Raw genomic sequence first — 57,671 nt, forward strand, 5'->3', positions numbered from 1 at the left:
GGATATACGCCTTAATCTGCTCCGCCTGTTGCAATTTGCCCTGCAGCGATTCAATATTACCCGTAACACCTGCCAGCTTTCCTTTGGATGCACCCAGCAGCTCACCTTTCCCTTCCAGGAACTTTAAGGAATTACCCAATGAATCCAGATAGCTGTTCCCTACAGGCAGCTTCCCCGTTACCTTATTTTTGAGCCCTGCCTTCAGGCTGCCCAAACTGTCTATTGATTTCGAGAAAATATTACCTGCAGCCACAGAATCGACCTTCCACAGGCGGGCCTTCATTTTCTTTTCCTGTTTAAGTAAACGGCTCAATGCCTTGTCAGCACGCTTATTTACCTGCTGTTCCACATGCATTGACTTCTGTTTTACCTGGGATAAATATTTTGCAGGTAATTCTGGTGCTTTCATAGAACTGCTATCCCGGGCTGTAACTGTCGTATCAGTACGATAGGTATCAACAGGGTTATGCAGGTTCATTATAAGAAGACTTATAACAATCCAACTATTCATATTATAGGCTAAGATCTAAATTGAGAATTGTGAATATGCTCGAACAAAGTATAGATTATGAAATAAATTTTGGGCAACATCAAATTTCAACTGCAGCAAAGGTCACAAAACGATCTGATAAAGCGTATAACACATTCGTTGTAAAAGAATTGCAACCCCTATTATCAGATATCCCATTACAAAGAAAAACAACGCCTGCGCATCGTATATGCGCAGGCGAGTTTATATTACTTCCGGCCGACTACCGGATGTTTATATTTACTTCAGATATCTCAATCGGCCCCCTACTCCGCTCCTAACAATCTATTTCGACTCTTCCGCTTCCATCTCCTTCGGATTCGGCGCTCCTTTTCCCGTAGCAATCAGGTTCTTTAAACTCTCCTGTATATACCCTGTCCATGCATCATGACAAATCTGATAACATTCATACGCAGGCACTAATCCCTGGTGCATGAAGTGCACCTCTGTCCTATCTCCCTTTTGCACAATCTCGAAGATGATCTTTGTGTCCTTCCATTCATTCTTATCTGCTGTAAAACTGAAATAATTATCCAGAACATGCCAAACCGCCTTCTGCGCAGGAATAAGCTCAATAATCTTGATACGGCAGCGATGGACATCCTTGTAACTATATGTAAATTCACTATTGAGTTCATCTGTGTTTCCTTTTATGTTCTCGGACCACCATCCGCGAACGTTATTAATAGCATTAAAAGCTTGCTGGGCTGTCTGATCCACCAGAATAGCAGTTGTGAAATCCGGATTTTTCATGCTTCCATTTTTTATGTTAAGCAAATTTACCCCTCATTTACACAACGCTGGCTGTACTAATTGGACATTCTGACAGGCGGATTTAGACAGCCCGGCTACCTTATTCTCTCACATGGAATACCTTATACGTAGTCACAACATCATTTGCTCTCAGCTGCAATACATATATACCTGCCGGCAGGTTTGGCGTCTGCCAGGTAACAGTCTGTACACCTGGTTGCATCACCTTATCTACCAGACGAGCAATCATTCTGCCATTCACATCGTAAACATTCAGCTGAACCCTGCTTTCATCTGCAACATCAAATGAAATAACGGTGTAACTATTGAACGGATTAGGATAAGTCCTGATGAATGCCTGTCCCATTAATTCCTTACGGGCGCGGTTTTCCAAATCCTTCCATTCTTCGTCATTGTCTCTCAACGCAGATGACTGACGGAGCGGCATTGCCCGCAGCTGATCAATGATCTTCTGTGCGGAAGTAATAAGTGCATTCCTGTCAATATCTGTCAGATGTGTTCTTTGTGTCGCATTCCTTACCAGCACAATGAATATCCTCAATACAACAATAGCTGGCCGGATCTGTCCCCTGTTTTCCAGTCTCAATGAAATTTCCACGATCCCGTTCAGTATTCTTCCTTCCCGCGGAGTAAGCCTGCCGGCGTTCACCAATGCTGTGATCTGCTGCATGAGCGCCTTATATTGCTGTGCTACATCCTGCTGCTGCTGGGTCGCCTGTATGGAAACACTGCTTTGATCATCTTCAGTACCGACATTATTACCAGGGGATGAATCCGGATCTGGCAGTTTACTGGCCGTCACTTCCGCAGTACTGATAATATTTCCGGAGGCATTAACAGTACCTGTGATGGTCAGCGTTGCCTGCTTACCATTAAGCAGCAGCGGCACCTGCCATTTTCCTGTCGTATTACTATAAGTACCAACAGTAACTACAGCCTGTTTAAAGGTAACACCAGCAGGCAATACATCTGTAACGACGATATCCGGCGCATCTGCTGTTCCTTTATTAGTTAACTGAATAGTGTATATCACCTGGTCTCCAACAGTATACTGCGTCTTATCAGCCTTTTTGATCAGCTCAAGATCAGCAGTCAGCTCTTGTATCTTTATGGAAACACTGCTTTGATCATCTTCTGTACTGACACCATTGCCAGGAGAGGAATCCGGATCAGGCAATTTACTTGCTGTAACTTCAGCAGTATTGGTAATAGTTCCCGCAGCATCAACAGTACCAGTGATAGTCAGCGTAGCCTGCTTACCATTAGACAGGAATGGCACCTGCCACTTACCTGTCGTATTATCATAAGTGCCTAAAGTAGCCGTAGCCTGTTTAAAGCTAACACCAGCCGGCAGTACATCTGTAACGACAATATCAGGTGCATCCGCCGTTCCTTTATTTGCTAACTGAATAGTATATGTCACCAGGTCGCCAACAACATACTGCGTCTTATCGGCCGTCTTAGTTAATTCAAGATCTGCGGTTTCAATAGTTCCCGTCCCCAGACAAGCGCTGAATTCACTGGTATTGTGATTAGGGTCAGTAGCGGTACTGGTAACAACAGCCCCCGCCGGTAGTGTTATACCAGTTAAGATCGCATTAAAAGCGGCATTACCGCCCGCGTCAGTAGTCACTTTAAAGGAATCCAGGAAAGCCTGCCCCTCTCCAAATCCTGACGGATTACAGGCATCATTGGAGTAGAAATCCAGTCTGAAAGTTGTATTAGGAGTACTATTCAACGTACCCAGTATATCGGTATTTCCACCTCCACTGTTTACAGCTGTCAGTACAGGAAAATTCTGTAGATTATTCGGTCCGGCATCTCCGTCACCAGGATCATTTGCAGTAGGACCATCATTGCCCAGGTCAAGGCCCAGACCATTATTTTTGAAAATAGCATTCGCTGTTAAAGCACTACCTGTACCCGTTCCTCCGAAAGCAATACCTTTTCCATTAGCGGTGACGGTATTATTATTAATACTGGCCGTTGCGGCATCATTCACCAATATGCCGATGCCATTACCGGAAATGGTGTTGCCTTCAAGGTGCGCAATCGTAGTACCGTTCAGCAGGATACCCGGTCCTCCGTTGCCGGTAACAGTATTATTGAGTATACTTTTCTCCGTTAGGAAACTGGTAATTTCCAAACCTCCCAGCACATTCTTATCAAAAAGATCTTCCTCTATGAAAGCCCGGACAGTAACAAGATTCTTCCCATCACTGATCCAGCGGAGACCAACGCCACCATTCAGGACAAATGTATTGTCCATTGCTGTGAGGGTCGCAATGGCATTCACATCGGCGAACACATCCAGTCTGTCTCCGTCCTTACCATTATTGACAGCCGACGAGCCCGACAAGACATAGCTGACTTCCGTTCCTGCCTTCAACACCATTCTTCCCGTCCTTGCTCCGCCCGCATTGCCCGTATATACATCTGCCTTTGCCCTCACCGCTATTTGCACACCGGATACAGGATCTACTACGTAGTTGAAGGCCACACCGGCATTACCGTCATATATCCCACTGTTGAAATCTTTGTTCCCTGCCGCATGAAATATAAAGTTAGCCCCCGCCTGACCAAGCTTCAATGTATCGCCGGCAAAAAGCCAGTCAATCTTTCCACTCAAAGACTCTACTACATCCAGCGCCATACCATTGCCACCATGAAAATTATTTTCATACTTCATCTGTACAGTCTTTCCATCCCCGAACCGCAGCTTGCTCCCAATCGTCATATTCCCCTGAAAAGTGTTTTTACGGATATTATAACTACCATCTCCGGTTACAAACAGATCAATACCTACTCCCACAATATCAGTGATATAATTCCCTTCGATGGTGATCGGTTTAGCACTGGCAGCGATGCCTATTTTGAACTTGGCGCCCGTTTTATTTTCCCCAATAAAATTTCCCAGTATCTTGATCCCTTCTGTCAGGCTACCCGTGACAGTAACACCGTTGCTGTTGGTATTACCCGCCATCTTGTTTCCCTGGTTGTCGGCCGCCCCGCCGATAGTATTGTTTGGTGCATTATTTAAAACAACAGCATCCCCCTTGTTTGGCAAGGCATTCTCACCCGATATATCCAGGCCGATGAGATTACCTACTGCAAAGTTATTCTGCGCTCCGTTGGTGCCAAACTGCGAGGGATCAAGTCCCTGGATATTAATACCATGGCCTTCATTCCCTGATATGATATTCCTTAAAATACCAGTACCTCCAATCATACAGCCAGGTGTATTGTCAATGAATATCCCGTCTCCGCCATTACCTTTGGCGGTAGCGCCGGTAAAGTCGGTGCCGATATAATTGTTCTGTATACGGTGCCCGCCTTCGCCCGGAGGTGGTGTACCGGAGATGAACATGCCGTGAGAAGAAAAACTGTTGATGACCAAAAAGGAAATGTCACAGCCGCCGCCAAGCAAACGTAGACCTATTGCACCTCCTCCTGCCCCGCTTCCGTCCAGTTCAATACGCCTGCCGTCGCTATTCACGCCGCTGATAGATACTGCTCCCAGAATAGGCGGCAATGCTCCCAGACCTGTGCTTCCTACTTTTATAACAATACTACCTCCACCCGGTGCATTGGTTATTGCAAAAGTGATCCGGTTTTGTCCCAGGTGGCGGTTACCATTCTGATTTTGTATGGCTGCACGAAAAGTGCATTGGTCGCCCATTGTAATGGGGTCGACGTCACATTTCCCGTCATCTCCAATATCATTTGCGTTAGGATCACTTTCGTCACTGGTCATATTCACTGTAAATGTCTTGGTACCCTGTGCCTGTATGCTGACTGGCATAAGTAATAGAAACAGTAAGGAGATAATCAAAAAACTTTGTACTAAAGAACCATAGCAATAATTTAGTTGTGTTTGGTAGACATAAACGGGGTTGGTAAGAGATGAATACCTCTCGTTTAGATTTTGTCTCATGGTGATATGCTTTTGGAGTAAGCAATACGATACAATCCAGATTATAGGAATCCCTCTATTCCCTGAAAGGGAACGATCATTCTACATGCCCGCGTAATGAGTTGCCAGAAAAAAGGCCCACTCAGGTTGTTGAGTAATACATTGGAGTATTTTTTTGGGAGAAAATAGTTGGTATAATGAGAAATACTGGACGTCTAAAATTGGCTGTAATTCTACGATAGATGTGATGGAATCGATTCCAAACCAGTTAGTTATTAATAGCAACAAAGTTCATAAAAACGAGAGAGATAAAAAATAATATATTGCTGCTCACAAAAATTCTTTCATCAGATAAGGGTATCTGTTCTCATCAAATATTTATTTAGTTTTACGCCTCTATGGCAATATTCCCTCCCGGAAGCATCCAACTTCTCGTCCTGCTGATACTGGGCTGTATTATGTTCATCTGTATCAGAACAAAAAAACTAACTATTCCGGCAGCCCTGCTGGCAGGTCTGATCGGCTTCATTGCCATCCTGGGTACAGGATGGACTGGCTTACTTTCACTTCTCCTGTTTTTTATACTTGGTGTTTGGGCCACTTCCCACCGGAAAGATCTGAAAGCTAAAATAACGTCTGAAGGCATACATCCCGAAAGCCGGAAAGCCAGCCAGGTTTTTGCCAATGGCGGTGTGGCAGGTATCGTATCGTTTGTCGCCTACCTGGATCCTTCACATCTAGCCCTTTACGAACTAATGGTAGCCGCCAGCCTGGCATCTGCGCTGGCAGATACGCTTTCTTCCGAACTGGGTATGGTATATGGCCGTAACTTCTACAACATCTGGAGTTTCAAGAGAGAAGCCAAAGGACTGGATGGCGTTGTCAGCCTGGAAGGAACACTGATCGGTACCGTAGGCGCCGCGCTGATTGCACTGCTATACGCCGGCTTTGATAAAATGGGCATTATCGTCTTGCTGGCGGGTGTACTGGGGAATCTCCTTGACTCAGTACTCGGTGCAACACTGGAACGCGACAAACATATCGGGAATGATGCGGTGAACTTCCTTAATACTTTGTTCGCCGCAATTTTTGGTGGAGCATGTTTCGCACTTGTACAGCACTGACATGTGGACTATTGAAACCATTCCTCTTTGAGCACTCTGCAGTCCTTTTTTGAAATCATAACTTTTTTAAAGAATCCAGCTGACAGCCCCGGGCTGTATAGGTTAAAGGCTCATACTTCTGTCTTTTGAAAACTGAACAGGATGCCAGGCATACCGCGCATACCAAAGGGGACAATAATGTTGCTTTCATAAGATGAGATTGCATTTGTTGAAATTATCCTTTTTTTTCGTTAAATTCATTATAAGCAAGCATCGTTACACCAAACAGCTTTATCATGTCCACGTTTACTGAACATAAAACTACGGTATTTGATAAGTTCCCCGCCATGCGCACCCCACACCTGGAACTGGTCCAGATTACCGAGAAACATGCCAATGACCTGTTTAAGATATTATGCGATAAGCAGGTGAGCCAATACTACAACCTGTTGCCTCCGGAAGATGAAAAAGATTGTCAACGTCTTATCGATTACTTCCGTGAACGCTTCAAATCAAAAGCCGCCATCAGATGGGGTATCCAGCTGAACGACAATAACGAGATCATTGGTACGGTAGGATTCAACCATTTCACGAAAAAACACCGGGCCAATTTAGGGTACGACCTGCAATATGACTATTGGAACAAGGACATTATTGCAGAAGCCCTGTATGCAGTTATCAGTTTCGGCTTTTTTGCGCTGGACATCAACCGTATAGAAGCAGAAGTGATGGAAGGAAATGATCCTACCATAGAAGTACTGCATAAGATTGGCTTCCACCAGGAAGGTATCCTCAGGCAGTGGCATTACTGGGATGACAAACACTATGACATGCTGATGTTCTCCCTGCTACGCTCAGATGGAGAGGCATAAGAACTGACTTCCCCGCTGATAGTCTTATTATCCCCTTGCAAGCCGGTTTGCGACCCAGGCCAGGACATTACTTTAATATGACCTCATCGACGAGTTCAGAGACCGTTGTATTGAGCTATCCGGAGGTATAATTACCAAAACTTTTTCTCAACATCCCGTAAACCAGGTTGACCGGTTACGGGATTTTTTTTGCCTTTCACCTTTCATATAATCTATTAATAATATACCTTACTAACATCTTAACATCTATTTACATAGACCTTATTTTATAAGCTCCTTGCAAAGCTTCTACTATAGTGCTTTCCCTGAGATAACCCATATATAACCCATATATAAGCCATATATGACCCATATATAACCCATATTTAAAAGATATGGATTATATATGGGTTATATATGGTTAGATAATAGTTTATAGATGATTTATAGAAGAGAATTACTTAAATTGGTATCCTGTTTCACGCCTGTTAACCTCAGAGTGAGCATACAATCCATACTTTTATTTGTAACCATTTAAAAACTGTTAATTCCCTTATTATGGCCATTGTTACTAACAAGCTGCTTGACATCAACGGAAGTTTAGGGATGTTCAGCTTCTACAAACGAAGAGATTCCGACAAGATCATTGCGCGCACCAAAGGTGGCGCTACCAGAAAGCAGATCCAGAAATCACCGAAATTTGCGCTAACACGCCTCAACAATGATGAATTTGGAGACGCAGCAAAGGGGGGCTGTGCCATCCGCCTGGCAATATTTCATATCCGGCACCTGGCAGACTATAACTTTACGCCTACAATGAATGCCTTATGCAGGTCTATTATGAAGATGGATATCCATAGACCACTTGGTATAAGAAAGACGGAATTTTCGGAATACCGCCACCTGCTGGATGGGTTTAATCTCAACAAACGGTATCCCTTCAACAATGTGGTAAAACCACCTGTCTACTGTACTATAGACCGAAACACGGCAAGTGCTACCGTTCAACTTCCCGAACTGACTCCGGGCATTAACCTGTCATTACCATGGCAATATCCCATGTACAGGATCGTGCTGTCCATTGGTATTCTCTGGGATGGAGGTGCTGACCGCCATTATGCAGCCAGCGCTCCCATGCTGATCAGTCAGCCTGTTACTACGGCCTGGCGATTGGCGGCACAGGCTTATAAAGGAGAAACAATCATACTGCAACCGGGTACTGCCCAAAAGTTGCGTGACGATGAAACACTGGTAGTATCCATAGGCATTGAAATGGGCACTCTGATCTCTGATGCAGTGATCGAGCGGGTAAAATATGCAGGTAGCGGAAAGATCCTGATAACAGGATAATAAAAGCGCTTGTATAGAGACACTATCATACTAGAACCTGAAACCGGCTGTAATATAAGGCAGCGCTCCTTCTTCTGAGATACCAACCGCTGCCTGTATCAGGAACAGTTCCACCGGTATGATATAGATACCGCCACCATAACCGTCGTGCCATCTGCTGGAAGATTCGTTGGGCATCCATACACGGCCCAGGTCATTAAATCCGACCAGGCCTACACTTCCCGGCAACAGGTAAGAGGTGAAGTCAAATAATTTCAGGCGTAGTTCAAAGTTGTGATACACGGCCGTCTTTCCGACGAAACGGTTGGTATGAAAACCGCGAAGGATCTGCGTACCGCCTATAGACATCATCTGGAAATAAGCAGGATCACCGAAAGTGGTGCCCGCGGCTATACGATTTGCCATCACCAGTGTGGAATCGCCGATCAAAGGAACATAAAAGCTAAAGTCAGACGTCAGTTTGCCATATCTTTTATGTTCCCTGTTCGTCTGTTGCATGCCGGTCAGCTCCGTATGCCAGTTGATGCCCTTACGCGGCATCATACCCGGATTACGGGTATCCGCCTCTATAGCTGTTACCAGCCCCGCATAAATGCGGTCGTCAAATACACTTTCTCCCGGGAAAGCAGCATTGTAAGCTCCCAGGAACTTGTGACTGTTGTTAGCTTCCCGGCTGGTATAAAACTGTCCCGCAATACCTCCGCTCACGGCGATGTGATTGGCAATGGAACGATACAACCTTACATCGCCATTCACCAGGTCATACCGGTTACGGTAATACGAGATCTGTTTTTCATTTTCATTCACAAAAACAGATTCATTACCCAAACCGAAGAAGTTACTCAGGTTATGCGGTCCGCGGGAAAGGATATTGATACGCAGGTCATTCTTTCCTACCAGCTGTTTAAAATCAGCCAGGTATTGCAACAGGAAGGCCTGCCTGCCGGTCACATAACTCACTATCAACTGATGTTGTTGTGCATAGGGCTTCTTACGGAATCCCTGCTTTTCATACATCATATTGGCGCGGAACATAAGGCCCTGATCAGGGTTGTACTGTACGGAGAATAACGGCCCGAACCTGTCAAACAGGAAACTGCGTTTATCATAGCTGTTCACGGATGTATCAGCAGCTGTTCTGATCTTCGCATCTCCTTTCGGCGGTATATGATTTTCTTCGTCAGAGCGGTCATATACATACAGCCTTCCTTTACGTGGCACATCATTCGCCACAATGAAGCTGTCTACACCGCTGCCACCTATCATACGGATACGAATAGGCGATCCCTCATTACCACTCACGCTGAATACGTCACGCCCGTCAAGACCATACAACCGGACTTCTTTCGTCACTGCCGGATCGAATACCCGTTTATACAGCAGATCATCCGTAGTACCGTCCTTTTTTATTTTGTAGATAGACACGTCCACCTTACCATGCGGTTGTCGCTGAATATCCAGCAACTCCTGTTTATCGGAAGCCGGAACATCCACATAGATGGACAGGAATTTATAATAGCTGATCGCTTCTTTTTCCACCTTGTCTCTGCGGGCAATAAAAGCACTGATGATCCGCTCTCCGGACAACCGGAAGATCGTGTCCGGCATGAGCATCACTGACTGACGAATAAGACTGTCTGTCAGTGTAGCCTGGATATAATGCACCTGCTCCCGCCAGTCTTCCTCACTCAGTCCATTCAGGAAATAACGGTCAAAATACCGGGCATTGAAGTTAAAGCCCTTGATATCCCGGATATGGTCATGATAACCCTGGAACTTGGATTTCAGCCATTGATGGGAGATGATCCAGGGAAACAAACCGGTGGTATTGTAATACACCTGGTCCCTGTCGCGGGGCACCGGTGTATAGGTTACTTTCTTCTTATTCTTTTCCCGCTCCCAGCGCCATTGATCTTCATGCCGGTCCCAGTCGCCCAGCAGCATATCCAGCAGTCTTGCCCTCAGCACAATCTGTTGATTGAGGCGCACATCGTTGTCGTCTTCCAGCTTGCGTTGTGTTTTTTCTGTATTGTCGGTACGGCTGGCGTCTTCGGGTTCTCTTTCTTCAAACAGGAACACGGCATTGGCAAAGTCTTTCCGGTATTCTCCCAACGCAGGATCATCGGGTATATATATGATCTGCGGATTGGCATGAGGTATCCCCAGGGCTTCCGCCAGCGGCGGAACAGTCAGCGAGGAATACGGATGTGCAGTAACCACCTGGTCCTGCAGAATATCTTTGGCAATGGTGGCCCTCAGATTTTTGGGTAGCCCCCTTTCAGGATATTTCTGGATGGTACGCAATACCCATTCCTGGCCGCTGGGGTCTTTCAACCGTAAGGACTTGGTTTGTAGTCCACCGCCCCTTTGTTCGATGGTCAGCCCTCCCTTTTCTTTTTCCAGGTAGAATACCTTCATCTTTACAGGAGCTGCCCATAGCTTGCGGTAACTATCGCCAAACAATATACGGTGTACACCGCTTACACTATCATAAGCGGGAGAAATAGCTACGGTAATACTATCGCCGGCAGGCGTTTGCGCCTGCGCCGTGGAAATTGCCAGGATAGCCAGGGTAGTAAAAAGTCTGTTCAGGCCCATGCAGTTGTTTTGTCGGATTGATTAGTTATCTGGATAACATGAGGCTCCAGCCAGACGCTCAATATCAATGTTTGTGCCCTGCCCCGGGATAACCTTCAGAAGAAACACGAAAAATACGAAAATGAAGATAACTCCACCAAAGAAGGCACAAAAATTTATATTTGAAAGAACAGGCAGTTAACCAGCATACGAGGCCGCCTTATGCAAAACATGTATAACATAGACATTGTTCTCTCCCCCCGGTGGTTCTTTTCCCGGGGTCGAACCCTCGGGATCCCGTGTTTATAACAAATGAGATGAGCAAAACAATATAGGATTCCTAACGGAGTCCCGTGGTTGTAGCCCGGGGTGCAACCCCGGGATCCGATGTTTACAACAAATGCCATTAACAAAACACAATAGGACGCCGTCAGGAGTCCCGTGTTTGTAGCCCGGGGTGCAACCTAAATAATTACTAATCCGGGACAGCGGCAGCCCTGACAGCACTATTCCGGATAAACATAACAGACATCAGTGCTCCGAGGAAACCCAGGAATCCTGATATCCGCATGATCTTCTGATATGCCGATATAAAGCTGCTATGATATAGCCGGGTTACTTTTTCTTTATCTGCTTCATTCAGTGATGAGGGTGCTTTTGCATTTCCCAGTTCCGTTGTCTGTTGCATAACCTCCTGTTTGCTGGCCTCATTCAAGGGCAATGCCGACAGTTCATGTTTCAGTGAACCGGAGAAAAACAGGACCGCTAATGCCCCAAGGATGGCATTGGCAAATACCACTGCAATACGAGATAAGGCATTATTAATACCGGAAGCTGTTCCGGAGAAGTGATCGCTGACAGCGCCCATCACGGCAGCAGTCAGAGGAGCTACGGTAAAAGACATCCCCAGCCCGAAAACAACAATACCGGGAAAGAAGGTACTGAAATAGGCAGATGGTCCGGCTGTTTGTCCGACAAAAGACAACATCAGCAGTCCAGTTCCGGCGGTGGCCGGACCGATGGTCAATAAGAGCTTGGGACCATATTTATCGGCCAGACTACCTGCAAAGCGGGCCACAAACACCATGAGGATCGTAAAGGGTAAGAAGGTAAGTCCTGACTGCAACTGATCATACCCCTGCGCCTGTACCAGATTAAGAGAAAGGAACAACATACCGGCTCCCAATCCGGCGTAGAGAAAGAGGGTCAGCAGGTTGGCCCCGGAGAATGTCATGTTCCTGAACAGCGACAAAGGCATCATCGGATGTCTGCTTTTCTGCTCTATGAAGATGAAAGCGGTCAGCAGCAACAGGCCAGCTCCTAATGAAACAAGTACCTGCCAGTTGTTAAATCCGACCTCGGGGATACGCAGGAAGCCAAAAGTAACAGCTGCCAGTCCGAGCGCAATGGCGCCAGCACCGGAGAAGTCCAGTGTTTTATCGTCATCATCTGCAATACTTTCCTTCACTTTCCGCCAGAGAATGAGCACTGCTACCACGCCAATGGGCACATTGATGAAAAAGATATACCGCCAGTAACCGGCGTCAGCCAAAGCGCCTCCCAGTACTGGTCCGCCGATGGTTACCATGGTAGTAAAAGCAGACCAGGTACCGATGGCTTTGCCTCTCTCGTTTTCATTTATGGAGGAAGAGATCAGCGAAAGACTGCCAGGTATCATCAATGCGCCACCAATGCCCTGTAAGACTCTGAAGAGAATTAGCAGTGTCACATCGCCCGCCATTCCACAGGCAGTGGAACCTATGATGAATATGACGATGCCGGTAATGAAGATTTTTTTTCGGCCTAACTTATCTCCCAGCGAACCACCGATCAGCATCAGCGACGCCAGCATTAAAAGATATGCGTTCAACATCCAGAACAGGTCTGTCCCGGAGGCGTGCATACTTTTCTGGATAGCGGGCAGAACCACGTTCAGGGCCGTGCCATCAATAAAGGCCATAGCCGAGGCCATGATCGCCGATACCATGATCCATTTACCGGATGCGCTGGAGAGAGAGACTGTTGCCATTCAGGAAAGTTAGGACAAAAAAGGACGCATAACTCACTCTGTTTTCATGCTATTAATGGGATATCTGCCGCCCCGCTATGATGTTTATCGTAGCTATACTGGTCAGATGTACATTACAATGTAAATGCAACAGCGCGTGCCTGTTGCCAGACCTGTAACGCTAATAACGCTGACTGTTTTATTTTTCGCCAAATTGCGGAATGCAATTTTGAGGAAGCTTTTAATCATAACGGCCATAGTTGAATCATTTATCAAAAAAAATGGAATGCCAGTTATTTATTAACTATAAATGAAACAGTTAATAAATACAGGGATATTCAAATCCGTTCGGTTTTGAGACTAAAGCATTCATTATTGGACATGGGGTATGTTAGGAGAGGAATTCAAAAGGGGTAAACAATTTTTTCTTCTAATTGACATTGGCGCCTGTCAACAGATCAGCATCTGTCAAAGTTCCTTTATCAACCAGCTTTTTTATATACCCCTCTTCTGATAAGGGGCAATTGGCCAAATCAAGGAAGTCATCTTTCCCAAGATGGCACTGTTTTCTCATTTTCGCTATTAAGTAGTCATTTATATCCTGATCATTATGACTACAAAAGGTTTGGAGGACATATTTACCATTATGCCAGAACTCCATATACTGGTGCCCACCATTTGCCTTTACAAACCCTTTACTTAAAAGGTTTCTTATTGTCTTCTGCGCCTGCAATGCTGCCATTATTTAAAATTTACTTCTTTAACAATAGTATTTAATAATACTTTGATCCGTTTAATTCTCTCAGACATCTCGGTGTCGGATAATTCATTATAGCGCTGGTAGATAAAATCAAACTCCTGCGCGAAATCCTGCGCGGCTTCTGCTTCAGTTCTACCTGTAGCGACTATCCCTAACATCTCGTTCTCTATCATAAAGTATTCATCTTCCTGGCTCAGCTTAGAAGACAAAGGAGAATAGAGCAAATAAGTTCTCTGCCCGGAAATAATCTTGTTGGGAGAATACGATGACATAATTGATTGGTTTTTGTTTAATTCAACAACTTTAGTTACTTCGTGCTTGCCCTTTTGAGGATTGGTGTTAACAGCACCTGTTTCACCATTTGCCTTGAAGGCCATTGGCTGTGCGATAGGCAGGGAGCGATCATTTGCAATGTTCAACATGATATATAGTTTTTACAGCAACAAATGTACTATTCACTTTCCGGGATATTTCAGTTCATTTTGTTCATTCTTTAATTCGGCGCTTCGCATTGTTCACTTCTTCATCAACGGAATTTTCAAAGAAAAAATCATCAGGGGGCAACCCGGCATATCCCCCGGCTATTCCGCCTGGCATCTTTACCATAGCCGCTTTACTGCGTATATATAGTCCCCTGTAAACATCGCTACATATCATCTTCTGCATGCGCATCTCAGTTAACTGGAAAGTTTACACGAAATGTTACATTGTTTTTCTGCCTGAAGATCTTCTCAATCGTCTTATATGCAAATTTGCAGGTCCATATTAGGGTAAAGGAACTGCTGGCTGTAAACGAAAATACGGTCAGCAATCTGATGCTGCCATCAGAATTAAGCACTGCCGTATATTATACAAACAGGTGATCATAATTGATGCCTTTATTGGATGTTGCAGGGAGGGCGCCCCTACATTAGTGTCAGGATTTAAAACAGGAATGGAAGAATATAGGATCAGGTTGAAAACTTGGGGGGAAGGTTAAAAACAGATCCCCACGCTCATCAGTAATTTCCACAGGATCTAAAACAAAAAAGGACTACATTTCTGTAGTCCTTTTCGAGGTTTCGAGCGGATTCGAACCGCTGTAGGAGCTTTTGCAGAGCTCAGCCTAGCCACTCGGCCACGAAACCTTATTTTTGTGCTCCCATCCGTTTGATGGGATTGCAAAAGTAGTAAATTTTAGATATTTGCCAAATCTATTTCACAATTTTATCAGATAACCATGAATAAACGTATTGCAGAATCTGAACTGATATTAAATAGCCGGGGGGCTGTATATCATCTGGATGTCAGGCCAGAAGAGCTTGCCACGACTATTATAACGGTTGGAGACCCTGATCGCGTACCCGAAGTTAGTAAACATTTCGATCGTACAGAGAGTACTCATCAGCACAGGGAATTTGTTACCCACACCGGATATATCGGACAAAAAAGGCTTACCGTCGTGTCTACCGGTATCGGAACAGACAATATCGACATCGTGCTCAATGAACTGGATGCCCTGGTGAATATTGACTTCAGTACCCGGACCATTAAACCGTCTCTTACCCGGCTGCAAATCATCCGCTTAGGCACTTCCGGCGCACTGCAGGAGAACGTGCCGGTGGACAGCTTCGTGGTTTCCTCCTATGGTGTAGGACTGGACAATCTACTGCCCTGGTATGAATTCGAGAATACAACACAGGAAAAAGGCCTCCTGGAAGCTTTCCGGCAGCAGGTACAACTGCGTCCCGGTAGTGCCAGCCCTTACCTGTTAAGCGCCGCCAATGACCTCGCAGGACGCTTTACTGAAGGATATATCAGCGGTATTACTATTACCTGTCCCGGGTTCTATGCTCCTCAGGGACGCGCCCTGAGAGGACCGCTCTCCCACCCTCAATTACTGGAACAGCTGACCGCTTTCCGCCATGAGAATCATTACATTTCTAACTTTGAGATGGAGACTGCCGGTATTTATGGTCTCGGTCGCGTACTGGGACATGATTGCCTGTCTATCAGCGCTATTGTAGCCAACCGTATCAGGCAGGAATTTACCAAAGATGGTGCACTGGTAGTAGAAAACCTCATTAAACAGTCCTTAGCCATTATAGAAAAGATCTGATAATCAATCCTCATTAAATTTGACTTTGTCAGCCATTGACAGTTGACCATGTCAAACAACGCAGGCCCTGGTACTAAAGACCCGGGCCTGTTGCGTATGGCTATTGACTGTCATTTAAAAGACTTACTTTTGCGCATTATGTCAGCAATTCATTTCTACAAATACCAGGGAACCGGCAATGACTTTGTGATCATGGACAACCGGAAAGGCGCGTATAATTTCCTGACAGAAGAGCAGGTACATTTTCTGTGTGACCGCCGTTTCGGTATCGGGGCGGATGGACTGATGCTCCTCAATACCCAGGAAGGTTATGATTTCGGAATGAAATATTACAATGCTGACGGCCGTGAAAGCAGTATGTGTGGTAATGGCGGTCGCTGCCTCGTGGCTTTCGCCCGTAAAATGGGTCTTAGCAGTGAACAACTCAGTTTCCTGGCTGTAGATGGCCCTCACGAAGCTACCCTCAAAGGAGACAGCTGGGTGAACCTGAAAATGCAGGATGTGAACGGCGTGGAATTAGGTTCTCTCTATTCCTATCTCAATACCGGTTCTCCTCACTTCGTTAAGTTTGTGGAAGATGTAAAGGCGGTAGATGTATTCTCCGAAGGAAGGCAGATCCGCTATAATGATCGCTTTGCCAAAGAAGGCACTAACGTCAATTTTGTTCAGCCCCTGGAACAGGGCATCTTCGTCCGCACTTATGAACGTGGTGTGGAAGATGAAACCTACTCCTGCGGTACCGGCGTTACTGCTGCAGCCCTGATGACAGCAGGCCCGGACGAGAAAGAATATGTTATACCCGTGCAGACATTGGGCGGAAACCTGGAAGTACGTTTTACTAAAACCGGTGAAAGGTCTTACAATAATATCTGGCTCTGCGGCCCTGCAACCCTTGTTTTTGAGGGAAATATCACACTACCGTAACTTTAATTAATCTACCTTTGCGGCCGGATGATCCAATATTTCAAAAATATAGACGCGCGTACGGTAGAAATATCAAGTCCTGAGAATGGGGCATGGGTGAATATTACCCCTCCCCTGAAACAGTCTGAATTTGAACAACTGTCAGAAGAACTGGATATTCCTCTGGACTTCCTCACCGACTCACTCGATATCGATGAGAAGTCCCGCTATGAACTGGAGGATAATGTAAAGCTGATCGTCATCAAAACGCCTACGGAGAATAATTCCATCAACGAAAGCGATGCCTATTACATTACCATTCCTATCGTTATCATCCTTACGCACAATCAGATCCTGACGGTCAACTCATTCGATAACGCGGCCATCAACCGTTTCCTGAATACTTTCCATAACCGTCATCCTGAAAAAAGGAATATGATGGTGCTGAAGATCTTCGAAAAGGTGACCATGAACTTCCTGGATTATCTGAAAGAAATTAATCAGCGCAGGAATATCCTGGAACAAAAACTGTATGACAGTAACCGTAACGAAGAGTTGCTCTACATCATGCGGATCCAGAAAAGCCTGGTATATTTTCTTACTGCCCTTCGTAGTAATGAATTACTGCTCATGAAGATTGAGCGTACCAATTTCCTGGGATTGAATGAAGATGAGAAGGAATTCCTGCATGACCTGATCGTAGATACTTCACAAGCGCTGGAAATGGCCAACGTCTATACCAACATCCTCAGCAGCTCAATGGATGCTTTTGCCAGCATCATCTCCAATAACCTGAACCTGGTCATGAAACGCCTGACGTCCATTACCATCGTTCTGACATTCCCCGTATTGGTAGCCAGCATATACGGTATGAACGTAGAGATCCCGTTTGCCCACTCGACACACGCGTTCTATATTCCGGTCATTCTATCGATCGTCATCTCCGTGATTATGAGCTGGTATTTCATGAAGAAGAAATGGTTCTAAACAATGTTTAATGTTCGCGTATACGGCATAATGATGAACGAGCAGAAACAGGTGCTCGTTACTGATGAATATATCCGTGGTGCATATTATACTAAATTCCCGGGAGGGGGACTTGAATTCGGAGAAGGTACCCTGCAATGTGTAGTGCGGGAGTTCCAGGAAGAACTGGGACTTGAGGTGGAAGTCATAGAACACATCTATACCACCGATTTCTTTCAACTCTCTGCTTTTGGTGATAATTCCCAGATCATTTCAATCTATTACCTCGTAAAAGCTTTATCAGCAATCACCTTTCCTGCGTTGGACAAACCTTTTGACTTTCCCATTCCGGAAGACAAAACCGATGTGGAAGGCGCCAGATGGATAAGCTGGGAAGAGTTTTCCGCCGAAACAGTCACCCTTCCCATTGATAAAGTAGTGGCAGATCTTTTGAAGTTGCGCTACTAGTAATGTTTTATTCCGCAGACTTGCCCATAGCGGCTTCTTTCATACGGGCCGCAGTGTCCTTGCCCAAATAACTTTCTATACGCCCTTCTATGAGATATATCACAGGAGTCAGTAATATGGCAACGGTGAATTTGTAAATGTAGTTCACCACACACACCGCCAATACCAGCTGCCAGCTCCAGTTATTCCCCAGTTTAAAAGCAATAAACAAAACGATAAAACTATCTATCAGCTGGGATATCACCGTCGATCCGGTTGCCCTTAGCCATACATGTTTTTCGCCTGTAGCACGTTTGATGCGATGGAACACCGCCACGTCTATTAACTGGCTTACCAGGAATGCCGTGATACTACCGATAATGATCCACATGCCCTGGCCAAAGATCCCTCCAAAAGCTACCTGCATATTGGGAATGCCTTTATCTGCATTGGAACCGATCCAGAAATCGGCCGGCGGTACGGAAAGGGATACGTAAAACATGATGAAGGCATAACTGATCAGCGCTACAGCAATGTAGGAGATCCGCTTCACTGCTTTAGGACCATAATACTCATTAACGATGTCTGTCATCACAAACTCAAGGGGCCATAATAATACCCCGCAGGTAAGGTTGAAGGATAGTCCGCTTTGACCAAACACCGTGAAGGTATGTACGGGTAACCCGAACAGTTTCTCCAGGGAAAAGATCTTCCCGCCGATACATTCTGCTATCAGCGCATTAGCTACGAAAAAGCTGCAAAAGAAGATGAAAAGTTTAGTTGGTCTGTCTTTTAGAATGTTGTGTACCATTTAGAAAAGGAAATAAAATTGCACGATTAAAATTATAGCATTAATAATAAATACATAAGGAGGAAGCGCTGCCCAGGCCATTTTGCGCCTGTACAACATAATGGCAGCCACGAGCAATACCAGCAGGTTCAGCGGAAAAGCAACCACAATACCCATCAGCAGTATATATTTCAGCATCTCTGAAAAATGACCCTTGTAGTCGATAAAATAAGATGCCTCCGCCAACAGAAAACAAATGTTGCAGATAAATGCCACCTTTAAAAAGAATCGTAGCCGCCCCATTATTGAAATTTCGGATAAATTACAGTTATTTTGCTTTCCCTGTGAGGAATTAAATAAAAAAGGAAACTAATTCATGCAAATAGCAATATCAATAGTCATATGTTCATATAACAGAGAAGCCTATATCATTGAGGCCATCGATAGTCTGTATAAACAGGATATTGATAAACAACGCTATGAGGTGATCGTGGTCGATAATAACAGTAAAGATAATACTGCTACCAAGGTAAAAGCATACATCGCTGAACACCCTGATATACAGCTGTATTATTACATGGAAACCCGCCAGGGCGCTTCCTATGCACGTAATACAGGTGCAGAGAAATCCCGGGGGGCACTGATCTGTTGTATGGACGATGATGCAGTAGCGATGCCAGGGTATCTGGAGAATATCATCACCTTCTTCGAACAACATCCGGATGCTACCGGCCTGGGAGGCCGTATCATTCCCCGCTATATACCGTCAGAACCGAAATGGATGTCCCATTATGTCTCTTCACTGGTAGGCAACTTCGACTACAGCCCTATCGCCAAACCTTTCGACAACGGTCGCTATCCATTGGAATCCAATATGATAGTGCGACGCGACGACTTCTTTGCCGTAGGTGGATTTAATACCAGCCTGCCAGGAGTGAAAGGCACATTGCGCGTAGGTGGTGAAGGCAAGGAATTTTTTTACAAGCTGATAGAAAGAGGTGGAATCATTTATTACGATCCCTCAGTGATCGTACATCACGTCGTAGAAGTGAAAAAGCTCACATCCGAATACATGTACCGTGTCGCGTCCGGTATTGGCCGTGGAGAGAAAGTACGGATGGTTGCTAAAGGCGGAATGGCGGTGCACAAGAAAAGCGTGGAATACCTGTTTAAACTGGGAGCTTCTGTTGTGATAGGCGGGTATTACTTATTACAGGGAAGACCAGCTAAATCATGGCCGGTAATACAGTTCAGGATCGATGTGCTGAAAGGATATTGGGAGCCGGTGCATAAGCAGGACGCGTAGGAACCAGGCATTGCAAATAATGCATTTACAAAACATAATCAGCTCCGTCTGGAGCCGCGTGTTTGTAGCGCGGGGTGCAACCCCGGGGCAACAATATCCGGTATAAACAACATATTTAACAAAACGTAATCGGCTCCGTCAGGAGCCGCGTGTTTGTAGCCCCGGGTGCAACCCGGGGTAAAATGCAACCCGGGGTAAAATACCACCCCTGGGTTAATCACAACACCTTATAGAAATGAGGTTTATTACGAACAATCGTTGGCGTCAGCGCCCACAATGAACCTACGTTTTTCGTCAGGCCCCATACCTGCGGCATATATCTGAAAGGATTACGTCCTTTGAACAGGTTCTCCAGTATACTGCCGATGAAAAATACCGGTACAGCAAATGTATAGTTGAGTAACAGGATGAAATACCACATCACACCAAACTGCTTACGAACCCTTACATGATTGGACAACATCAGCTGCAATCCTTTCCTGTCATACAATCCGTAATAACCTTTCTCATCAGAACCGAATGCATCACCGGTGGTTTCGCCTTGCAGATGTATGATATTGATATCTCCGAAAATAGCCAGGGGGCCTAGTCTACGCAGACGGCTGCACCACTCCACTTCTTCTGCATACAGGAAAAAATCTTCATCCATGTAACCTGCTTTTTCGAGAGAGCTGCGTTTCACCATCAGGAAAGCACCGCTGATCCAGTCCACATGATGTTCCGTACTAGCCTCCTGTACATTAGGCACTTTGGTTTTCAGCTGATAGCCCAGCCAGCGGATCACCTTTCCCCAGTAAGGCAAGGGCAGCAGGTGATTCAATCCTCCTTTCATGAAGTAATTGCCGGAGATCTGAAGACTACGGTCGGCATTCAGTTGTTGTACGCCACAGGCTATGAGGTCGCTCTTGGCGAACCGCTGTACACAACGGTCCAATGCATGATCGAGGATCAGCGTATCAGGATTCAGCAGTAACAGGTAATCGCCCTTTGCGGCGCGTAAACCCATATTGTTGGCCCGGGAGAATCCCGCATTGTAGCCCATCTGCAGGAACTGTACAAAAGGGAAGGCATATGTGATCAGTTGCTCACTGTTATCACCGGAAGCATTGTCCACTACAATCACCTCATAGCTGATAGCGGTTGTCTCTGCCACAATAGTGCTGATACAATCCAGTATGAGGCGGCTGCTCTTATAGTTCACGATGACGACAGACAAATCCATTTGCAGGGCGAAAATTAAGTAAGTCGCCAAAATAAGAAATATGCGGCAATATTATATGAAAGCTCTCCTTAATCTAAAAATATAAATATCTTAGCGGGTCAAACAGACTAGTGTTATATGGGCGTTGTAAGGACTAAGAGCCTCGTTTCTTCGATTTATACATATTTTGGATTCATTCTGGGTGCGATCAACATCTACCTGATGACAAAATACTTCGCGCCCGCAGAAAACGGCCTTACCCGTACCCTTTTCGAGATCTCTACCCTGATGACCAGTGTTGCCTGCCTGGGTATTCCGACCCTGGTGGCCCGCTACTATCCTTACTACAAGGGGCTTCCGCAAAAAAAAATGGACCTGCTCACCCTCGCATTTGCACTGGGTGGCATAGGATTAGCGGTCGTATTTGCAGGTTCGTATTTTCTGGAACCCTTGATTATCCGCAAGTTCTCCGGAAAATCGCCCTTACTGGTGGAGTATTTTTATATCAGTTATCCCCTTGTCTTTTTCTTCCTGGGCTTTCAGATCATGGAAGTATATGCATGGAATCAGCATAAGACCATTCTTTCAAACTTCATGAAAGAGGTCGTATTCCGCGTGTTTCACACTGTTATAGTGTTGGCCTTCATCTTTGGCCTGATACGCTTCCATACCTTCATGAATATCTTCGGATTTACTTATGCCGTAACGTTCTTCGGATTATTTTTTTACTTCTGGTATAAGAAACAATTACCGCTGGGCAAACTTCCCAGCCAGGTCACCAAAGACCTTGGCAAACAGATGTTACGTTTCACGGCATTCATCTTCGCCAGCAATGTGATCACTATCATCAGCCTGACCATTGACTCTATCCTGATCTCAAGTTTCAAAGGATTGGAATTCGCTGCCGTATTTACACTAGCTACTTATATCTGTACTGTAATAGATGTACCGCAAAGAAGTATGATCAGTATAGGAGTACCAATCATCGCACAATCCTGGAAGGACAATGATATGGCAAACATTGCCAACATCTACACCAAGTCGTCCATTAATCTGCTGATCTTTTCTTCCTTTATATTCTCTATTATCTGGCTGAACCTGGATGATGCCTTTGAGTTCTTGCAATTGCCGGCAATCTATCATGAGGGGAAACCACTTGTACTAATATTAGGTATTACAAAGATCATCGAATTGGGTACAGGGTTAAACTCACAAGTGATCTCTACTTCTCCACGCTGGCGCTTCGAATTACAGTCGCATCTCATCTTGCTGGCGTTAACACTGCCGCTGAACTATTATTTTGTAAAAACTTATGGTATTATGGGAGCCGGCGTAGCACAGCTGATATCCCTGACGATCTACAACGGGATCCGATACCTGTTCCTCCTGAAAAACTACCATATGCAGCCGTTTACGAGACAAACGCTGTATTCAGTTATACTGACGCTATCGCTGTATTTTATTGTAAGCCGGCTGATTAATATCTCCGTACCTCTCCTGAATATGATCGTTCGAACAATAGTGTTTGCGGTTATCTACGGGTTTGCGGTAATCAGGCTGAACCTCTCAGAAGATATCACCATACTGTATAAAAAGGGCATCTCCTTTATTGGCAACAGAATAGGAAGACCATAACTATTTATACTTCCCAAGCAGCCTGTTCTTCAACATTTTAAAAATGTTCTGATAGGATATCCTGCTTTCAGTATATATTATCTCCCGGCGTACGATCAGCTGTTTGATCATATCCAGGTACCAGTCCTGGTGTTTGTTGACAATGTAGTCAACCAGTTCCACAACATTCGGGCGGGTATCGTTACGGTAGGTCGATTTTTTTGTTTGCCTGTAGAACAGCAGTCTTTCCGGTATCACTTCTATCTTCCATCCATGACGGGTCACACGGATATAAAACTCCCAATCCTCATATCCCAGTTTCATGGCTTCATCAAAGCCACCGATATCTTCCCAGCATTCTCTTCTGTATATCGCACATGCAGGGCATTGATTGCCGAACAGGAAATTAACGTCGGTTCCACCCCTAGGTTTGGATACTAACCTTTCAGCGCCGAACAACTGGATATAAGAGGTCACGACCCCTATTTCTTTGCGAGCATCCAGTATGGCCATAGCCTTCTTAAAAAAGGTATCACCAAAATAGTCATCTGAATCAAGTGCAGCAATGATCCTGCCTTTTGCATGCCTGATGCCGTAGTTCCTTGCGGAGGCCATTCTGCCGTTCTCCTTGTGCAATACCTGTACATCCGGGGCTACAACTTCATCCAGCACTTTTAAAGTAGCGGCATCAGTGGAGCCATCATTTACAACAATGATCTCATAATTGGGATAATCCTGCCTGCGGATAGAAGCAATTGCTTCATGCAGATAGGCGCCATCATTATAACACGGAATTACGACAGAGATCAGCTCATTCAACATTATGGATCAGATTATTTTTTTAAAAGTGATGTTAGATAACAAAGAAACATGCCAGTTTTTGAAATAATGCCCTTTGTCCATAAAGAAGCCGGCAGTTTTGACTGGAAGGCAGCCATGCGGTAAAGCTCAGGATGCACCGGAAAACCCTTTGCCAGATCGGTCAACTCTGCGCTGCTGCGAATGTTATATCTGCGTAATAATCGCCAGAAGTAGTCATAATATAACCACTTTCTTAATATTCCGGGTCGCAGCTTATCGAGTAACTGTATGTGTTCCTTTACATCCACTTCCTTATTGTCTTCACATTCCTGCGTTACCTGATAAGCATGAATACCTACTTTCACAAGTGGTTCATTCACACATACGATGGCGGGATTACGGTAAAGTTCATGAATATAACCATCAATATCCACCATCCATTTCATCCGGTTATCGTACATGAATTTATTTCTGAACAGCGTGACACTGGGTGTGGAGATCGGTTTTACGACCATCACATATTCCGGCTCCCGGCGCACACGTTCCAGGTTTTCGATCTTCATAGGAAGCAGCCATTCTTTCCCGTCATCATACACCAGTAGCGCTCTTGCGTATGCAAAATCACTTCCGGGGGCAGCCTCCAGTGCATCGTGCAGCTTTTGCAATGCATCAGGTGTTGCCAGCCAGTCATCATGATGAATTAGTTTGATGTACTTTCCCTTTGCCTGGCGGATGGCTTCATTCCAGTTCTCCGGGGTTCCCAGAGAAGGGACGTTATGTTTATAACGGATGGGAAGAATATCCTTGTAACTGTCGATCAGCAATTCCACTTCATTGCCCGGACTATCATCTGTTACGATTACTTCTATATCGGTAAATGTCTGCTGCCGGATACTGTCAAGACAGCGTTTTAGCATGTCGGGTTGCCTGTATGCCGGTATACATATTGAAACTGCTGGACTACTCATGAATCTTTTCTCTTTTTCCGGTTTACTCTATTCTGCCACTCCCGGCATAATATCTTGCCCAATAAGTCTCGTTCAGATCACTGATTGTCACTCCGAGGCTCGTTGAAGCGTGCACAAATTTATTATTATTCAGGTATACACCCACATGAGAGATTGATTTTCCATCAGTTTTGAAAAAAACCAGGTCTCCTTCCCTCATATCTGATTTACTCAATTTTCGGGCCTTTTCATATAATTGTGCCGAGCTACCTGAGCTGTTCAGCCGGAATACCGCTACCAGCAGGTTATTTGTAAAGCCAGAACAATCCACTCCGTTCCTGTTCTTGCCACCGTATACATAAGGGGTGCCCCACCATTCTTCAATAAATGCAAACAGATTGGTATTCAGTACTGCTTCTACACGAACATCCAGCAATTGGGCATATTTGAACTGCCAGAGCGGGGCATTTTCTATCAGCGTACTTGAAGCAGTAAATTTCAGCGTGCTTTTGCTTTTGGCCGTATAATTATTTCCATTAATGGATAAACCATCCAGGAATTCCACATTGCCGCGACTACCACTGCCTGTTCTTTTCGTTGTTCCCTGTTTTGAGGAAGAGCAGGCAGCCAGTCCCAACACGCAAAACATAGCCATTATCCCTGAAATACTTTTTTTGCCGATCATAAGCGCCCGTTGGTTAAATCGGGGCTAATTTACTAATAATAATTATAATAAATGTTTTTAACATGTTCAGTAATATTGATTACTAATGAAATATCAATTTACCATGGGATAAACCAGCGTACCGAATGATATGAATGTATCAACGCCGGCATGGATGCCCACGTTTCTACACAATAAATGGAGCATGAAAAGGTCAACGACAACAGGTATACGAAAGTGCAATAATGACGATGGCCTGGCCGGAAGATAGAATATCTTTCAGCCAGGCCATTGTGTTTAAGCGTCTGCTTTATTGACGACGGGCAGAACTGCCACCAGTAGTGTCAGCTAAGATCTGCTCGCCATAATAGTAATAGTTCTGATCAACGCGGTTCCATTCAAAGCGTTTTCCGTTCAGTACTTTGATATCAGCTACGAAGCTCATACCACCGTTAGGCGTTACAGTAATACGCGTAGCGTCACTGTTCACAAACCATGTACCATATACAACAGAACCGTCTTTATAAGTCTCAACAGATGTTCCGTCGGCTTTGTATTCAACTGTCAGCTGGTCCACCGCAGTGAAGGTATTATTTGGTTTACCAATACGCCATACAAGGTCAGCTGATGCCTGTGGGAAGTTATAGAAATATGTTTCATACTTCCATTTCTTTCCGCTCAGCAACTGAGTGGCTGTTTTTGTTTTGTCTGACTCAGGGAAATGTTTCATCATTACACCATAAGTAGTACCGTTCACCACCTCCCACTCGAACTGGTTAGCTGTCAGTACACGAATGTCAGATGTAAAAGTGGAGGTACTGTTCACCACGATCTGCGTTTCATTGTTGGTGAAATGCCAGGTGCCTTTCAGTGAATCTCCTTTTTCGGTGATTTCCCAGTAAGAACCATCTTTATTGAACTTTACCTTGTTCAGATGAAGATCCAGTGTGTTTACTGAACGGTTGCTTTTCCAGATCAGTGTGGAACCGGAGGTCTGGAAATTATTGTAATACTCATAGTATCTCCAGATCGTGTCTGTCAGTATCTTTCCTTTTGCGCTTAATACAATGGTATCAACAGGAATTACAACAGTATCTCCAGGATTAGGATTCTCGTCCTTTTCGCATGATGAGGATGTGAGGGCCAAAAGGGCAACAACACATAGGGATAGAAGGGAAAATAGTTTATTCATATAGCAAATATATGGTATGTACTCAATATTAAAATGAGTAGTGTGCATAAATTTTCATAACCTTTTATTCATATTCTGACAGAAGAGTCGGAATTTTGCCAAATGATCTTTTCCCACTTACACGTTCATACACAATATTCCCTGCTGGATGGTGCAGCAGACATCAAATCATTGTACAAGAAAGCTATGGCCAGCAATCAGCCGGCCCTGGCCATCACGGACCATGGTAACATGTTCGGCGTGTTCCAGTTTGTGGCGGAAGCTTACAACAACAAGCTGAATCCGGAAGATCCGAAGGATAAAAGACTCAAGGTAAAACCCATTGTTGGCTGCGAGTTCTACGTAGTGGAAAATCGCTTTAAACGTGCCTTTACCCGTGAGGAAAAAGATATCCGTAATCACCAGGTACTGCTGGCTAAAAACGATGAAGGCTATCGCAACCTTATCAAATTGTGCTCACTGGGGTACATGGAAGGCCTGTACGGTAAATATCCCCGTATCGATAAAGAACTGATCCTCCAGTATCATAAAGGTCTTATTGCCACCACCTGCTGTCTGGGTGCTTCTGTACCCAGGGCTATCCTGAAAAAAGGAGAAGAGGCGGGTGAAGATGAATTCAAATGGTGGCTGGACATTTTCGGTGAGGATTACTATGTTGAATTACAACGGCATGGCATTCCCGAACAGGAGAAAGTGAATGAATCCCTGCTCAAGTTTGCCGCCAAGCATAATGTAAAGATCATTGCGTCCAACGACTCCCACTATGTGGACCAGGCAGACGCCAACGCACACGACATCCTGCTCTGTATCAACACGGGCGAGAAAAAGAGCACGCCTACCATGAAGGATTTCTCTGATGATGACGTGTCCATGAAGAACAAACGTTTCGCTTTCTATAACGACCAGTTCTATTTCAAGACCACCGAAGAGATGAGCGCGCTCTTCCACGATCTGCCGCAGGCGATAGACAATACCAATGAGATCGTGGATAAGGTGGAACTGCTGGACCTGAAGCGGGACATCCTCCTGCCTAACTTCCCGATTCCGCCCCCTTTCCTGACACAGGACCAGTACCTGCGCCACCTGACCATGGAAGGCGCCCATAAGAAGTACGCGGAGGTAACAGCAGAGGTAGAAGAGCGTCTGAATTTCGAACTGCAGGTAATTGAGAACATGGGATTTGCGGGTTACTTCCTGATCGTATCCGACTTTATCAAGGCCGGACGTGACCTGGGGGTATTCATAGGTCCCGGCCGTGGATCTGCTGCCGGTTCTGCAGTGGCTTATTGTATAGGTATCACGAATATTGACCCGATCAAGTATAATCTCCTGTTTGAGCGTTTCCTGAACCCGGAACGTAAGAGCATGCCCGATATTGATACGGACTTCGATGATGAAGGCCGTCAGAAAGTAATTGACTATGTGGTGCAGAAATATGGCAAGAACCAGGTAGCACAGATCATTACCTATGGTACCATGGCTGCCAAGATGAGTATCAAGGACGTGGCCCGTGTAATGGACCTGCCACTGGTAGAATCTAACATGCTGGCCAAAATGGTACCTGATAAACCGGGTATCCAGCTGGACCGTATCTTCAACGCTCCTATTGATGAAGGGGAAAAGAGCCTGGCCGAAAAAGAAGGCCTGGGCCCTGAAGACCTGGAAAATGTGAAAAAACTGCGCGAACTGATCAAAGGACAGGACCTGCAGGGGGAAGTGCTGAGAGAGGCCTGCGTACTGGAAGGGTCCGTGCGTAACACCGGTATCCACGCGGCAGGTATCATCATTGCACCGAAAGACCTGTACGACCTGATCCCGGTATCTACCGCAAAAGACTCCGACCTGCTGGTGACCCAGTTTGAAGGTAGTATCATTGAAAGCGCCGGCGTAATCAAGATGGACTTCCTGGGTCTGAAGACCCTCACCATCATTAAGGGCGCCCTGGAGCTGATCAAAACCAACCACGGGATAGAGATCAGTATTGACGACATCCCGCTGGACGACGCCAAAACATATGAACTCTATCAGAAAGGGGAAACCAACGCCACGTTCCAGTTCGAGTCTGCCGGTATGCAGAAATACCTCCGCGAGCTGAAACCTGACCGTTTTGACGACCTCATTGCGATGAACGCCCTGTACCGTCCGGGACCACTGGAGTACATCCCGCTGTTCATCCGCCGTAAACACGGACTGGAAGAAACGGTATATGACCTGGCAGAAATGGAGGAATACCTGAATGATACCTATGGTATTACGGTATACCAGGAGCAGGTAATGCTACTGAGCCAGAAGCTGGCCAACTTCTCCAAAGGGGATGCGGACGTACTCCGTAAAGCCATGGGTAAGAAGCAGAAGGCTGTACTGGACAAAATGAAGAAACAATTCATGGAGGGTTGTGCCGCCAACGGACATGACCTGAAAGTCTGCGATAAAGTATGGACGGACTGGGAAGCATTTGCGTCCTATGCGTTCAACAAATCCCACTCCACCTGTTACGCCTTCGTGGCTTATCAGACCGCTTACCTGAAAGCACACTATCCTGCAGAATATATGGCGGCTGTACTGAACAACGCCAGCAACATTGAAAAGATCACCTTCTTCATGGAAGAGGCAAAACGTATGGGAATAGACGTATTGCCGCCGGATGTGAACGAGTCCTTCAAAGGTTTCGCGGTGAACAAACAGGGCCAGATCCGTTTCGGTCTGGCAGGTCTGAAAGGTGTGGGTGAAGCTGCGGTAGAGAACATCCTGGAAGAAAGACAAAAGGCGGGTGCATACAAGAACATCTTTGAGATGATCAAACGTGTGAACCAACGTGCCGTAAACAAGAAATCTCTTGAGGCCCTGGCCATGTCCGGCGCCTTCGACTGTTTCCCTGAACTGCATCGTGCCCAGTACTTCAATAAACCTGAAAATGATACCACTACCGGTCTGGACAAGATCGTGAAGTTCGGTCAGCAGGTATCTGCCGGAGCAGCCACTTCCATGAGCAGCCTCTTTGGTGCGGAAGACATGCCCGACATTGAACCGCCTAAGATCCCACCTTGTGATGCATGGCCGCTCATTCTCAAACTGAATAACGAACGTGAGGTGACGGGTATCTATATTTCCGGGCATCCGCTGGACGACTACCGCTTTGAAAGCCGGTACTATAATATGAACACGGTGCAGGAACTGGTTGAATATCAGGCAGATCTGACCACACCCGGCAATGCTCGTGCTGGCCGGGAACGTAACTTCAGGCTGGCTGTCTATGTGACGGGCGCACAGGAAAGAATATCGAGAAATAACCGTCAGTTTGGCATAATGACGATTGAGGATTATTCGGGTAAGTTCGAATTTGCCCTGTGGAGTGAGGACTTCATCCGTTTTGCGCCTTACCTCAAAACCGGGTTATGTCTCTTTATTAATGGTGGTTTTAAAGCCAAACGTTTCAACGATGCGGAATATGAGTTCAAGGTGAGCGGTATCCAGTTGTTACAGGAAGTGAAGAAAACACATACGAAGAAGGTTACGCTGGTCACCATGCCTAAATTCATTACACGTGAGCTGGTAGACTTCCTGGTAGATAATATTGCCAAATATCCGGGCGCCAGTGAGCTTTTCCTGCAACTCATTGATCGTGATGATCAAATGACTGTCAAGCTCCACACTTTCAACAAGCATATTGAGATGAATGATGAACTGGCGCATTTCTTGTCCAAACAACCTGATGTCGATGTGTATATAGATACAATCAATAAGTAAGGGTGCTAAAATGCGCTAATTTGCATGGTCAAATGGCGCCTTTTAACAAACAAATACCGGCTGTCAAAAAAGCAGTAATTTGCATCCGGTTTGAAAATTGAATGTATATATTTGCATTTATAAATTTATTCAGGAACTTTGATTACTATAATTTCATAAACTTTAAATATCATGGCATTAGAATTCACAGATTCGAACTTCCAGACGGAAGTATTGAGCTCCGATAAACTGAGTGTGATTGACTTCTGGGCAGAGTGGTGTGGTCCTTGTCGCGCTATCGGTCCGGTTATCGAAGAACTCTCTAAAGATTATGCGGGCAAGGTTAACGTGGGTAAAGTGAACGTAGATCAGAACCCTCAGTTGTCTATCAACTACGGTATCACCAGCATTCCTGCTATTCTGTTCATCAAAGATGGTCAGGTAGTTGACAAACAGGTAGGTGCTGCTCCAAGATCCGTTCTGGAAAAGAAGATTCAGTCCAACCTCTAATAGAGTAAAAGACATCATAAAAGAAGCCGGCTCGTCTTAGACGGGCCGGCTTTGTTATTGGGGAATGTGATCCAATGGTCCCGGGGTTACAAACACAGCGTTACAAACCGCGCGCGTTCACCCCGCGTTCCACCGTTTCCCCGGGTTATCCCACGTTACCCCCGGGTTTGCAACCCGGGGCTACAAACACCGGGACTCCTAAAGGAGTCCATTGGCGTTTTGTTTCCCGTTTCTTTGTCGCGGGGTTATTATAAACATGTAGTGTATCCAGGCTACAAACACTGGGACTCCTAAAGGTCCTAAAGGAGTCCATTGGCGTTTTTGTTCCCCGTTTTTTTGTTGCGGGGTTATTATAAACATGTAGTTTATCCGGAGTTGATATTATCTTATCAGCGTAACTGTACCCTTCTTACCGTATATCTTTCCTTCATTTCCATAGTAGGAATATTCTATCATGTATACGTAAGCGCCGTTGGGTTGCAATTCTTTTACATAAGTACCGTCCCAACCTTTATGAAGATCGCTTGAAGTAAAGACCAGCTCCCCCCAGCGATTATATACAGACATTCTGAAAACGGCCACACCACCCGCCTTTACCCGGAATACATCATTCACACCATCCTTATTGGGCGTAAAGGCGGTGGGAACAATCAGGAAGCGCCGGGTATCCACATAGATCGTTACCCTGTCTTCTTTTATACAGTTAAGGCCTGTAACAGTACTTACGATATATGTGGTCCGTTGCATGGGCTGGGCTATAGGGGATGCGCAATCCACACAGTTTAGCCCTTCCACAGGTGTCCAGCTATAATCCGGCGCATTAATGGCATGCAACTGCACCTGGTCGCCAAGACTGATAGTCGTATCATTATTTGTTATGGTGACTGCAGGTATATCAATATCATCTACTTCGGCATTGCTGCTGGCCCGACATCCTTTGGCATCGGTTACCACGACATTATAATTGCCTGCTGAAAGCTGTGTCAGATGCGTAGATGATGCCACTACACCATTGACCTCGTACTTGTATGGAGCTGCCCCCCCATTAACGCTTATCGTTAACTCTCCGTTTCCTCTGGCACAGTATTCATCGACTGGCGTAATGGCTAAATCAATGGCAGTAGGAGCTGTTAATGTCACTGTAGCGCTATCCAGACAATAGCTGTTACGGCCATAAACCTTATAAGTACCTGCCGCCAGATTATTAAAGGTGGTACCCGTCTGGTATGGCTGATTATCAATGGCAAATTCAAAAGGTGGCGGTCCTGATATCACGGTCGTAGTAATCGCTCCATCTGCAACACCCTCACAGCTAGGTGACTGTCCGGCGGCGGAAATGTCTATCGTGTTGGTCTGATCCAGGATGATGGTTGCCTGTCTCGTGATCGTACAACCCAGGTTATCTTTTATGCCGATAGTATATGTACCTGCGGTCAGTTGTGTAAAGCTGTTCTGTGAGCCTTTGTCTGTACCGTTCAGTGTATAGGTGAAAGGTGCGATACCACCACTGGGATTTACAACAATACTACCTGTTGGGTTCCGGCAATCGAGCATCGTTGTATTGAGTGTGGCATCTAAGGTAGGACTGATATTCACCACAACATCATCCGTAGCCGTACAACCGTTAGCGTCTGTTACTACCACACTGTAAGTACCACTGGTATTTACAGTAAGGGTGCTGCCAGTACTATTGTCAGACCACTGGTAAGAGCTAAACCCGTTGCCGGCATTCAGTAATACCGGTGTGCCGTTACAAGTGGTCACATCCGATCCCAGGTCCACCACAGGAGGAGGTACCGCTATGATCGTTGCCTGTCTGCTGATCGTACAACCCAGGTTATCTTTTATGTCGATGGTATATGTACCTGCTGCCAGTTGCGTAAAATTGTTCTGTGATCCTTTGTCTACACCATTCAGTGTATAGGTAAACGGTGCTGTACCGCCACTGGCATTCACGACAATGCTGCCTGTACTGTTCCGGCAATCGATCATTGTTGTATTGAGCGTGGCATCCAATGAGGGATCTATATTCACCACAACATCGTCCGTAGCCGTACAACTGCCACCGTTTGTTACTTCCACGCTATAGGTACCACTGGTATTTATACCAAGGGTAATGCCCGTGCTATTATCAGACCACTTATAGGAACTGAATCCGGTACCGGCATTCAGTAATACCGGTGTACCGTTACAGCTGGTTACATCCGATCCCAGGTCCACCACAGGAGGCGGCACCACGACAATGTTCCGGCAGGTGGTCTGCTGACTGGGAAGACCTTCGTCCATGATCATATTGACAGTGTAAGTACCTGGTTGATTATAAGTAAATGATGGCGGATTGACAAGTGTGGATGATGGTATACTACTGTTGGTACAGCTGCTGAATTTCAGCCTGGCAATCGTACTATTCCGGGCGCTGGCCACAAAAGTATACAGATCGTCCTTTACCCTGAAAACGGTAGACAATGAATGCGGATAATCCAGGCCTCCGATATTACCATAAGAGGTAGCCGTGATGTTGCCCGTGATACTACCACCTCCAAACTCCAGTTTCAGGATATCATCTCCTTCTCCATTGGCCACAAGCCCGAAAACACCACCGCAATCATTTACAATATAGATGTCACGGGGAGCATTCAGCAGGCCGTTGGGATTGCCCATATTCGTCGCCACGGGCGTATTCAGCAATGAATTACCGAAATCAAGGCGCGTAATAGTATTGTTGCCTCCGTTGGTAACAAACACATACCAGTTACCGTTATAATTCGCTGTGTAAATACCGGTCGGGAAATCCAGGTTCCCCAGGTTACCCAGGTTGGTACCTGTTGGCGGACTGTTAAAGGAAGTACCAAAGTCAAAACGTGTGATAGTGTTATTATCGGCATTGATGGTGAGGCCATGCCAGGAACCTGCATCCTGAAACATGTAAAGATCCACGGGATAAGCCAGGGTACCAATATTACCCCAGTTCGTAGAGGTAGGAGTATTATTCAGGCTGGAGCCGAAGTCCAGTTTTGCGATCTGCGGACTGGTAACCCCTCCTCCACCAACAATAATAATATGCCAGCCGTCTGCATCCTGTATAATCTGTAGGCCCTCTGTCTGTGGAGGGAGGTTTCCGCCGACGTTACCCAGGTTATTTACAACGGGCGTATTCAGGAGACTATTCCCGAAGAACATGCGTACAATAGACTGGGCGTTATTAGTAACGAAGACGTAATAGTCGTTCCCCTCTTTGACCATATCCACGAACGTCGGAATACTGAAAACATTACTCGGATTTCCCAGGTTAAGTCCCTCAGGGTCCTGAAACAGGTTGCCTGCACAAAAGCTCCAATAGTAGGAACTGCCGCCAGTGGAAGTATTCGCCAGGTTAACCGGTTCACTAACGCAAACAGTGTCCGGCGCTGTGAAACTGGCCTGCTGTGCCAATACTGGTATAGTTAGTAATGAAATAATTGAAATACAACATAACAGCCAGAACGCTCTCATAGATAAATTCGAATAAACAGGAATAAAGGGTAAGGGTTTCACTAAATTGATAAGAAATTTTCTCAAAATGCGTTTACTTATTGCATTGCCCCAAAAAACAGGCGGCAATTTACGAAATGGTTACAATATAAAATAATCATTATTTAACCAAACAATATCGCTTTTCGCAGATTCATCATCTGCATAATAGCTATAAGATTGTAACTTTTCCTGGAAAAATAACGGGACAAGCCGTATTTTAACATTCAAACTAGAACATTGCGCAATTTTACCCTTTTTATCCTCGCCAGCCTCTATGTTATACCTGCTTTTGCCCAACGTAAGTGCGGTACGGAAGAGGCGATGCAACAACTCATTGCGTCCAACCCGGCGTTGCAGAAGATCCGTGAAAGAAAGGAGGCCCGCCTCCAGGAAATGACCCGTTCCATCAAACAGTCGAGGGCGCAGATGAAAACCGTCTATCCTACAGTGACCATTCCCGTGGTAGTACATATTGTGCTGAGAAATCCCGGTCAGGTAACAGACGAACAGGTGCAGTCGCAAATAGATGCGTTAAACCGGGATTACAGTGCCGGCGCTCCGGATATTTCCAATATTCCTGTTGCATGGCAACCGCGCCTGGGCGATGCGCAAATACAATTCTGCCTGGCGCAGCGTACACCGGACGATAATCCCACTAACGGGATCGATAGAGTGACCACTACCCGGAGCTCTTTCAGCGTATCCAATTCCGCTTCCGCAGTAAAACACGTCTCCAGCGGTGGCGCCGATGCATGGAATAGCAGCAATTACCTCAATATCTGGGTGTGTAACTTGTCAGACAACTACCTCGGTATTGCCACCTTTCCCGAAGGATATCCTGCCAGTGAACAGGGCGTTGTGATCACCTACACAGGGTTCGGTACTACCGGCAGCGCCGTGGCACCGTTCAACGTGGGGCGTACTACTGTGCACGAAATAGGCCACTATTTCTCTCTCCGTCACATCTGGGGAGATGAATCCGGCTGCGCGGCAGATGATGGCATTGACGATACCCCTTTACAGGGTAACTATACATACAACTGTCCGGCCTTCCCTGTTACAGACGCCTGCTCTGTTGATTCACCGGGTATTATGTTCAATAATTTCATGGATTATTCGGATGATGCATGTATGCTGCTCTTTACCTCCGACCAGGTGGACAGGATGCGCCTCTCGCTGACTGAAGACAGGGCCTCCCTCCTTTCCTCCAATGGCTGCATACCGTTGAATCTCCTGGACAATGATGCACAGATACTGACAGTCGTTTCACCTTTCGGACAGATCTGTGAAAACTATATCACGCCTTCAGTTATACTTAAAAATCAGGGTAAGAACACGCTTACTTCAGTGAAGATCAATTACATCGTGGACGATGGCGCTATAAGAACCTATAACTGGACTGGCAGCTTGACAGCACTGAAAACAGCTACCGTACGGCTGGATTCCAGTACCTCGGAAGAAGGCGCCCACATCCTGAAGGCCTACACCTTATCCCCTAATGGAATTGCCGACGATGATCCGACTAACGACACCGCCTGGACTACCTTCCAGTACTATCCGGATGGCAGCTTCCCATATGCAGAGGGCTTTGAGAGCAATACCTTCCCTCCAACGGGCTGGGAAATAAAGAATTATGACAACAGTTATACCTGGGAGCTCACATCCGACGCCGCCAGTTCAGGCACGAAGTCTATCGTGATGCATAACCTGGCGTACAATACCAACGATGCTATTGATGACATTCTGAGCCCGACCTTTAACCCGGCAGGCCATGACTCCATATTCCTGTTCTTTGATGTAGCTGCGGCCGCATTTTCCAGCGTCAACGGCTCAAATAGGGTATGGGACAGCCTGCAGATATTCACCACTTCCGACTGTGGTCAGACCCTTGACAGCTTCTATAAAAAAGGCGGCGCTTCGTTCCTGACGCGTAAACAACCGGTAACCAGTGAGTTTATTCCTATGGCATCCGAGTGGCGCAGGGATTCAGTGAATCTGACCCCTATTATCAATAAAGGCCGGTTCAGGGTGGTATTCAGGAATATCAGCAATGCGGAAAACAACATTTACCTGGACAATATCAATATCGTTACGAAGAATACCCTCCCATATCTGAAGGAAAAAGGTATTGTGGTAGGACCGGTGCCTGTGGTGAACCAGTTGTTCATTACCTTCCTGGAGGTGCCTAACGATCTGGATTACATCGCGATCTATAACACGTTAGGACAACTCGTGGCCAAACAACCCGGCTCGTCCATCAACAATAGCAACCGTTTTATCTTTGATTTGGTAAATGAGCCAAATGGTATTTATTTTGTAAAATTAATATACAGGAATAACGTCAAGACTATTAAGATAACTAAAGTGAATTAAGTGAGATGACGACCAGAAATGATTATCCTGCCGTAGCAACATTACTGCAAGACACAAGATTGGACAAAGGATTGAAAACCATTGGAGAGAAGGTATTGTCAGCAGAAAGGCTGACACCTGAAGAGGGCCTGCTTTTATTTGAGAAAGGAGAACTGGCATACCTGGGCGCTCTGGCCAATGCGGTGAGAGTGCGCATGCATGGTGATAAGACCTATTTCAATCGTAATTTCCATATAGAGCCTACCAACGTTTGCGTTTTTACCTGCAAATTCTGCTCTTACTCCCGTTTATATAAGAACCGTGAAGAAGGCTGGGAATTAAGCATCGACCAGATGCTGGACATCGTAAAAAAGTATGATGGCCAACCTGTTACTGAAGTTCATATTGTGGGCGGCGTACATCCTAAGATGAACCTCGACTTCTTCGTGGAGCTGCTGCAAAAAATAAGGGCGCATAGACCAGATCTTCACCTTAAAGGTTTTACAGCTGTGGAGCTGGACTACATGTTCCGCAAAGCAAAAGTTTCCGTGGAAGAAGGTATGCGCATCCTGCATGACGCTGGCCTCCAGTCCATGCCGGGCGGTGGCGCTGAAATATTCCATCCCGACATCCGTGCACAGATCTGTCATGATAAAGTAGATGCAGACGGCTGGTTACACATACATAAGACAGCACACCTGCTGGGTATGCATACGAATGCAACCATGCTGTATGGCCACCTGGAACAATTCTGGCACCGCGTTGATCATATGGAACGCCTGCGTAGCCTCCAGGATGAGACCAAAGGTTTCAATACCTTCATTCCGCTGAAGTTCCGCAACAAGGATAATGAAATGTCCCACGTACAGGAAACTTCCGTGGTGGAAGACCTGAGATTGTATGCTATTGCCCGTCTCTACATGGACAACTTCCCCCATCTGAAAGCCTACTGGCCTATGTTGGGTAGAAATACAGCACAACTGACCCTTTCCTTCGGGGTAAACGACCTTGACGGTACCATTGATGATACCACCAAGATCTACTCTATGGCAGGCTCAGAGGAGCAGAATCCTTCCATGAACACCGCTCAGCTGGCCATGTTGATCAAACAGGCAGGTAGAAGACCTGTGGAAAGGGATACGGTTTACAATGAGATCAAGGATTATACTGATGTTGTATTTTCTGAAGAAGAATTGATGGCCCGTTAAAAACACGTTTATGTCTGCTTCCAGATGGTTGCTATTTAATGCAGGACTCTGTCTCTATATTGCCGGATGTCATAACAACCGCAGTCAGGTCAGCAACATTCAATCTTCTGAAACAGCCGTCACCGCTCCGGCAACCGGAGAACCACAGTTCAAAAAAGAAGGTGTTCTTTATTTTCTCAGTAAGGTAAATAATGATACCCTCCGCCAGATCGACATCGAACTGGCCACCAATGACCAGGAAAGAGCACAGGGCCTGATGGACCGCAAGTCCATGAAGGATACACAGGGAATGTTGTTCATCTTTCCTCATGCAGAGGAACAATCTTTCTGGATGAAGAATACTTATATCTCTCTTGATATTATATATATTAATGAAAAAAGAGAGATCGTATCTGTTCAGAAATATACCACTCCACTCTCGGAAGAAAGCCTGCCCTCCTTCAAAAAAGCACAGTATGTGCTGGAAGTCAATGCAGGGTTCTGCGATAAGTATCATATCGCATATGGTGATAAGATCAGTTATAAGGAAATAAAGTAGGATAATGATATTAGTATTATAAATAAAGACCGTTTCACACTGAGTGAAACGGTCTTTATTTTTTGCTTGCATGCATTAATTCGATACCTTTATACCAGCCATAACATTTAAATGATTGCATGCCGGGATTAAACATCTCATTCCTTTTGCAGTCTGAATGTATAATATACCATTAATCGTTTTTCCATTTATTCCTGCCTGCCAACAATCATTTAAATTAATAGGTCAAGTAATAGTGTTCGTGTCATTAGGAAACTAATATTATTCACCTTTTAATCTTAACATGTGAAAACTATCCTGATTGTCGACGACGAAATCCATATCTGCACATTGCTAACCACCATCCTCACCAAAGAAGGATATCAGGTAGATCATAGCGTTTCTGGCGCCATAGCCCTTAAAATGGTAAAGGAAAAAAATTATGATGTCATCTTCTGTGATTATCGTCTGAAAGACAAAGAGATAGATGGCAGCATTCTGTCGCTCAGGATCAGGGAATTGAGCCCTGCCACCAGCATTATTGTGATGACGGGTTATCCGGATGTACGGGTAGCCATTCAACTGATCAAACAGGGTATCTGCGACTATGTCGTTAAACCATTAGACGCAGCGCAGGCTATTCTGCTGGTGCAGAAGGCCCTTCTTCATCAGGCAGTGATCTCGAAAGAGCAACTGCCAGCTACCACTCCTTTAACAAGCGGTCCTGTTTCTACATATGTATCCCGCAAAGGGCAGCTCAGCCAGTTTGTCTATGGCGCAAGCAATACCTCAAAGGAACTGCATACGCAGATCAAACTGATCGCGCCTACTGATTATAGTGTTATCATCCTGGGAGAGACTGGCACAGGCAAAGAATCTGTGGCACATCTGATACATAACCAGAGTAAACGGAAGGACAAGCCCATGGTAGCTATTGATTGCGGTAGTCTGTCCCGCGAGCTGGCCAGCAGTGAACTGTTCGGACATGAAAAAGGAGCTTTTACCGGCGCCATACAGGCAAGGATTGGGGCATTCCAGGAAGCCCAGGGCGGAACTTTATTCCTTGATGAAATAGGTAACCTGTCTTACGAAGTGCAGACTGCCTTATTAAGAACTATCCAGGAAAGAGTTGTTCGTCCGGTAGGCAGCTCGAGAGAAGTACATGTGGACATCCGCATTATTGTAGCCTCTAATGAAGACCTGCAACACGCCGTTCTGCATGGCAGATTCCGGGACGATCTCTATTACCGGCTGAATGAGTTCACCATTAACGTACCACCATTACGTGAACGCCAGGATGATCTTCCGCTGTTTGTATCTACCTTCAAACAAACTGTTGAAGATGAGTTGGAAAAAGAATGCGGTCCCTTATCCGATGAAGTGCTGGCTGTCTTTTCCAATTATCCCTGGCCCGGTAATATCCGGGAACTGAAAAACGTGATGCGGCGCATATGTTTGTTGTCAACGGAAAAAGATCCTATTACTATTGAACATCTCCCGGAAGAATTACGTCCTGTACCCAGAGAATTGGCAGCGTCAACAATCCCCGGTGAGGCCAACCTCAAAAATGTGACCCGGCAGGCGGAATACCAAAAGATACTGGACGTACTGCAACAGGTCCGCTTCAATAAATCGCAGGCAGCGAGGTTAATGAACATCGACCGTAAAACACTTTACAACAAACTGCATACCCTGAACATACTGCTGTAAGCCGTAACGCATTCAACATACTGTTATGCGCCTATTTCAGTTCTTCCACAGTAAATGACTTCTGGCGGCCCTTATATTGTTTTCTGACGTCCTGGATATCTTTCTCTGTTACTTTGGAAGCGTGATTACTCCAGGCGCCACGGATGAAGCTGAGCACTTCAGCAATGTCCTTGTCTGAGAACTCGTCATTACTACCTATTCCCGGCATGTCGCCGCTTATTTCCGGAGCTTTGTATTGTTTGCCGGCCACATTCACCGGACCGGTCAGGCCGAACAGTACAATGGCAGCCAGACGCTGTTTATCCCCTGTTACGATCTCAGACTGATTCAGCGGTGGCGCAAGTGATTGTATACCATCTCCGTCTGTCCCATGGCAGGTCTGACAAACCGTTTTAAACAACACCGTTCCCCTCGGATAAGTCTTCTGCAGGCTCTCATTCATGCTGGCTTTCTTACGATTCTCTATATCCTTCAATACAGTTTCCAGGTGTTTATGCAGTACCAGTGTGCTATCCGGATTCCAGGCGGTAAGCTGTTGCAGTAATACCGTTTCCTTACCAGCCATCCGGCTGATAACAGCATCTGCTACATATGGATCATTGGCATAGCTTTCTACCAGCTGCATTTGCAGCATATCTACCTCCTTCTGCAGCTGTGGAGGAAAAGCTGGCAACAATAAGGCAACATAAGGCGCCAGGAAAACATTCTTCTCCATTCCCGCCAGTTCTTTCAGTACTTCCCTCCCATTGGCAGCAGTAAGCACCGCCGGCAGGGCTGCCAGGCCTTCCGCCTGTGCATATGGGTTGGACTGATGAAGCATGACCATCACATCCGTCAGCTGTAATACGCCCAGGCCTTCCAGCGTCCACAATGCATGGATCTGTCCATTCAGGCTGTTTTTCCGGTGCAGGCGTTCTTTCAATGCCGGCGCCAGTGAAGTATAGTGATGATCGATGATCATTTGTTGTGCCTTATCCCGTACCCAGCCATTCGGATGATCCAGTAAGGCCAGTAATTCACCGGGCTCATTTCCCGGCAATACAGGTACCGGTTTCTTACCGGCAGGCACGACACGATATATACGTCCGCAGTTCAGTGGATTGGTCAGGCTACGGCCTCTGATCTCTTTTTTAAGATAAGGTGTCAGGTAGGTTTTATGCTGAATAATCCCCCTGTACATATCCACGATATACAATGCGCCATCAGGACCATCATACAGACTTACCGGTCTGAAACGCTCATCCGTACTGGCCAGGAACTCGTGACCCTGGTAGGCTTGCTGCCCTTTTACGATATAACCGCTGTCTTTTACCAGGTTCCTTTTAATGAGGTTGCCGGAAGGTTCAGCTACAAAAATATTATTGTCATACGCCTTACCCATAAGACCACCTCTGTACACCAGCGGTCCGCAGGCAGCGGTCATATTACGCAGGCGGAGGCTGTCATCCAGCACGTTTTTCATGTATCCCCTGTTCACACCAGTAGTAGCTCTGATTGGATATACGCGGGTATCAGGAACGATCTTTTCGTCATAACCGGATACATTCTTCTGTTGCAGGTTATGCGCGCCTAGTCCGGCCGGGAAGTAATCTCCCAATACATTTTCGGAGTTATTATTATAAAAGAGGCGGCCATAGTTATCCTGGGTAATACCCCACTGACCGCGGAAATGTGTTTGTTCTTTCAGCCATTTCCCTCCTACCTTACGGTAGCGCTTATCTGATTTTGCGTTGTAGATCCAGTTGTCCATGGCTCTCAGCAGTCCGTTGGGCTGGTGCTCAACATTGCCACCTTCGGTATATTTATCGTCTACCAACGTACGTTTCCCAGGCTTGCCATTGTTGATCTCCACAAACCACAACTTAGGCGGTTCGGCTATCAGGATACCATTCTCCACCAGGCAGATCGCTCTGGGCAGTACCAGCGAATCCATGAACACTTCACGTTTGTCGGCTACCCCGTCATGGTCTGTATCATCCAGGATTACAATCTTTCCGTTAGGGACATCTTCTCCCGTACCAATGGTATCAGGCATATACCCCGTCATTTCCACCACCCACATACGTCCTTTTTCGTCAAACGTCATGGCCACCGGCACTGTTACCAATGGTTCTGCCGCCACCAGCTGCACTTCCAGACCTTTCTCTACTTCCATATGCGTGATAGCCGTTTTAGCATCCAGCACGGGAGAGACAGCGTATTTCTCCCGGATAGCCAGCGAGTCTGATTCTTTTGACGATTTCGTGCTGCCGCTGTTGTTACATGCCGCCAGCCAAAAGCCGATCCCTAAAAGATAAAACCTGTAACGCATTTCTTGTAAATCGATTGTTAAGCCCAAAATATAAATTAAATTAGGAATTTGGAATTATCTTCGTTTTTTATATCATTTTAACGCGCTTATGGGACGTTTCCAAGGAATCTTCGGGATTATCCTTATACTGGGACTGGCTTACCTGGTTTCCAACAATAAAAAAAAGATTAACATCCGCCTGGTAATCAGCGGAATAGGCCTGCAGATATTAATAGCATTACTCATTTTTAAAGTAGGGTTTGTTTTCCGGTTCTTCCAGGGCATTGGTAAGGCGATGGGCAAACTGGAAGATTTCGCCCGTCAGGGTGCTGCTTTCGTGTATGGTGGTATTGCGGTAGAAAAGACGCCCGGTACCATCGGTAACTACCTGACCGGTGGCTTCGTATTTGCATTCAATATCACGGCAGCGATCATACTTGTATGTTCACTCGTAGCCATCCTCTATCACTTTGGCATTATGCAGCGCATTGTAGCGGTGATAGCCAGGGCGATGAACTTCATTATGCGGGTGAGCGGCGCTGAAGCATTGAGTAATGTAGCCAGTGCTTTTGTAGGCCAGATTGAAGCGCAGGTAATGATCCGTCCTTATCTGCCGTACATGACAAAAAGTGAACTACTGGCGTCCATGAGTGGAAGCCTGGCCTGTATAGCCGGGGGGATACTGGTGGTATATTCCAATATGGGTAAAGCGGCCGGTATGGACATTGCTCCTATGCTGATCACCGCCAGCCTGATGGCAGCGCCCGGTGCACTGGTGATCTCCAAGATTGTTTTTCCGGAAACGGAAGAATCCCAGACCATGGGTAAAGTGAAACTGGAGGTAAAAAGTCAGTATGTGAATGTGATCGACGCTATCACCCATGGTGCGGGCGATGGTTTTAAAATAGCCATGAACGTGATCGCCATGATCATCGGATTTGTGGCCCTGATTGCCTTCCTGGACTGGGGATTACTGAAGATAGGCCAGCTGTTGCACCTGGACTTCGCACTGAGCTTAAACTGGATATTTGGAAAGCTCTTCTATCCTGTTGCCTGGGCAATGGGGGTACCTGATCAGGATGTAAACAGTGTGGCTACCCTGCTGGGACAAAAACTCAGCATCAATGAATTTATCGCATTCAAGAACCTTACAGATAAGGCAGTACCTGTATTTACTCAAAAGGGACTATTGATCGTGAGTATCGCGATCTGTGGCTTTGCTAATTTCAGTAGTGTGGGTATGCAGATAGGCGGTATCGGTGTGCTTGCGCCGGAAAGACGCAGTGATCTGGCCAGCCTGGGTCTAAAAGCGCTCTTCTGCGGAACGCTGGCTTCTTATTTATCAGCAACCATTGCAGGAATACTGATTTAAGTAGGTACAAACAAATACTAACAAAATCCGCCTTATCATCTTTCCGGTATCCGGTTGATGATAAGGCGGAGCTCTTTTATAGTATAAATTAGTAACCTAATCTCTTTATCAGATCGGCCAGTACAGCGTCCCAGCTATCCAGTTGTCCTTCTTCAGTTCTTGCCTCTTTCATTTCAGATGCAGTCCTGATCTTTTCAACAACACTGGCAGCCAGTTTACGGAGTGCCGGAGTAGCCAGCAGTTGCAGTGAATCCAGGTTGTCCAGCGGATCTTCCGGGAAATCTTCACTTGCTTTACCACTCAGCGCAGCTACTACTTCTGCAGCGGCCAAGGCGTCTTCGCATTCAGATGTATCCAGTACGCCATCCTTGTTAAGTGTGAACTGCAATGTGTCGGCTACCATGCCGCCATCTTTGTTGTCCATCATTTCAAATACCCAGTCTTGCGAGCCATCATTTTCGAAGTTTCTGGTACCCCATGTGCCCATGATATGTAGTTTTTTTGGTTTGCTTTATTGACGATTAACTTAGTTAAGACTCCTGAAATCCACCGGTACCAGCTTACTCACACCCGGTTCCTGCATGGTAACCCCGTAGATCACATCCACAGCCGCCATTGTCTGCTTGTTGTGCGTAACAATAATGAACTGCGAATTGTCTGAGAACTTACGGATCATATTGGTGAATTTACCTACGTTGGCATCATCCAGCGGCGCGTCCACCTCATCGAGGATACAGAATGGCGCTGGTTTGATCAGGTAAATGGCAAACAGTAAGGCTGTTGCCGTCAGAGTCTTCTCACCCCCACTCAGCTGTGTAATGGCAGCCGGACGTTTACCCTTCGGTTTGGCGATGATCTCAATACCGGTATCTGCCAGGTTTTCAGGATCGTTCAATATCATATCACACTGGTCTTCTTCGGTGAACAATGCCTTAAATACACGTACGAAGTTTTCCTTTACCTGGTTGAAGGTATCCAGGAATTTCTGGTTAGCCGTTGCCTCCACTTCCTGGATCGTCGCCATCAGCGATTCTTTGGCGGTTACCAGGTCATTCTTCTGCTCCAGTATAAATTCATAACGTTTCTTCATTTCCTGGTAGGCCTCGATCGCTGTAGGGTTGATCTCCCCCATATTTTCAAGACGCTTCTTCAGTCGCTCGGCGCCTCCCTGCAATTCATCCACAGGCAATGCGGAACTACGCTGTTCGTCAATGATCTCGTCCAGGTTTACCTTGAACTCTACACTCAGTCTTTCCTTCATGGAGGCCAGCTGCAGTTTCAGTTCGTTTACCTTGTCCTTGATCACTGTCAGCGACTGTTCCAGCTGTTCCTTGGCACGCTGGCGCGCACGCAGGCTGCTTTCTTTTTCCTGCAGCTGGTTACGGAAGTTGTAGTACTCCTGGTCTTTTTCGTTCAGCTCTTTCTCTTCTTCCTCTTTACGACGGAACAGGTCTATCAATCCATCTTCTGCTGTTCCCAGCTTGTCTTCCGCAGCAGCAATATTAGCCACTGCATCTTCCAGCTGAGATTTATTGCTGGTGATCTGCGCATGCAGATCTGTTAATTGTTTGCGTTTGAATTCCAGTTCCTGCTTCAGGGCCTGCACCTTACTCTGCTGACGGGTATGTTGCAGGTTCTGGTTGTTGAACTGTACATTGGCCTGGTTGAATTGTTGCTCTGCCTCAGTAGCTGCCCTTTCTGCGGCCACTATATTATCGTGCAAAGCATGCACCTTTTCATTCAGGTCCTCCAGTTCATCTTTCACACCGGAAATGCTTTCCTGGTTAGCTGCCAGGGAATCCTGCATTTCCAGCAGGCGCTTTTCGCCAGATTCTACCAGGTGACGGAAGTTCTCAATACGGTTCTGCAATCCGAACACCTGGTTATTCAACTGGTTGATCTTCTCGCGGGCGGCATTGATATTATTCTCATTCAACTGGCTATTGTATCCCAATACCTGGTTGTGTTTATCCTGGATCTGCTGACGCAGGTTAGCCACTACTTCTTCCAGTGCTTTGATCTCTTCATCCAGTTTTTCCAGGTTCTTGGCACGTCCCAGTTTCTTTCCTTCGAACAGTCCTACGGAACCACCACTGAAACTGTACCTGCCCCGGTTCATTCTGCCGCTCTTCTCTATCACCAATACATCCTGGTCTGCCAGCTGGCTGAATTCCAGGTTACTGATATCGTCAGTAATGAATACTTTACCCAGCAGGTAGTTACCCAGTCCCTTGTAGCGTTCTTCCAGTTCTACCACCTGCAGGGCCGGAATAGCGCCCGGAGGGGTAAACAGGCTTCCAACCGGTTGGTGGAACTGGTCCAGGATAAAAAAGTTGGCTTTACCTTTCTTATTATCATCCAGTAAGCGGATGGCCTGTACTGCCTCTGCTGCATTATTTACAACATAGTAGTTTAGATAAGGTTCAAGCAGATTCTCCACGCAAGTACGATATTCTTCCTTACAAAAGAAAATATCACTCAGGATAGGAGCAGTATTATTCCAGTCTGGATTTTTCTTGAGGAACTTGATACTTTCAGGATAACCTTCCAGGCTGTCAACAAGGGATTTTAACAGGTCGTATTCATTCTTCTTCTGGTCCAGCGCACGGTTCTCGTCTACCAGTTTATCGCGCAGACCTTCTATTTCTCCCTGGGTGGTCAGGATCTTTCCTTTGGTCTCTTCCTGGAAAGCGACCATATCTTCCAGGTCTGCTTTCTGGTCCTGCAGCGTTTCCTGGAGCCCAACCTTCTCTTCTTCCAGTTGCGTGATCTGCAACTGACGACCGGCCTTTTCGTCCTGTAACTGGTGTATACTGCGTTGCAGGTTCTGTACGGAAGTATCGGCTACCGCCACTTTCTTTTCCGCTTCGAACTGCTGCCGCTGCCATTGTTGCTGGTCACGGCGCAGGGTTTCGAGGGATAGTTTCTTCTGGTTGAACGCTTCCTTCTTCTCGTCCATCATCTCCTGCAATCCTTCCAGCTGGTCCTGTAAGGACTCAAACGCATCCTGTTCTTCCTCCACCTGTGTCTCGGTAAAAGCAATGGAATCTGTCAGTCCCTGCAACTGTCCCTCTGCATTATTGAGGAACTGGCTGATATTGCGTTCCCGCTCTTTCAGGTAGGTGAGCTGCTGGCTGGCCAGGTTCTTATCATTTTCCTTGGTACGGATGGTAGATACCAGTTCATTGAAGGATTTCTGCAGCACCTGCAGTTCTCTTTCCTTGGCAACGAAATGCAGTTTATCTTCTTCCACACTGGCCTCTGCGGAGGAGATCTCCGTTTCCAGGGCCAGTTTCCTGTCACTTTCCGCCTGTTGTTCATCTGTCAGTTCTTTAAACGTGACATTAAATCCTTCTAGGGCGGCTTTTGCCAATTCTATACTGATCTCGCGATATTCTTTTTTCACCTCGTAAAAGCGCTCGGCCTTACGTGCCTGGGCTTCGAGGGTCTTTAAGTTGTTATTGATCTCAAACAGCAGGTCCTCAATACGGTTCAGGTCACCCTCCGTAGCATCCAGCTTGGATTTGGCTTCCTTTTTACGCGTTTTATAGATGGAAATACCGGCAGCCTGTTCCAGCATGCGGCGGCGGCTGTTCTCTTTATCTTTGATTATATCGTCCACCATACCCAGCTCAATGATGGCATAGGAGTCAGTACTGACACCAGTATCCATAAATAAGTTATGGATGTCTTTCAGGCGGCAGGCCACATCGTTCAGACGATACTCGCTATCACCGTTCTTGTAAAACTTGCGGGTAATGGTAACTGTAGTGAACTCGGTTGGCAATACATTGCGGGTGTTCTCGAACGTGAGGCTCACTTCGGCCATACCACTTGCAGAACGTGTTTTGGAGCCGTTAAACACCAGTCCTGACTGATTCTCCGAACGCAGGTTACTGATTTTATGCTCCCCGATCACCCAGCGGATGGAGTCAATGATATTACTTTTGCCACACCCGTTGGGGCCTATTACCCCCGTTACCCCCTCATCGAAGTGTAATACGGTTTTGTCAGCAAAACTTTTGAAGCCTTTGATTTCTAATGTCTTTAAACGCACAATTGCTTTGCTTTGTTTTTTTAAGCCGTCAAAGATAACTATGATTTCTCTGATTTATGACCAGGATTTGCCTAATCATACCATAATAATGCATTTTTACCAGACTATTAATCTCCTTTTTCTGATAATCAGTATCTTAATCCAAGCCTGTAACCTTTATTTTTCCAAAGAAAACAGTAATTTATCAGACAACCATGTCCCGGTTAGAATTTAATTATACACAGTTGTGTATAAATTGCATTGAATGATTGATCAGTGGTTTGTTGCTGTAGTATTATATTTAACTAATATACCGTAAACAGAGGATTGCCTTGCGCCCTGGCCAGCATTCTTTTTGCTTATCAGCGATTTAAATAACTTTGCATATATTAATTTTTCCAGATGCGGCATTGGGTTCAGGAAGTCAGGAATTTCATTTACAGTTATCATTTCAGTACAGGATTACGTACTACCATTAGTGTGGTGGTACCGTCTGTAGCGTTTTCCATTATGGGCGACCTCCCCATGGGTATTGTGGTTTCCCTCGGCGCACTGGCTACGGCCCTTTCAGACGTTCCCGGTACTGCACTTCATAAACGGAACGGCATCCTGACCGCCATCGCTTTCATATTCTTCACGGCTGTTGGCACCAGCCTGATAGCGCCTTATCCCATTCTTATGACGGGCTGGATACTCGCCTGTTGCTTTGCCAACGGCATGCTGCTGGTATATGGCAACCGGGGTGGTAATATTGGCATCGCCTGCCTGCTCGTAATGGTGTCTATACTGGGAGAAACGCCCGTTGGTCCTGGTGAGGCCCTTATCCATTGCATCCTTATTTTAGGAGGAAGCGTCTGGTACGGCTTTCTCGCCCTCCTGCTCTGGCAGATCCGCCCATACCTGAGCGTACAACAGATGCTGTCGGAATGTATCATGGAAACCGCCCGCTACCTGGAAGAAAGGGCAGGATTCTATGAAAAGGGAGCAGACAAGCACTTCGATGAGATCTATAAATCGGTACTGGCCCAGCAGGTGGTGGTAAGCGAAAAGCAGGAAGCTGTCCGCGAACTGCTGCTCAAACGCCGTTCCTCACAGCAGGGATCCACCAGTATTAATAAAAGCATGGTGCTCATTTTCCTGGATATTGTAGACCTCCAGGAACAGATCATGGCTTCGCAGACAGACTACCAGGCACTGCATGAAGATTTTAGGGAAACGGAGATCCTGGAGAAATTCCATACCCTCATCCTCCAGTACGCATCCGAGTTACAATTGATCGGAACAGCTGTGGCAGCCGGACAGCGCTCTCTGCCCAAAGCGAACCTCCGGTACGAAATAGAGAAAGTACAGCATGCCATCGCGGATATCCGCAGAACATTGCCAACGTTCAAAGAGCGTACAAAGCTCATCACGCTGACCAACATCCTTCATAATCTTCAGGATATGACACAGCGTATCTACAACCTGCACCGGCTCACCAGGCTGGAAAGGGTAAAAGATGAGATCATTGATCCGCGGATACAGCTGTCCAGTTTCACTACCCGCAACCGCTATGACCTGGAAACCCTGCTGAACAACCTGACCTTCCAGTCGCACATTTTCCGGCATGCCCTGCGTGTGAGTATTGCGGCCGTGACCGGTTACCTGCTGGGACTGGTATTTCACCTGGACAGGGTGTACTGGGTACTGCTCACCATTGTGGTTATCCTGAAGCCGGGCTTCGGCATCAGTAAAACCCGGAGCTATCAGCGTATCATCGGTACCATTACCGGGGCATTATTTGCCGCAGGCGTACTGTTCCTGACCAATAATCCTCCCCTCATATTCATCCTGATGCTGATCTGTATCCTGGGCGCCTATAGTTTTATGACGCAGCAGTATACACTCAGCGTATTTTTTGTAACGCCCTTTGTCATTTTTCTCTTACACTTCCTGCATCCCGCACACCTGCAGAACGCAGAACTGCGCGTACTGGACACGTTTATAGGCGTTAGTATCGCCTTCCTGGCCAGCCTGTTGCTGTGGCCCAGCTGGGAGCATAATTACCTGCCGAACTATATGACAAAAATGGTACAGGATAATGCCCGTTACCTTAACCAGGTAATGCGGCTGTATACCGGACAGGAATTTGTAATGAATGATTATAAACTGGCGAGAAAGGATACCAATGTAAGCGCGGCTAACCTCATGTCAGCCTTTCAGCGGATGCTGTCTGAACCTAAAAGTAAACAGTTACATGGCTCGGAGATCTATCATTTCGTGGTATTAAGCCATTCCATGATGTCGCATATTGCGGCACTGGCTAACTATGGATTGTTACATGGCGTTCATTTCCCCAAGCCGGAATATAAACTGATCAATCAACAGATGCATGAGCACTTTGACTGTATCATAAAACTGCAGGAAGACCCAACATACAAGTCTGCACAGCTGTCTACGAGTCTCGAGGCTTTTGAAACACTGGATGTGGAACTCGAAACACTCTACCAGCGGAGACAGGAAGAGATTAACCAGGGTAAAGGAGATACACCTGTCCGCGATGAAATGCTGGAAACGAAGATGGTCCGCGACCAACTCCATGCCATGTTCTCATTGCTTAAAGATATGAAGAAGACGATCGATAAGACTATTGCTGATAAATAATACCAAACTGGTCGCACAGCGGATCTATATGCTCCAGCAATACATCGAAGAATGCTGGCCCCTGCTGTACATACCAGGGCATAAAGTTCTCCTTTCTTTCCTGTAAAGAGTTTGCGGGGAACAGTCTAACCTTCAGGTTACGGATCTGCTCCGTCTGCCAGCCGAATTTCTTCTTTTCCGCCTTCAGAAACTTATGTTCCAGTTTTCCGATGGATTTTACGGCCCGGGTACGCTCCGCTGCTACAGAAGCCACCAAAGTCACGTCAATCTCCCTGGCTTTCTGTGCCAGTTCGTCAAACAGTTTCTCTACCGCTGCATACTCATCTTTTAATACCAGCGCGGCATTGGTATTTTCCTTTACAAAACGGTTCACCAGCTCCTCTGTATCTTCAAAAAGATCAGTAACCGTCAGTCCGAGCTTCCGCAGGCGTTCCTGTGAAGCACCATCTGTCAGCAGGAAGGAATTACGCAATATCAGCGCAGGGTATGGCACCCTGTAATAAGCAAATAACTGTTGCAGCTCCAGCCAGTAGGCAATCTCCCCACCGCCACCAATGAAAGCAATATTAGGCAGGATCGTTTCCTGCAACATGCCACGCAGTATCACATTAGGACTGAACCTTTCAGGATGTTCCTCCAGCTCTTTCTCCAGGCTGGCGGCAGTAAATTCAACCGGCAGGTGTAATACCTTCCAGATGTCCCCCACCTGCACAATACGTTCACGGGAGGTTTCTGTCAGGTAAAACAGGTTTATTTCCCGGGGATTAGCCTGCACTTTATGATGTTTGGAGAGTTGTTCTATTGTTTCATTGACGATCCGGTAAGAATGCTGATTGAATAATTCATCCCGCATCACAGGTACGAACAGTTTCTTCAGCTTCGGATTGTCCGGTACCAGTACTACCAGTCCGTAACGGCCAAAGAGTTCGTTAACCAGATAGAGTGTGGCCGCCTGGATGTTTGCGTGGCCGAGGTAGGCCTTCTTTAACAACCCGATCAGTTCTTCAGCATATGCGCCATAGCCCAATGCCGCTTTCACCTTTTCGATCAGCTCCTCAAAACCTTCCGGTTGCATGCGTCCCACGGCTCCCTGCTGGTCAGTTGGCCAGGTGATTGTTTTGCCGTCGATATAGACGTGTCCCAGTTCATCCAGGTCAGCATCTTCACTGCCCATGTAATAAACAGGCACGAAATTATACTGTGGATATTGCGACCTGAGCTGATTAGCTAACTTAATGGTTTGCAATATCTTGTAGACGAAGTATAAATAACCGGTGAAGATGTTGGGCTGGTGTGCAGTGGTAACGGTGAAGGTCTGCTGGTCCAGCAGGCTGTTAATATTACTGCGAACACTATCGGTGATGTCCAGTCCTTCGTATTGTTCCTGCAGTGCAGCTACCAGGACGTCCCGCTGTTGTGGGAAAAGCTTTTTTGCCTGTATAACTGCCTCAAAATCAGGATGTACTGGGGAATATTTATAAAAAGGTCGGAGATTAGGATGCTCGGCCAGAAAATCTATTACCAATTGATTGAAATACCCGGTTTTACCATACGGGATATGACTTACAGGTTGCTCCATACGCTAAGCGCTGATTCTTTTGATGCACGAAGGTAGGGAATGAATCACGAATCATCAATTACGAATTACGAATGGTTAAAATATGGAAGGAGCGGAGGAAAAAAAGCATCTGTAATAAGAAATGCCGCGAAGCATCTCCGCGGCATTTCGTTCCTGTATATATCAGATTATCTAGATCACAAATCCATCGGGCAATACCATGCCGTTCTTGATCACCACAATACCATCCTTCACGGCATACAGTTCATGGTCGCCGTCAGGCAACACAGTTCCACCCACATTGATCAGCACATTATTGCCGATACTGCAATTCTTATCTATAATGGCATTATTGATACGGCAGTTATCTCCGATTCCCATTGGCGGATGTCCTTTGGACTGGGCTTTCTCCAGGTCTTCCAGCGTCTGGTAGAAGTCACTTCCCATCACGTAGCTGTTGGTAATAACAGAGTTCCGGCCTATACGGGTCCTGATACCCACCACGCAACGTTCCAGGTGGCTGTCGAGAATGATACTACCATCTGAGATTATAGTATTCTTCAGCGTGCCCGAGATCTTTGCCGGTGGCAGCATGCGTGCACGGGAATAGATGATCTGGGACTCATCGAAGAGGTTGAACTTCGGTATTTCATCTGTCAGGCCAAGATTTGCCTCCCAGAAGGAGCTGATATTACCGATATCTGTCCAGTAGCCTGTATACTGGTAGCTCACTACTTTCATGTCAGCATTGATGGCATAAGGGATCAGCTCCTTACCGAAGTCGGTAGCTGCTTCCTGACCATTCAACAGGTCATACAGCGTCTGACGGCTGAAAATGTATATACCCATGCTGGCCAGGTATATCCTGCCTTCCTGCTGCATCTCCTCGCTTACAGGAGAGGCCCAGGGCGCCAGCACATCCTGTTTGGGTTTTTCTGTGAAGGAAGTGATCAGGGCTTTGTCATCCGTTTTCAGGATACCAAAATCAGAAGCGTCCTTGGCATTCACCGGGATGGTGGCAATGGAAACCTCTGCCTGACTTTCTATATGGTGCTGCAGCATTTCGCGGAAATCCATCTGGTAGAGCTGGTCGCCGGAAAGGATGAGCACATATTCAAATTCGTAGTTGTCGATATGATGAAGGCATTGACGCACGGCATCCGCGGTGCCCTGGTACCAGGTCGGGTTATCGGGCGTTTGTTCTGCAGCGAGGATATCCACGAATGCCTTACTGAAGTGGCTGAAATGGTAGGTATTTTTGATGTGCTTATTCAGTGACGCAGAGTTGAACTGGGTCAGCACGAAAATACGGTTCATATCGGCGTTCAGGCAATTCGAAATGGGAATATCCACGAGGCGGTATTTACCGGCTACCGGCACGGCAGGCTTTGATCGCTTACGCGTAAGGGGATACAAGCGGGTGCCGGATCCGCCGCCTAAGATAAGGGAGATAACTGCGTTAGACATATATTACGATTCTTTGTTTCAGTGTTTGGGTGCTGGTCTCTGTATTACTATTGAGCTGTATAACTGCAGATATTCTTCCGCTGCAGTATCCCATGAGTGGTCAAGCTGCATGATGGTTTCACAGATATCATGCAATTTTTCAGTATCTCCGTACAACTCTACAGCCCGACCTACTGCAAGACAGGCATCCCATGCAGCTGCATGTATAAAGCGGATACCAAATCCCTTAGGATCACCGAAGTCTGTTACAGTATCTTTTAATCCTCCTACACTGCGAACAATGGGGACTGTACCGTATCTCAATGCATACATCTGGTTCAATCCGCATGGTTCCACCCGGCTTGGCATCAGCAAAAAGTCACTGCCTGCGTAAATTCTATGTGACAGTGCTTCATCATATCCAAACTGCACATTAAAATTGGCTTCAGTATATATTCTTGTCTGCTGCAATGACCATTCCACATGTGGATCGCCACTTCCCAACAATAGAAAATTCACTTGTTGTTTCTGCTCATAGATAGACCTGCCAATGATTTCAGGCAAGAGGTCTGCTCCTTTTTCCCCTACGAGACGGCCAATAAAGGATATTAGCGGGAGTTCCGGATCGAGGTTGAATTGCTCACATAATTGTTGCTTTATGTCGCGCTTTCCTTTTACGAATGTTTGCTTATCATAGTGAACTGGTAGCATAGGATCTGTAGCAGGGTCCCAGATCACAGTATCTATACCATTTAATATACCAACAGCTTTACCCCTTTCATAGTTCAGTAAATCCTCCAAACCGTTGGCGCCGGTATATAATTCTTCGAGGTAATTGGGTGACACCGTCGTGAACCGCCATGCACATTTGATAGCGGCGGCAAGCGGATTAATTGCTCCCTCCCAGCCGAGTAATCCGGCTTTCCAGAGATCGAAGCCAGGTAGCTGGTACAACCTGTCCCAGCCAAACTGACCCTGGTATTGGGCATTATGTATCGTTAAAACAGTAGCGATATTTCTTAAACGCTCATACTTGTAAGCGTGGGTCATCATAAATGGGATCAACCCGGTGTGGTGATCATGTACATGCACAACGTCCGGCTGATGCTGCCATTCATTCAGCCAGTCAAGTACAGCTACCTGGAAGGCCAGGAAGCGTTCCGTATCATTGTAATAGCCATACACTCTTTCGGTGTCCAGCAGCCCCGGGATATCGACCATATAAAGATCAAATCCAAGCATATTGGTAACCTCTCTCCAAACATTGAAGTGGTACCAATTATGCCCTAACCAGCAACCGCCCTGGTGGACCAGTTCAAATTCGTGTGTGTGAAAGAAACGGGTATTGTATGCAGGCATCACCACCTTGGCTATATGCCCTGCCTGGAACTGGTACTTAGGCAATGCCCCTACCACATCGGCCAGACCTCCTACTTTTGCTACAGGGTAACACTCCGCGCTAACGTGTAAAATCTCCATGCTAAATGATTATAACTGTTCTTTTAAATTACCTTGTAAAAAGCATATTACAAAGGATTCTCCAAATTTTATTTGGTTGCGCCCATCCTGCAATACACTGCTGATCTAAATCCTGAGTGTGGTGTAATTTAAACCAATCTCTTTATATAACATCACATTTGAACAAGCGTTTTTTTAATCCCCCCGTTACAGTTAGTTTCCTGTTATTGTCCCATTATCCCCTCATATGGGGCCGGCTGGCCCCGAAATGCGGAATACTCCGTATAAAAGCATAATGCATTACCTTCGGAGAAAGATTCACTTCGTTATGGATTTTGGTCGTGTTGATCCGGCTCTGCTGGATGAAATAGATTTCAAACTGCCGGCTGAACCGGCGTTTAATAAAATCGCTCTCAAGGGGAAACCTGTTAAGCAACCAAAGATCTACCTGGGTTGTGCAAAATGGGGCCGTAAGGAATGGATCGGGAAGATCTATCCCAAAGGCACCAAAGAAGCCAACTTCCTGGATGAGTATGTACATCACTACAACAGCATTGAGCTGAATGCTACCCATTACAAGATATATGGCCCCGAAGCCATCGAAAAATGGGATGTCCGCGCCCAGGGAAAGGATTTTAAATTCTGCCCTAAAGTACCGCAGTCTATCAGCCATTACAGCAACCTCATAGATGCCAGCCTCCAGACCACTTCCTTCCTGGAAGGTATCCTCGCCTTTGGCGACCATCTGGGGCCTATCTTTTTGCAGGTCAGCGATAAATATTCCCCTAAAAGAAAGGATAACCTGTTCCGCTACCTGGAAAGCCTGCCAAAAGACCTGCAGTTCTTCCTGGAAGTACGGCATCCGGACTGGTTCAGCGACGCCGCCACAAGAGACGAGCTATTCAACACCCTGCATAAACTCAATGTAGGCGCTATTATTACCGATACCTCAGGCCGGCGGGACTGTGCCCACATGCATATGCCCATTGCCAAAGCCTTTATCCGTTTTGTGGGCAACAGCCTGCATCCCACCGATTACGTCCGTATCGACGACTGGGTGAACCGTATGCACTACTGGCTCCAACAAGGCCTGAAAGAGCTTTATTTCTTCATGCACATGCATGATGAGGCTTATTCTCCCGAACTGACCGTTTACCTGGTGGACAAGTTTAAGGAGGTGTGCGGCATACAATTGCAGAAACCGGAGTTCATCGCCCAGCAGAATTCCCTGTTCTGATGCGGCCAGCACGCGGCACCAAATGGAACTTAATTCGGATTGTAGTTGTGTCCCAACTTTCTAAATATTAATTTTACTCTCTGAAAAGGGAAGTTTAATAATATGCGAGAACAGCTTAGGGACTTGGCCCGTGATCTGACGGGTACACTATATGACGATGACACCATGCGTACCCTATACGCCACCGATGCATCAGCCTACCGTGAAATGCCACTGGCTGTGGCTATTCCGGCAAATGAACAGGATATAAAGACATTGATCGCTTTTGCCCGCGCCAATAAAACCTCACTCATCCCCCGTACTGCTGGTACTTCCCTCGCAGGACAGGTAGTCGGAAACGGGATTATAGTAGATGTTTCAAAAACTTTCACTAAGATACTGGAAATCAATACAGAAGAACATTGGGTAAGGGTACAGCCAGGCGTCATCAGAGACGAGCTGAACATGTTCCTCAAGCCCTATGGCTTCTACTTCGGACCAGAAACCTCCACCGCCAACAGGGCGATGATAGGCGGAATGGTCGGTAATAACTCCTGCGGTTCCAACTCGGTGGTATACGGCAGCACCCGTGAACACCTGCTGGAAGTAAAGGCTATACTCAGTGACGGGTCAGACGTGGTCTTCAATACCATTTCAGCCGACGAGTTCCATGCCCGCTGTGAAAAGAATGACGGCAGCCTGGAAACAACCGTATACCGTCAGGTCCGTACCATGCTGGGCAACCATAGCAACCAGGAAGAGATCCGCAGGGAATTTCCCAAACCCAGCATCACCCGCCGTAACACCGGGTATGCCGTAGACCTGCTGCTGGAAACAGCCCCTTTCACTGCCGGCAAAGAAGACTTTAACTTTTGTAAACTGATCGCAGGTTCTGAAGGTACCCTTGCCTTCCTGACAGAGATCAAAGTAAACATATCACCACTGCCGCCCAAAGAAACCGGGCTGCTCTGCATACATTTCAATAACATCGACGAGTCCCTGCGCGCAAATATTATTGCTATGCAATTTAAACCAAGCGCCAGTGAACTGATTGACCACTACATACTGGAATGTACCAAGGATAACATTGAGCAGAGCAAGAACCGCTTCTTTGTACAGGGTGACCCTGGCGCCATCCTCGTTGTGGAATTCTGCCGGGATACCCGGGAAGCCATTACGGAAGTCGCCGACCGGCTTATTGCGGAATTACAGGCGGCCGGACTGGGGTATCACTTCCCCCTGCTGTTCGGTGAGGACACCAAAAAGATATGGACACTGCGTAAAGCCGGCCTGGGACTACTGAGTAACCTGCCTGGCGACGA

40 protein-coding genes, 1 tRNA gene and 1 pseudogene (1 of these 42 running past the window's edge) are annotated in these 57,671 nt (G+C 46.3%); 19 read left to right on the forward strand and 23 right to left on the reverse strand.

Features of this window, described 5'->3' with window-relative positions:
- The 3 genes and pseudogenes from F3I09_RS17970 to F3I09_RS17980 form a co-directional block, all read right to left on the reverse strand.
- Positions 1 to 478, reverse strand: a pseudogene (locus F3I09_RS17970) (hypothetical protein); the annotation flags it as partial.
- A gap of 336 nt (positions 479 to 814) precedes the next feature.
- Positions 815 to 1,282 (reverse strand): SRPBCC domain-containing protein, encoded by a 468-nt coding sequence (locus tag F3I09_RS17975; protein WP_149696423.1) that lies wholly within the window; start codon positions 1,280 to 1,282, stop codon positions 815 to 817.
- Between the two features lie 100 nt (positions 1,283 to 1,382).
- A complete protein-coding gene (locus F3I09_RS17980; protein WP_188133854.1) occupies positions 1,383 to 5,105 on the reverse strand; it encodes a right-handed parallel beta-helix repeat-containing protein in 3,723 nt (1,240 codons plus the stop codon).
- Positions 5,106 to 5,614: 509 nt separating this feature from the next.
- Between F3I09_RS17980 and F3I09_RS17985 the strand changes: the two genes are divergently transcribed.
- The 3 genes from F3I09_RS17985 (at position 5,615) to F3I09_RS17995 (ending at position 8,520) form a co-directional block, all read left to right on the forward strand.
- Positions 5,615 to 6,340, forward strand: coding sequence for a DUF92 domain-containing protein (locus F3I09_RS17985; protein ID WP_149696425.1), 726 nt, complete (start codon positions 5,615 to 5,617; stop codon positions 6,338 to 6,340).
- 275 nt (positions 6,341 to 6,615) lie between these two features.
- The gene (locus F3I09_RS17990) at positions 6,616 to 7,191 is read left to right on the forward strand and encodes a GNAT family N-acetyltransferase (RefSeq protein WP_149696426.1); all 576 of its coding nucleotides are present in this window, start codon (positions 6,616 to 6,618) and stop codon (positions 7,189 to 7,191) included.
- A gap of 537 nt (positions 7,192 to 7,728) precedes the next feature.
- The gene (locus tag F3I09_RS17995; RefSeq protein WP_149696427.1) at positions 7,729 to 8,520 is read left to right on the forward strand and encodes a hypothetical protein; all 792 of its coding nucleotides are present in this window, start codon (positions 7,729 to 7,731) and stop codon (positions 8,518 to 8,520) included.
- Positions 8,521 to 8,550: 30 nt separating this feature from the next.
- On the opposite strand, the gene F3I09_RS18000 is transcribed toward F3I09_RS17995, so the two are convergent.
- The 6 genes from F3I09_RS18000 to F3I09_RS18025 form a co-directional block, all read right to left on the reverse strand.
- Positions 8,551 to 11,118 carry a BamA/TamA family outer membrane protein gene (locus F3I09_RS18000; protein WP_149696428.1) on the reverse strand — a complete coding sequence of 856 codons (2,568 nt, stop codon included), beginning with the start codon at positions 11,116 to 11,118 and terminating at the stop codon, positions 8,551 to 8,553.
- A 454-nt stretch (positions 11,119 to 11,572) separates the two neighbouring features.
- Positions 11,573 to 13,126, reverse strand: coding sequence for an MFS transporter (locus F3I09_RS18005; protein ID WP_149696429.1), 1,554 nt, complete (start codon positions 13,124 to 13,126; stop codon positions 11,573 to 11,575).
- A 409-nt stretch (positions 13,127 to 13,535) separates the two neighbouring features.
- Complete coding sequence (locus F3I09_RS18010) at positions 13,536 to 13,847, reverse strand: hypothetical protein (RefSeq protein WP_149696430.1); 312 nt, start codon at positions 13,845 to 13,847, stop codon at positions 13,536 to 13,538.
- Entirely contained in the window at positions 13,847 to 14,287 is a 441-nt protein-coding gene (locus F3I09_RS18015) for a hypothetical protein (protein ID WP_149696431.1), read from the reverse strand. Before F3I09_RS18015 ends, F3I09_RS18010 begins: the two co-directional genes overlap by 1 nt.
- Positions 14,288 to 14,351: 64 nt before the next feature.
- Positions 14,352 to 14,531, reverse strand: a complete 180-nt coding sequence (locus tag F3I09_RS18020) for a hypothetical protein (RefSeq protein WP_149696432.1) — start codon at positions 14,529 to 14,531, stop codon at positions 14,352 to 14,354.
- A 390-nt stretch (positions 14,532 to 14,921) separates the two neighbouring features.
- Positions 14,922 to 14,992: transfer RNA gene (locus F3I09_RS18025), tRNA-Cys, on the reverse strand.
- 92 nt (positions 14,993 to 15,084) lie between these two features.
- On the opposite strand from F3I09_RS18025, the gene F3I09_RS18030 reads away from it, so the two are divergent.
- Genes F3I09_RS18030 through F3I09_RS18045 form a run of 4 tightly spaced genes read left to right on the forward strand, consistent with a single transcriptional unit; the run spans position 15,085 to position 18,300 of the window.
- Positions 15,085 to 15,963 (forward strand): nucleoside phosphorylase, encoded by an 879-nt coding sequence (locus tag F3I09_RS18030; RefSeq protein WP_149696433.1) that lies wholly within the window; start codon positions 15,085 to 15,087, stop codon positions 15,961 to 15,963.
- 48 nt (positions 15,964 to 16,011) lie between these two features.
- The gene (gene dapF, locus F3I09_RS18035; protein ID WP_223233286.1) at positions 16,012 to 16,887 is read left to right on the forward strand and encodes a diaminopimelate epimerase; all 876 of its coding nucleotides are present in this window, start codon (positions 16,012 to 16,014) and stop codon (positions 16,885 to 16,887) included.
- A gap of 27 nt (positions 16,888 to 16,914) precedes the next feature.
- Entirely contained in the window at positions 16,915 to 17,853 is a 939-nt protein-coding gene (locus F3I09_RS18040; protein WP_106600858.1) for a magnesium transporter CorA family protein, read from the forward strand.
- Positions 17,854 to 17,856: 3 nt separating this feature from the next.
- Positions 17,857 to 18,300 carry an NUDIX domain-containing protein gene (locus tag F3I09_RS18045; RefSeq protein WP_149696434.1) on the forward strand — a complete coding sequence of 148 codons (444 nt, stop codon included), beginning with the start codon at positions 17,857 to 17,859 and terminating at the stop codon, positions 18,298 to 18,300.
- A gap of 7 nt (positions 18,301 to 18,307) precedes the next feature.
- On the opposite strand, the gene F3I09_RS18050 is transcribed toward F3I09_RS18045, so the two are convergent.
- Together F3I09_RS18050 and F3I09_RS34115 are read right to left on the reverse strand one after the other, a co-directional pair.
- The gene (locus tag F3I09_RS18050; RefSeq protein ID WP_149696435.1) at positions 18,308 to 19,090 is read right to left on the reverse strand and encodes a queuosine precursor transporter; all 783 of its coding nucleotides are present in this window, start codon (positions 19,088 to 19,090) and stop codon (positions 18,308 to 18,310) included.
- Entirely contained in the window at positions 19,091 to 19,267 is a 177-nt protein-coding gene (locus tag F3I09_RS34115) for a hypothetical protein (protein ID WP_188133855.1), read from the reverse strand.
- A gap of 178 nt (positions 19,268 to 19,445) precedes the next feature.
- Here F3I09_RS34115 and F3I09_RS18055 point away from each other — a divergent pair, with 178 nt between their 5' ends.
- A complete protein-coding gene (locus tag F3I09_RS18055; protein WP_149696436.1) occupies positions 19,446 to 20,375 on the forward strand; it encodes a glycosyltransferase family 2 protein in 930 nt (309 codons plus the stop codon).
- Between the two features lie 217 nt (positions 20,376 to 20,592).
- Here F3I09_RS18055 and F3I09_RS18060 read toward each other — a convergent pair whose 3' ends face one another.
- Entirely contained in the window at positions 20,593 to 21,597 is a 1,005-nt protein-coding gene (locus F3I09_RS18060) for a glycosyltransferase family 2 protein (protein WP_149696437.1), read from the reverse strand.
- Between the two features lie 117 nt (positions 21,598 to 21,714).
- On the opposite strand from F3I09_RS18060, the gene F3I09_RS18065 reads away from it, so the two are divergent.
- The gene (locus tag F3I09_RS18065; protein WP_149696438.1) at positions 21,715 to 23,211 is read left to right on the forward strand and encodes a lipopolysaccharide biosynthesis protein; all 1,497 of its coding nucleotides are present in this window, start codon (positions 21,715 to 21,717) and stop codon (positions 23,209 to 23,211) included.
- On the opposite strand, the gene F3I09_RS18070 is transcribed toward F3I09_RS18065, so the two are convergent.
- From F3I09_RS18070 to F3I09_RS18085, 4 genes are all read right to left on the reverse strand, one after another.
- On the reverse strand, positions 23,212 to 24,012 hold the full coding sequence (locus F3I09_RS18070; protein WP_149696439.1) for a glycosyltransferase family 2 protein: 801 nt from the start codon (positions 24,010 to 24,012) through the stop codon (positions 23,212 to 23,214).
- 11 nt (positions 24,013 to 24,023) lie between these two features.
- Entirely contained in the window at positions 24,024 to 24,959 is a 936-nt protein-coding gene (locus tag F3I09_RS18075; RefSeq protein ID WP_149696440.1) for a glycosyltransferase family 2 protein, read from the reverse strand.
- A 22-nt stretch (positions 24,960 to 24,981) separates the two neighbouring features.
- Complete coding sequence (locus F3I09_RS18080) at positions 24,982 to 25,623, reverse strand: C40 family peptidase (protein ID WP_149696441.1); 642 nt, start codon at positions 25,621 to 25,623, stop codon at positions 24,982 to 24,984.
- Positions 25,624 to 25,912: 289 nt separating this feature from the next.
- Complete coding sequence (locus F3I09_RS18085) at positions 25,913 to 26,794, reverse strand: hypothetical protein (RefSeq protein ID WP_149696442.1); 882 nt, start codon at positions 26,792 to 26,794, stop codon at positions 25,913 to 25,915.
- Positions 26,795 to 26,896: 102 nt separating this feature from the next.
- On the opposite strand from F3I09_RS18085, the gene dnaE reads away from it, so the two are divergent.
- Both dnaE and trxA read left to right on the forward strand, forming a co-directional pair.
- A complete protein-coding gene (gene dnaE / locus F3I09_RS18090) occupies positions 26,897 to 30,541 on the forward strand; it encodes a DNA polymerase III subunit alpha (RefSeq protein WP_149696443.1) in 3,645 nt (1,214 codons plus the stop codon).
- A gap of 171 nt (positions 30,542 to 30,712) precedes the next feature.
- Entirely contained in the window at positions 30,713 to 31,030 is a 318-nt protein-coding gene (gene trxA, locus F3I09_RS18095; protein ID WP_110051685.1) for a thioredoxin, read from the forward strand.
- Positions 31,031 to 31,411: 381 nt separating this feature from the next.
- On the opposite strand, the gene F3I09_RS18100 is transcribed toward trxA, so the two are convergent.
- A complete protein-coding gene (locus F3I09_RS18100) occupies positions 31,412 to 34,462 on the reverse strand; it encodes a gliding motility-associated C-terminal domain-containing protein (RefSeq protein ID WP_188133856.1) in 3,051 nt (1,016 codons plus the stop codon).
- A 318-nt stretch (positions 34,463 to 34,780) separates the two neighbouring features.
- On the opposite strand from F3I09_RS18100, the gene F3I09_RS18105 reads away from it, so the two are divergent.
- From F3I09_RS18105 to F3I09_RS18120, 4 genes are all read left to right on the forward strand, one after another.
- On the forward strand, positions 34,781 to 36,916 hold the full coding sequence (locus F3I09_RS18105) for a M43 family zinc metalloprotease (protein WP_149696445.1): 2,136 nt from the start codon (positions 34,781 to 34,783) through the stop codon (positions 36,914 to 36,916).
- Positions 36,917 to 36,921: 5 nt separating this feature from the next.
- Positions 36,922 to 38,103: an aminofutalosine synthase MqnE gene (mqnE, locus tag F3I09_RS18110; RefSeq protein WP_149696446.1), complete on the forward strand. Its 1,182-nt coding sequence runs from the start codon at positions 36,922 to 36,924 to the stop codon at positions 38,101 to 38,103.
- A gap of 10 nt (positions 38,104 to 38,113) precedes the next feature.
- Positions 38,114 to 38,641, forward strand: coding sequence for a DUF192 domain-containing protein (locus F3I09_RS18115; RefSeq protein ID WP_149696447.1), 528 nt, complete (start codon positions 38,114 to 38,116; stop codon positions 38,639 to 38,641).
- 285 nt (positions 38,642 to 38,926) lie between these two features.
- Complete coding sequence (locus tag F3I09_RS18120; RefSeq protein WP_149696448.1) at positions 38,927 to 40,330, forward strand: sigma-54 dependent transcriptional regulator; 1,404 nt, start codon at positions 38,927 to 38,929, stop codon at positions 40,328 to 40,330.
- Between the two features lie 31 nt (positions 40,331 to 40,361).
- Here F3I09_RS18120 and F3I09_RS18125 read toward each other — a convergent pair whose 3' ends face one another.
- Entirely contained in the window at positions 40,362 to 42,641 is a 2,280-nt protein-coding gene (locus tag F3I09_RS18125; protein ID WP_149696449.1) for a PVC-type heme-binding CxxCH protein, read from the reverse strand.
- Positions 42,642 to 42,729: 88 nt separating this feature from the next.
- Between F3I09_RS18125 and F3I09_RS18130 the strand changes: the two genes are divergently transcribed.
- Positions 42,730 to 43,992 carry a NupC/NupG family nucleoside CNT transporter gene (locus tag F3I09_RS18130; protein ID WP_149696450.1) on the forward strand — a complete coding sequence of 421 codons (1,263 nt, stop codon included), beginning with the start codon at positions 42,730 to 42,732 and terminating at the stop codon, positions 43,990 to 43,992.
- A gap of 88 nt (positions 43,993 to 44,080) precedes the next feature.
- On the opposite strand, the gene F3I09_RS18135 is transcribed toward F3I09_RS18130, so the two are convergent.
- Both F3I09_RS18135 and smc read right to left on the reverse strand, forming a co-directional pair.
- The gene (locus F3I09_RS18135) at positions 44,081 to 44,479 is read right to left on the reverse strand and encodes a DUF4259 domain-containing protein (protein ID WP_149696451.1); all 399 of its coding nucleotides are present in this window, start codon (positions 44,477 to 44,479) and stop codon (positions 44,081 to 44,083) included.
- A 39-nt stretch (positions 44,480 to 44,518) separates the two neighbouring features.
- A complete protein-coding gene (gene smc / locus F3I09_RS18140) occupies positions 44,519 to 48,049 on the reverse strand; it encodes a chromosome segregation protein SMC (RefSeq protein WP_149696452.1) in 3,531 nt (1,176 codons plus the stop codon).
- A 381-nt stretch (positions 48,050 to 48,430) separates the two neighbouring features.
- Here smc and F3I09_RS18145 point away from each other — a divergent pair, with 381 nt between their 5' ends.
- Positions 48,431 to 50,671, forward strand: coding sequence for an FUSC family membrane protein (locus F3I09_RS18145; protein WP_149696453.1), 2,241 nt, complete (start codon positions 48,431 to 48,433; stop codon positions 50,669 to 50,671).
- On the opposite strand, the gene bshC is transcribed toward F3I09_RS18145, so the two are convergent.
- The 3 genes from bshC to F3I09_RS18160 form a co-directional block, all read right to left on the reverse strand.
- Positions 50,655 to 52,250 (reverse strand): bacillithiol biosynthesis cysteine-adding enzyme BshC, encoded by a 1,596-nt coding sequence (bshC, locus tag F3I09_RS18150; protein ID WP_149696454.1) that lies wholly within the window; start codon positions 52,248 to 52,250, stop codon positions 50,655 to 50,657. The two genes, F3I09_RS18145 and bshC, sit on opposite strands and share 17 nt — an antisense overlap.
- 171 nt (positions 52,251 to 52,421) lie before the next feature.
- On the reverse strand, positions 52,422 to 53,696 hold the full coding sequence (locus F3I09_RS18155) for a glucose-1-phosphate adenylyltransferase (protein ID WP_149696455.1): 1,275 nt from the start codon (positions 53,694 to 53,696) through the stop codon (positions 52,422 to 52,424).
- A gap of 18 nt (positions 53,697 to 53,714) precedes the next feature.
- Positions 53,715 to 55,154 (reverse strand): glycogen synthase, encoded by a 1,440-nt coding sequence (locus tag F3I09_RS18160; protein ID WP_149696456.1) that lies wholly within the window; start codon positions 55,152 to 55,154, stop codon positions 53,715 to 53,717.
- A gap of 307 nt (positions 55,155 to 55,461) precedes the next feature.
- On the opposite strand from F3I09_RS18160, the gene F3I09_RS18165 reads away from it, so the two are divergent.
- Both F3I09_RS18165 and F3I09_RS18170 read left to right on the forward strand, forming a co-directional pair.
- Positions 55,462 to 56,370: a DUF72 domain-containing protein gene (locus tag F3I09_RS18165; protein ID WP_149696457.1), complete on the forward strand. Its 909-nt coding sequence runs from the start codon at positions 55,462 to 55,464 to the stop codon at positions 56,368 to 56,370.
- Between the two features lie 102 nt (positions 56,371 to 56,472).
- A protein-coding gene (locus tag F3I09_RS18170; RefSeq protein ID WP_149696458.1) for an FAD-binding and (Fe-S)-binding domain-containing protein crosses the window boundary here: on the forward strand, positions 56,473 to 57,671 show its 5' end (the start). 1,732 nt of this gene lie beyond the right edge of the window; the window shows 1,199 of its 2,931 coding nt (coding positions 1–1,199); the start codon lies at positions 56,473 to 56,475; its stop codon lies off the right edge, out of view.

The sequence above is a fragment of the Chitinophaga sp. CF418 genome (assembly GCF_900142925.1).
GTDB lineage: Bacteria > Bacteroidota > Bacteroidia > Chitinophagales > Chitinophagaceae > Chitinophaga.

Bases quoted from the DNA above. Each gene is read 5' to 3' on its own strand.
- mqnE (WP_149696446.1), top strand. From the start codon at position 36,922: ATGACGACCAGAAATGATTATCCTGCCGTAGCAACATTACTGCAAGAC.
- F3I09_RS18115 (WP_149696447.1), top strand. From the start codon at position 38,114: ATGTCTGCTTCCAGATGGTTGCTATTTAATGCAGGACTCTGTCTCTAT.
- F3I09_RS18130 (WP_149696450.1), top strand. From the start codon at position 42,730: ATGGGACGTTTCCAAGGAATCTTCGGGATTATCCTTATACTGGGACTG.
- F3I09_RS18060 (WP_149696437.1), bottom strand. From the start codon at position 21,597: ATGGATTTGTCTGTCGTCATCGTGAACTATAAGAGCAGCCGCCTCATA.
- bshC (WP_149696454.1), bottom strand. From the start codon at position 52,250: ATGGAGCAACCTGTAAGTCATATCCCGTATGGTAAAACCGGGTATTTC.
- F3I09_RS18075 (WP_149696440.1), bottom strand. From the start codon at position 24,959: ATGAGTAGTCCAGCAGTTTCAATATGTATACCGGCATACAGGCAACCC.
- trxA (WP_110051685.1), top strand. From the start codon at position 30,713: ATGGCATTAGAATTCACAGATTCGAACTTCCAGACGGAAGTATTGAGC.
- F3I09_RS18055 (WP_149696436.1), top strand. From the start codon at position 19,446: ATGCAAATAGCAATATCAATAGTCATATGTTCATATAACAGAGAAGCC.
- F3I09_RS18020 (WP_149696432.1), bottom strand. From the start codon at position 14,531: ATGCAGAAGATGATATGTAGCGATGTTTACAGGGGACTATATATACGC.
- F3I09_RS17995 (WP_149696427.1), top strand. From the start codon at position 7,729: ATGGCCATTGTTACTAACAAGCTGCTTGACATCAACGGAAGTTTAGGG.
- F3I09_RS18010 (WP_149696430.1), bottom strand. From the start codon at position 13,847: ATGGCAGCATTGCAGGCGCAGAAGACAATAAGAAACCTTTTAAGTAAA.
- F3I09_RS17985 (WP_149696425.1), top strand. From the start codon at position 5,615: ATGGCAATATTCCCTCCCGGAAGCATCCAACTTCTCGTCCTGCTGATA.
- F3I09_RS18045 (WP_149696434.1), top strand. From the start codon at position 17,857: ATGTTTAATGTTCGCGTATACGGCATAATGATGAACGAGCAGAAACAG.
- F3I09_RS18145 (WP_149696453.1), top strand. From the start codon at position 48,431: ATGCGGCATTGGGTTCAGGAAGTCAGGAATTTCATTTACAGTTATCAT.
- F3I09_RS18135 (WP_149696451.1), bottom strand. From the start codon at position 44,479: ATGGGCACATGGGGTACCAGAAACTTCGAAAATGATGGCTCGCAAGAC.
- F3I09_RS18050 (WP_149696435.1), bottom strand. From the start codon at position 19,090: ATGGTACACAACATTCTAAAAGACAGACCAACTAAACTTTTCATCTTC.
- F3I09_RS18165 (WP_149696457.1), top strand. From the start codon at position 55,462: ATGGATTTTGGTCGTGTTGATCCGGCTCTGCTGGATGAAATAGATTTC.
- F3I09_RS18155 (WP_149696455.1), bottom strand. From the start codon at position 53,696: ATGTCTAACGCAGTTATCTCCCTTATCTTAGGCGGCGGATCCGGCACC.
- dapF (WP_223233286.1), top strand. From the start codon at position 16,012: ATGTCAAACAACGCAGGCCCTGGTACTAAAGACCCGGGCCTGTTGCGT.
- F3I09_RS18160 (WP_149696456.1), bottom strand. From the start codon at position 55,154: ATGGAGATTTTACACGTTAGCGCGGAGTGTTACCCTGTAGCAAAAGTA.
- F3I09_RS18040 (WP_106600858.1), top strand. From the start codon at position 16,915: ATGATCCAATATTTCAAAAATATAGACGCGCGTACGGTAGAAATATCA.
- F3I09_RS18125 (WP_149696449.1), bottom strand. From the start codon at position 42,641: ATGCGTTACAGGTTTTATCTTTTAGGGATCGGCTTTTGGCTGGCGGCA.
- F3I09_RS18085 (WP_149696442.1), bottom strand. From the start codon at position 26,794: ATGAATAAACTATTTTCCCTTCTATCCCTATGTGTTGTTGCCCTTTTG.
- F3I09_RS34115 (WP_188133855.1), bottom strand. From the start codon at position 19,267: ATGCTGAAATATATACTGCTGATGGGTATTGTGGTTGCTTTTCCGCTG.
- F3I09_RS17975 (WP_149696423.1), bottom strand. From the start codon at position 1,282: ATGAAAAATCCGGATTTCACAACTGCTATTCTGGTGGATCAGACAGCC.
- F3I09_RS18030 (WP_149696433.1), top strand. From the start codon at position 15,085: ATGAATAAACGTATTGCAGAATCTGAACTGATATTAAATAGCCGGGGG.
- F3I09_RS17980 (WP_188133854.1), bottom strand. From the start codon at position 5,105: ATGCCAGTCAGCATACAGGCACAGGGTACCAAGACATTTACAGTGAAT.
- F3I09_RS17990 (WP_149696426.1), top strand. From the start codon at position 6,616: ATGTCCACGTTTACTGAACATAAAACTACGGTATTTGATAAGTTCCCC.
- F3I09_RS18070 (WP_149696439.1), bottom strand. From the start codon at position 24,012: ATGTTGAATGAGCTGATCTCTGTCGTAATTCCGTGTTATAATGATGGC.
- F3I09_RS18005 (WP_149696429.1), bottom strand. From the start codon at position 13,126: ATGGCAACAGTCTCTCTCTCCAGCGCATCCGGTAAATGGATCATGGTA.
- F3I09_RS18015 (WP_149696431.1), bottom strand. From the start codon at position 14,287: ATGTTGAACATTGCAAATGATCGCTCCCTGCCTATCGCACAGCCAATG.
- F3I09_RS18000 (WP_149696428.1), bottom strand. From the start codon at position 11,118: ATGGGCCTGAACAGACTTTTTACTACCCTGGCTATCCTGGCAATTTCC.
- dnaE (WP_149696443.1), top strand. From the start codon at position 26,897: ATGATCTTTTCCCACTTACACGTTCATACACAATATTCCCTGCTGGAT.
- F3I09_RS18080 (WP_149696441.1), bottom strand. From the start codon at position 25,623: ATGATCGGCAAAAAAAGTATTTCAGGGATAATGGCTATGTTTTGCGTG.
- F3I09_RS18065 (WP_149696438.1), top strand. From the start codon at position 21,715: ATGGGCGTTGTAAGGACTAAGAGCCTCGTTTCTTCGATTTATACATAT.